36 protein-coding genes and 1 pseudogene are annotated in these 42,926 nt (G+C 40.9%); 22 read left to right on the plus strand and 15 right to left on the minus strand.

The annotated features are described in order from the left end of the window. Positions 1–554 precede the first annotated feature (554 nt). The 4 genes from grpE to HHA41_RS09120 all read left to right on the plus strand — a co-directional run bounded on the left by grpE (position 555) and on the right by HHA41_RS09120 (position 4,815). Positions 555–1,127: a nucleotide exchange factor GrpE gene (gene grpE / locus HHA41_RS09105; protein WP_289845810.1), complete on the plus strand. Its 573-nt coding sequence runs from the start codon at positions 555–557 to the stop codon at positions 1,125–1,127. 121 nt (positions 1,128–1,248) lie between these two features. Continuing rightward, on the plus strand, positions 1,249–3,186 hold the full coding sequence (dnaK, locus tag HHA41_RS09110; protein ID WP_168418716.1) for a molecular chaperone DnaK: 1,938 nt from the start codon (positions 1,249–1,251) through the stop codon (positions 3,184–3,186). A 196-nt stretch (positions 3,187–3,382) separates the two neighbouring features. Next, complete coding sequence (locus tag HHA41_RS09115; RefSeq protein WP_168461435.1) at positions 3,383–4,297, plus strand: matrixin family metalloprotease; 915 nt, start codon at positions 3,383–3,385, stop codon at positions 4,295–4,297. 131 nt (positions 4,298–4,428) lie between these two features. After that, positions 4,429–4,815, plus strand: coding sequence for a hypothetical protein (locus HHA41_RS09120; RefSeq protein ID WP_168418718.1), 387 nt, complete (start codon positions 4,429–4,431; stop codon positions 4,813–4,815). 97 nt (positions 4,816–4,912) lie between these two features. Here HHA41_RS09120 and HHA41_RS09125 read toward each other — a convergent pair whose 3' ends face one another. The 4 genes from HHA41_RS09125 to HHA41_RS09140 all read right to left on the minus strand — a co-directional run bounded on the left by HHA41_RS09125 (position 4,913) and on the right by HHA41_RS09140 (position 9,100). Next, positions 4,913–6,199, minus strand: a complete 1,287-nt coding sequence (locus HHA41_RS09125) for a lytic murein transglycosylase (RefSeq protein ID WP_168461437.1) — start codon at positions 6,197–6,199, stop codon at positions 4,913–4,915. A gap of 685 nt (positions 6,200–6,884) precedes the next feature. Further along, positions 6,885–8,006, minus strand: a complete 1,122-nt coding sequence (locus HHA41_RS09130; RefSeq protein ID WP_168461439.1) for a 5-(carboxyamino)imidazole ribonucleotide synthase — start codon at positions 8,004–8,006, stop codon at positions 6,885–6,887. Between the two features lie 14 nt (positions 8,007–8,020). Next, positions 8,021–8,533 (minus strand): 5-(carboxyamino)imidazole ribonucleotide mutase, encoded by a 513-nt coding sequence (gene purE / locus HHA41_RS09135; RefSeq protein WP_168461441.1) that lies wholly within the window; start codon positions 8,531–8,533, stop codon positions 8,021–8,023. Between the two features lie 225 nt (positions 8,534–8,758). Further along, on the minus strand, positions 8,759–9,100 hold the full coding sequence (locus HHA41_RS09140; RefSeq protein ID WP_168461442.1) for a DMT family protein: 342 nt from the start codon (positions 9,098–9,100) through the stop codon (positions 8,759–8,761). A 269-nt stretch (positions 9,101–9,369) separates the two neighbouring features. Between HHA41_RS09140 and mpl the strand changes: the two genes are divergently transcribed. Next, positions 9,370–10,740: a UDP-N-acetylmuramate:L-alanyl-gamma-D-glutamyl-meso-diaminopimelate ligase gene (gene mpl, locus HHA41_RS09145; RefSeq protein ID WP_168461444.1), complete on the plus strand. Its 1,371-nt coding sequence runs from the start codon at positions 9,370–9,372 to the stop codon at positions 10,738–10,740. 217 nt (positions 10,741–10,957) lie between these two features. After that, positions 10,958–12,043, plus strand: a complete 1,086-nt coding sequence (locus HHA41_RS09150; protein ID WP_168461446.1) for a zinc-dependent alcohol dehydrogenase family protein — start codon at positions 10,958–10,960, stop codon at positions 12,041–12,043. 142 nt (positions 12,044–12,185) lie between these two features. On the opposite strand, the gene HHA41_RS09155 is transcribed toward HHA41_RS09150, so the two are convergent. Beyond that, complete coding sequence (locus tag HHA41_RS09155) at positions 12,186–12,467, minus strand: GNAT family N-acetyltransferase (RefSeq protein WP_168461449.1); 282 nt, start codon at positions 12,465–12,467, stop codon at positions 12,186–12,188. A 798-nt stretch (positions 12,468–13,265) separates the two neighbouring features. Here HHA41_RS09155 and HHA41_RS09160 point away from each other — a divergent pair. The 4 genes from HHA41_RS09160 (at position 13,266) to HHA41_RS09175 (ending at position 16,954) form a co-directional block, all read left to right on the plus strand. Continuing rightward, positions 13,266–14,231 carry a TerC family protein gene (locus HHA41_RS09160; protein WP_168418726.1) on the plus strand — a complete coding sequence of 322 codons (966 nt, stop codon included), beginning with the start codon at positions 13,266–13,268 and terminating at the stop codon, positions 14,229–14,231. 159 nt (positions 14,232–14,390) lie between these two features. Continuing rightward, the gene (gene guaD / locus HHA41_RS09165) at positions 14,391–15,755 is read left to right on the plus strand and encodes a guanine deaminase (protein WP_168461451.1); all 1,365 of its coding nucleotides are present in this window, start codon (positions 14,391–14,393) and stop codon (positions 15,753–15,755) included. A gap of 217 nt (positions 15,756–15,972) precedes the next feature. Continuing rightward, complete coding sequence (gene hpt / locus HHA41_RS09170; RefSeq protein WP_168418728.1) at positions 15,973–16,500, plus strand: hypoxanthine phosphoribosyltransferase; 528 nt, start codon at positions 15,973–15,975, stop codon at positions 16,498–16,500. A 196-nt stretch (positions 16,501–16,696) separates the two neighbouring features. Then, the gene (locus tag HHA41_RS09175; protein ID WP_168418729.1) at positions 16,697–16,954 is read left to right on the plus strand and encodes a GlsB/YeaQ/YmgE family stress response membrane protein; all 258 of its coding nucleotides are present in this window, start codon (positions 16,697–16,699) and stop codon (positions 16,952–16,954) included. Positions 16,955–17,069: 115 nt separating this feature from the next. On the opposite strand, the gene HHA41_RS09180 is transcribed toward HHA41_RS09175, so the two are convergent. Both HHA41_RS09180 and dmeF read right to left on the minus strand, forming a co-directional pair. Next, positions 17,070–17,771: a DsbC family protein gene (locus HHA41_RS09180; RefSeq protein WP_168418730.1), complete on the minus strand. Its 702-nt coding sequence runs from the start codon at positions 17,769–17,771 to the stop codon at positions 17,070–17,072. A 113-nt stretch (positions 17,772–17,884) separates the two neighbouring features. Next, positions 17,885–18,865 (minus strand): CDF family Co(II)/Ni(II) efflux transporter DmeF, encoded by a 981-nt coding sequence (dmeF, locus tag HHA41_RS09185; RefSeq protein ID WP_168461455.1) that lies wholly within the window; start codon positions 18,863–18,865, stop codon positions 17,885–17,887. A gap of 58 nt (positions 18,866–18,923) precedes the next feature. Between dmeF and HHA41_RS09190 the strand changes: the two genes are divergently transcribed. Further along, positions 18,924–19,190, plus strand: coding sequence for a metal/formaldehyde-sensitive transcriptional repressor (locus HHA41_RS09190; RefSeq protein WP_168418732.1), 267 nt, complete (start codon positions 18,924–18,926; stop codon positions 19,188–19,190). A gap of 107 nt (positions 19,191–19,297) precedes the next feature. Beyond that, complete coding sequence (locus HHA41_RS09195) at positions 19,298–20,485, plus strand: MFS transporter (protein ID WP_171525293.1); 1,188 nt, start codon at positions 19,298–19,300, stop codon at positions 20,483–20,485. 88 nt (positions 20,486–20,573) lie between these two features. Here the strand turns inward: HHA41_RS09195 and HHA41_RS09200 are convergent, their stop codons facing one another. From HHA41_RS09200 to rpmH, 6 genes and pseudogenes are all read right to left on the minus strand, one after another. Further along, entirely contained in the window at positions 20,574–20,909 is a 336-nt protein-coding gene (locus tag HHA41_RS09200; RefSeq protein ID WP_168461457.1) for a DUF1622 domain-containing protein, read from the minus strand. Between the two features lie 276 nt (positions 20,910–21,185). Further along, positions 21,186–22,541: a tRNA uridine-5-carboxymethylaminomethyl(34) synthesis GTPase MnmE gene (gene mnmE, locus HHA41_RS09205; RefSeq protein WP_168461458.1), complete on the minus strand. Its 1,356-nt coding sequence runs from the start codon at positions 22,539–22,541 to the stop codon at positions 21,186–21,188. Positions 22,542–22,630: 89 nt separating this feature from the next. Then, the gene (gene yidC / locus HHA41_RS09210; protein WP_168461460.1) at positions 22,631–24,394 is read right to left on the minus strand and encodes a membrane protein insertase YidC; all 1,764 of its coding nucleotides are present in this window, start codon (positions 24,392–24,394) and stop codon (positions 22,631–22,633) included. A 5-nt stretch (positions 24,395–24,399) separates the two neighbouring features. Beyond that, positions 24,400–24,721 (minus strand): annotated as a pseudogene (yidD, locus tag HHA41_RS09215) (membrane protein insertion efficiency factor YidD). Positions 24,722–24,730: 9 nt separating this feature from the next. Next, complete coding sequence (rnpA, locus tag HHA41_RS09220; RefSeq protein ID WP_096902024.1) at positions 24,731–25,123, minus strand: ribonuclease P protein component; 393 nt, start codon at positions 25,121–25,123, stop codon at positions 24,731–24,733. A 31-nt stretch (positions 25,124–25,154) separates the two neighbouring features. Beyond that, the gene (rpmH, locus tag HHA41_RS09225) at positions 25,155–25,289 is read right to left on the minus strand and encodes a 50S ribosomal protein L34 (protein WP_000831329.1); all 135 of its coding nucleotides are present in this window, start codon (positions 25,287–25,289) and stop codon (positions 25,155–25,157) included. 658 nt (positions 25,290–25,947) lie between these two features. On the opposite strand from rpmH, the gene dnaA reads away from it, so the two are divergent. From dnaA to HHA41_RS09250, 5 genes are all read left to right on the plus strand, one after another. Beyond that, the gene (gene dnaA, locus HHA41_RS09230) at positions 25,948–27,324 is read left to right on the plus strand and encodes a chromosomal replication initiator protein DnaA (protein WP_168418738.1); all 1,377 of its coding nucleotides are present in this window, start codon (positions 25,948–25,950) and stop codon (positions 27,322–27,324) included. Positions 27,325–27,432: 108 nt separating this feature from the next. Next, complete coding sequence (gene dnaN, locus HHA41_RS09235; protein WP_168418739.1) at positions 27,433–28,581, plus strand: DNA polymerase III subunit beta; 1,149 nt, start codon at positions 27,433–27,435, stop codon at positions 28,579–28,581. Between the two features lie 37 nt (positions 28,582–28,618). After that, positions 28,619–29,701 (plus strand): DNA replication/repair protein RecF, encoded by a 1,083-nt coding sequence (gene recF / locus HHA41_RS09240; RefSeq protein ID WP_168418740.1) that lies wholly within the window; start codon positions 28,619–28,621, stop codon positions 29,699–29,701. A gap of 43 nt (positions 29,702–29,744) precedes the next feature. Further along, positions 29,745–32,213: a DNA topoisomerase (ATP-hydrolyzing) subunit B gene (gene gyrB / locus HHA41_RS09245; protein WP_168418741.1), complete on the plus strand. Its 2,469-nt coding sequence runs from the start codon at positions 29,745–29,747 to the stop codon at positions 32,211–32,213. A 171-nt stretch (positions 32,214–32,384) separates the two neighbouring features. Next, a complete protein-coding gene (locus HHA41_RS09250; RefSeq protein ID WP_168461461.1) occupies positions 32,385–32,744 on the plus strand; it encodes a hypothetical protein in 360 nt (119 codons plus the stop codon). Between the two features lie 485 nt (positions 32,745–33,229). On the opposite strand, the gene HHA41_RS09255 is transcribed toward HHA41_RS09250, so the two are convergent. Next, positions 33,230–35,161: an ATP-binding cassette domain-containing protein gene (locus tag HHA41_RS09255; protein WP_168461462.1), complete on the minus strand. Its 1,932-nt coding sequence runs from the start codon at positions 35,159–35,161 to the stop codon at positions 33,230–33,232. A 210-nt stretch (positions 35,162–35,371) separates the two neighbouring features. Here HHA41_RS09255 and HHA41_RS09260 point away from each other — a divergent pair, with 210 nt between their 5' ends. The 4 genes from HHA41_RS09260 (at position 35,372) to erpA (ending at position 39,228) form a co-directional block, all read left to right on the plus strand. Further along, positions 35,372–36,379 carry a putative solute-binding protein gene (locus HHA41_RS09260; protein WP_168418744.1) on the plus strand — a complete coding sequence of 336 codons (1,008 nt, stop codon included), beginning with the start codon at positions 35,372–35,374 and terminating at the stop codon, positions 36,377–36,379. Positions 36,380–36,633: 254 nt separating this feature from the next. After that, positions 36,634–37,644 (plus strand): putative solute-binding protein, encoded by a 1,011-nt coding sequence (locus HHA41_RS09265; RefSeq protein ID WP_168461464.1) that lies wholly within the window; start codon positions 36,634–36,636, stop codon positions 37,642–37,644. 109 nt (positions 37,645–37,753) lie between these two features. Beyond that, entirely contained in the window at positions 37,754–38,761 is a 1,008-nt protein-coding gene (locus tag HHA41_RS09270) for a putative solute-binding protein (RefSeq protein WP_168461465.1), read from the plus strand. Positions 38,762–38,892: 131 nt separating this feature from the next. Then, a complete protein-coding gene (erpA, locus tag HHA41_RS09275; protein ID WP_004969742.1) occupies positions 38,893–39,228 on the plus strand; it encodes an iron-sulfur cluster insertion protein ErpA in 336 nt (111 codons plus the stop codon). 117 nt (positions 39,229–39,345) lie between these two features. On the opposite strand, the gene HHA41_RS09280 is transcribed toward erpA, so the two are convergent. Beyond that, the gene (locus HHA41_RS09280; protein ID WP_168461466.1) at positions 39,346–40,473 is read right to left on the minus strand and encodes an anhydro-N-acetylmuramic acid kinase; all 1,128 of its coding nucleotides are present in this window, start codon (positions 40,471–40,473) and stop codon (positions 39,346–39,348) included. Between the two features lie 63 nt (positions 40,474–40,536). On the opposite strand from HHA41_RS09280, the gene tyrS reads away from it, so the two are divergent. Beyond that, positions 40,537–41,769: a tyrosine--tRNA ligase gene (tyrS, locus tag HHA41_RS09285; protein WP_168418748.1), complete on the plus strand. Its 1,233-nt coding sequence runs from the start codon at positions 40,537–40,539 to the stop codon at positions 41,767–41,769. Positions 41,770–42,926 lie beyond the last annotated feature (1,157 nt).

A 42,926-nucleotide genomic window follows, 5' to 3' on the forward strand; every position in this document is an offset into this window, starting at 1 on the left:
GTTACACGTTTGGCAACAAGACATTAACAGAGTGCGAATTAGTCCTTGACTATGTTTGACTACATTTTAAGGAACAGGTTGGATAAGCCAGAAAACACATTTAACAATACACCAGAAACTACAGCGACATAGCATCTATGCACAAAGAATAGGCAGCGTATAGACTGTTGTAAAATATTTAATTTCTCTGAAATTATTTGTTTTAGCTCTTACTTAACACACCATTAGCACAGTGACTTGGTGAAAGCTAAAATACAAAACCGTAAGCAATAGATAAATCCCCATACAAATCAACTACTTTCCTGCTTTTAAATCCACTTTTTCACCCCAAAATGCCGCATCATTTTTGCTTCAAACCATCCTTCACTTGCAACATTAAAGTGCGGCAAAGCTGTTATTTTTAGTTAAAGTTCAAAGCAAAATAAAATTAATCTGCAAAGACGCTTGAATTTTATCTGCCCTGCCCCGATTTCTTAGCTAATTACGAACTTCTCGAACCATGGCAGTTCAGCAATAACGCAGTTTGCATTAGCACTGACGCCAAAGGACTGTACATGTTTAAAAACCCATTTAAACGGAGTAAATCAATGGCAACTGAGCAGAACGAGCAAACTCAAGACCTTGAGCAAGCGCAAACGGAACCACAAACAGCGCAAGATACTGAGCAAGCAGAAGTTTCCGTTGAATCTTTACAAGAACAACTGAGCAAACTTGAAGAAAGCTTAAAACTGGAAAAAGCACGTACTGCCAATGCTGTTTACGAAGCTGAAAAAACCAAAGAACGTTTAGAACGTGAAGCAGATACCGCTAAAAAGTTTGCTTTGGAAAAGTTTGCCAAAGAATTATTGGATTCTGTAGATAACCTTGAACGTGCTATTGCCGCCAATGGTGATGAAAAAACTGCATTATCTGAAGGTGTGGAACTCACGTTGAAATCTTTACTCAGCACCCTAGAAAAGTTTGGTGTGGTGGTGATTGATACAGCTAGCGGCTTCAATGCAGACCTACACCAAGCAGTGGGTATTGATCCAACTGTGAAAGCCAACGAAATTGGTAACGTGTTACAAAAAGGCTACACCCTACACGGTCGTTTACTACGCCCTGCAATGGTGATGGTTGGCGCTTAAGCCTTATAAATTCGAGGGTTGATAAAAAATTTTCATCTAAACAACTTGAAAAATTTTGATTGGCTCTCATATCGAATAACAAGTGAAAACATTGCAAAAGAATTTTTGAGGAAACATCCAAATGGCTAAAATCATTGGTATTGACTTAGGTACAACTAACTCATGTGTAGCGGTACTTGAAGGCGACAAAGTTAAAGTAATTGAAAACGCAGAAGGCGCACGCACAACTCCATCTATTATTGCGTATAAAGATGGCGAAATTCTTGTAGGTCAATCTGCAAAGCGTCAAGCGGTAACCAATCCAAAAAATACATTATTCGCTATTAAGCGTTTAATCGGTCGTCGTTATGAAGACCAAGCGGTACAAAAAGACATTGGTCTTGTACCTTACAAAATCATCAAAGCAGACAATGGTGATGCTTGGGTTGAAGTGAATGACAAGAAACTTGCGCCACAGCAAATTTCTGCTGAAACTTTGAAAAAGATGAAAAAGACTGCCGAAGATTACTTAGGCGAAACGGTGACTGAAGCAGTAATTACTGTACCTGCGTACTTTAACGATGCGCAGCGTCAAGCAACGAAAGATGCGGGTAAAATTGCTGGTTTAGAAGTTAAACGTATCATTAACGAACCAACTGCTGCTGCACTTGCATTTGGTATGGACAAGAAAGAAGGCGACCGTAAAGTTGCTGTGTATGACTTGGGTGGTGGTACTTTTGACGTATCCATCATTGAAATTGCAGACCTAGATGGCGACCAGCAAATTGAAGTGTTATCTACCAACGGTGATACTTTCCTAGGTGGTGAAGACTTTGACAATGCCTTGATCGAATACTTGGTTGAAGAGTTCAAAAAAGAACAAAACTTCAACTTGAAGCAAGATCCATTGGCACTACAACGTCTAAAAGAAGCGGCTGAGAAAGCAAAAATCGAGCTTTCTTCTTCTAACGCAACTGAAATTAACTTGCCGTACATCACTGCAGATGCAACAGGTCCTAAGCACTTAGTGATTAACGTGACACGCGCTAAACTTGAAGGTTTAGTGGCAGACTTAGTTGCTCGTACTATTGAGCCATGTAAAGTTGCGCTTCAAGATGCTGGACTTTCAACTTCAGACATCTCTGACGTAATTTTAGTCGGTGGTCAATCACGTATGCCACTTGTACAACAAAAAGTACAAGAGTTCTTTGGCAAAGAACCACGTAAAGACGTGAACCCAGACGAAGCAGTTGCAATTGGTGCAGCGATTCAGGGTGCGGTATTGTCTGGTGACAAAACTGACGTATTGCTTCTAGACGTAACACCATTAACGCTTGGTATTGAAACGATGGGCGGTGTGTTGACGCCAATCATTGAGAAAAACACCACGATTCCTGCGAAGAAATCTCAAGTGTTCTCAACAGCAGCGGACAACCAGCCTGCGGTAGATATTTCGGTTTACCAAGGTGAGCGTAAAATGGCTCAACAAAACAAATTGTTGGGTAACTTCCAATTAGGTGACATTCCACCAGCGCCACGTGGTGTGCCACAAATTGAAGTATCGTTCGACATTAACGCTGACGGTATCTTGAAAGTATCTGCTAAAGACAAGAGCACAGGCAAAGAGCAATCAATTCAAATTAAAGCAAACTCTGGTTTGAGCGATGCTGAAATTGAAGCGATGATCAAAGATGCTGAAGCGAATGCTGAAGAAGACCGTAAGTTTGAAGAACTTGCAAAAGCACGTAACGAAGCCGATGCACTTGTTTCTTCAGCTCAAAAAGCAGTGAAAGACCTTGGTGAACAAGTCACTGCCGATGAGAAAACTGCGATCGAAACTGCGGTCACTGAACTTGAAGCAGTGACGAAAGAAAATGATGTAGATGCAATCAAAGCGAAAACTGAAGCATTGCAAAACATCATAATGCCAATTACACAACGTGCTTATGAAGCTGCACAAGGTCAAGGTGGTGCACAAGGTTTTGACCCGAATGCATTCCAAGGCGATGCAGGTCAACAAAAAGCTGACGATGGCGTCGTTGATGCTGAATTCACCGAAGTGAAAGATGACAAAAAATAATTTGTCGCTTTAACACAAACCAAAAACCGCGCTGCAAGCCATTGCAGTGCGGTTTTTTTTATGCTCAATGAATATGCATCTTTTTTTAAAACTTAGATTCTCAAATCAATACGCTAAAGCCTGAGAAACCTCTAAATAGATTGAGTTACTGCCCTGCTTTCGGCTACAGTAAGTCAAAAAAGGAAGTTGCTTGGCGATGCGTTTGTTTCTTTTGGGTGCAATCATACTGTTTGCTATTTTGCTGATTTATCAAAATATTCATCACCCTCATACACGGCACAATACCGCACTTGATCGATTGCAACATCCTTTAGACACACGCTTACGCTACCGTATTGCAGAACTAGACCCTCGTTTTGGATTGAGCCAAGCCGATCTGCTTCGCATCAGTCAGGAAGCTACCGATATTTGGAAACACGGTACGGGACAAGATTATTTTGTCTATGACCCGAAGGCCAAACTCGCAATTCATTTAATTTATGACCAACGACAAGATGAGTCTAATCAACGTCGTCAACAGCTCAGTGAAATTGAACAGCGTCAACAGTATTGGAATGAACAAAGCCAGCAAGTTCAGATGCTTAAACAGCAAATTGATGACAAAAATTCGCGACTTGCTGCTAAAAAAATGCAGTTTGAGCAGCAACTCGCACAATACAATCAACAAGTTCAGCAGATTAATCAAAGTGGTGGATTACATCCGTCACAACATGAGGTTTTTGCAGCCAAAAAGCAGGACATCCAGCAACACATGTGGAATTTGGAGCATGAAATTGCGCAATTTAATCAGCAAATTAATCAGCTTAATCAACAAGTAGATGCACTCAATCAACTGAATCAGGACATTGATGTATCTATACAACAATATAACATCCGCTTTCAACCTCGTTTATTTGATAAAGGCAGTTTTGATGGACGCGCTATCCGAATTTATGAGTTTCAATCTGAAGATGATTTACGCTTAACCTTGGCACATGAGTTTGGACATGCACTTGGCTTGCAACATCACAATGACCCACATGCCCTGATGTACCCCATGTTAAAAGATCAACAGTTGCACAATTTCCAACTCCGACCTGCTGATATTGATTTGCTACATGCACGGCATTAAATAATCAGGCCGAACTGAAACAACAAGACAGCCTGTCCCGCCGCATCATTACATAGGCATTACACGCGAAGAGGCAGCAAATTTACTCATTTCATGTTATTGTGGACGCTCTGTATAACCCTGAACGATCTGTGGAGATTCATGTGAGTTACTACCATATTCTGATTGAAGTAAATGACCACATCAGCACGATTGAACAAACCCGTGATATCGAAATTTTTGATATTGTTGAGCTTCAACCTTATCTCCACTCGATTTTATTGCCATATTTTAATGAGCAAATCATTGAATTAGATGATGAAAATATTGAATACAAAGATATTTTGCATCTTGAAGTTAGACAGACCTTACTTCCAATTGAGCATTTAATTGAAGAAGAACAACGTCTACTACCAAGTGATACAGACATCACCATTTCAGCCTACGAAATTTTTAATAATCGTGAATTAAGCCAAGATGTCACGACTGTGATTTTTGATTTGCTCGAAGCTGTGAAGATTGATACCTCTGCGGTATAAATATTGAGCTTTAGCTAAAATATAAAAAAAGGTCTGCAATGAAAGCAGACCTTTTTTTTATGTAAACATATTATTTTTATTGAGAAATATCTGCCGATTATTGCATCATTTGTTTGGCAGTTTCATTACGGAATGCACGCAAAATTTGTTGCCCTGCCCGACCCGTTGGTGACAACCCCAGTCGAATTTGCTCCTGACGAATCGCTTGACGGGTTTTGTCGCCAATTAAACCATCGACATCACCAATGTCATAACCACGATTTAACAAAAAGCGTTGAATTTCTCGGCGTTCTGCACGAGATGTGCCCGCATCATCGGTTGGCCAAGCGGTGCGGAAAGCGGACTGCCCCATTAAACGATCAGACAAATGTGCAATCGCTAAGGCATAACTTTCTGCTGCGTTATAACTGTAAATTGCATCGAAATTTCTAAACACCAAGAATACAGGGCCATTAGCACCTGCAGGCGCCATTAAACCAGCCTGACTACTACCCGACAAATTGCCCTGAATTAATGCTGAGCCATCTGCACGAGTTAATCCACGGTTGACCCAACTACTCAGGGATTTTTTATTACGTCGCCCTTCTCCACTCAATGACATACCCGCAGGAACATTCACCTCAAAGCCCCACGGTTGCCCTGTTTGCCAACCACGGCGTTTTAAGAAGTTAGCAGTGGAAGCCAAAGCATCTGGAATACTGGAAACCAAGTCACGACGTCCATCACCATCAAAATCGACCGCCAATTCGTCATAGGTCGATGGCATAAATTGGGTATGTCCAAACGCCCCTGCCCATGAGCCTTTTAATTGTGATTCAGTGACATCACCACGTTGTAATAAACGCATGGTGGTAAAAAACTCGCCACGGAAATAACTTTGACGGCGTCCTTCGCAGCTCAAAGTACCCAATGCCTGTAATAATGGATAGCGGCCAGAGATTGCACCAAAATTACTTTCCACCCCCCAAACCGCCACCACAGTTTCGGCAGGTACGCCATAAGCTGCAGCAACACGATTCAACACTTCACGATGCTGCGCCAATTTTTGCTGTCCTAACTGTACTCGCTCATCATCGACCAACCCTGACAGATAATCCCAGATTGGCGTGGAAAATTCAGGTTGGTAATTTAAACGTTCAATCACCGAATAGTCTGGACTTAAATTTTGAGTGTAGCGGTCATAGCTGCTGCCACTTACCCCTTTGGCAATGGCCTGACTGCGTAAATTGGTCAAACAACTCTGAAAATGATTTTGTGGTTGAAAATTGGCAGATGAACTGACCGCTGGTGTTACGGTCATGGTTTTTCCATTTATAATCAGCTCGGCCTGAACCTGAGTTGCTGCCATTGCAGCAGTCGCAAAAATCACAGCGAAACGATGCATAATATCCTTTGATGTGCTTTGAATTTAAATCATGGCTTTACCATAACACCTTCAGCCTTAGAGATCAGATGAAAATCTGTAACTTTAAATTCATTTTCTCAATTTTAAATTCATATTTGGTTTTTGAATTCAAAAAACTTACCCACAAGTACTATATTTTTATTTTGAAATTCAAAATTACAGCCAAACGATAGGCTTATAAATTTAAAACTTTGAATTCAAATTAAAATAAGTAAAGTTATCCACAAAACTGGATATGTACTACATTTCCCGAAGCAATTTATTTGAATTTAAAAGCAGTTTTTTAAATATAAAGACTACAACAGCCAACACTTTTTATTTAAATTCAAAACTATTTACCCACCTTTAAATTCATTTCCATGTTTAAATTCAAAGTTACACCACAACTTTAAATTTAAAACACGCCATTTGAATTTAAAGTTTTGAATTCATTACTACTGTTTTTTCTAAACAAACTTATTTGTATTTTTATTGAGAACCACTGTTGGATACAGTTGTTTGTGTTGATTAGAGCAAATCTATCTTAATCAACCCAGAATTGCAGGGTCAATTGGCTGCAGATAAACGGTAGAAAGTATTGAAATAATAAGATTTAAAATTTGTATAGATAAAAAAAGCGCTCAATCTTGAACGCTTTTTTATAATTTTTCGATTATGTATAGGCTTAGATACACATATCTTCACTGAGTGCCAAAGGATTTGGCAAAATTTTTGCCAACTGGCGGCATAAATCTGTCAATTCAGCAGCATCATTCGGCATTAAGGTAATATGCCCAATTTTACGGCCTTCACGCTCAGTTTTATTGTATAGGTGTAAATGTGCGCCATGTAATGCCAATACATCTTCAGTTTTTGGATGCTTGCCAATAATATTAACCATTACCGTTGGACGTACTACTTCAGTGGAACCTAATGGCAGTCCTGCCACGGCACGAATGTGGTTTTCAAACTGAGAGCACACTGCACCTTCAATAGACCAGTGACCAGAGTTGTGTACGCGTGGTGCCATTTCATTGGCATACAAACCTTGTTCAGTCACAAACAATTCTAGTGTCAACACACCCACATAATTCAAATGATTGAGTAGGCGAGTGATATATTCCTGCGCCATAGGCTGCAAGTCTGCACTGTTTGGTGCAGGTACAATTGAATGTGACAAAATACCATTATGGTGATGATTTTCTGCCAATGGCCAAGTTTTCACTTCACCGTTTTGACCACGCACTGCAATAATAGAGACTTCACGTGAAAAGCTAACAAAACTTTCTGCAATCAGGCTACCTGCAGGGCCTAATTCTGCCCAAGCTTGTTCAATTTGCTCGGCACTACGCAGTACAAACTGACCTTTGCCATCATAGCCGCCTGTAGCAGTTTTTAGCACAATCGGCAGACCGAGTTCAGCTACAGCAGCTTGTAAACTTTCCAGTGAGTTAACTGCTTTATACGGCGCAACAGGAATCGCTAATTCATCAAATAAGCCTTTTTCCAGCAAGCGGTTTTGTGCAATTGCTAAGGCCTGACGTGGTGGATGTAAGTCTTTGTGTTTAATCAAGACATCTACATCTACCAACGGCGTATTTTCAAATTCAAGACTGAATACATCAGCACTGTGTATAAAATCTTGAAGGCTATTTTCGCTTTTACTGGCAAATACCTGACCCAAAGCTGCCGCAGGGCAATCTGAACTGGCTTCAAAAAAGGTACATTGAATATTTAGCGGTAAAGCCGCTTGTGCCATCATACGGCCTAGCTGTCCACCACCAAAAATACCGATGGTCTTATCCATAGTAATTGTCCCGCTTAAGCCTGACCTGGAATATTGTTGCTTGAGACTTTCTCAGTTTGCGCGGCACGGAAATTGGCAACATTTGTTGCAATCTCTGGACGGGTTAAACCTAAAATTTGTGCAGCCATAATCGCGGCATTGGTCGCACCCGCTGGCCCAATCGCCAAAGTACCAACCGCAATACCCGCAGGCATTTGCACAATTGAAAGTAATGAATCGACACCATTTAAAATGGAAGATTTTACTGGTACACCTAACACAGGTAAGTCTGTTTTGGCTGCACACATGCCCGGTAAATGCGCTGCACCGCCTGCGCCTGCAATGATCACCTGAATACCGCGCTCACGTGCTTGTTCAGCATATTCAAATAAGCGGTCTGGGGTACGGTGTGCAGAAACAACTTCCGCTTCAAATGGGACACCAAGCTGCTTCAGCATATTGGCAGTGTGTTCGAGAGTTGCCCAATCCGATTGAGAACCCATGATAATTCCAACGAGAGGAGCGTCTTGTGCAGCGACCGCATTCATTACAAATATTCCAGAAACGAAACTAAGGAAAGATAAATTCAGGCGAGAAAGCCAAGCTTGAATAAGAACTCCACATTATAGACTGATTTTTCGACTTGTTAAAATTGAACACAGCCACCAAGTAGGCTTTTTTCATTATTTTTATCGGCTAAGTGCTGAACAATCTAAAATCTATAAACTTAATAGGGGATTCCCAAACCTGTTTAAGTCAGAATTCCCCGATTTTTAGGGGGTACGAAACACAAAATACACGCAGCCACATAAGCATAAAGCTGCCCACACATAATCCAGTTTAAAAGGCTGCTTAAATAAAAAAAGCATAAATGGCACAAAAACCAGTAAGGTCACAACTTCTTGGGTAATTTTCATTTGACCGACCGCCCAACCATGCTGTGCCAACAAACGGGTCGCAGGAATCATCAAGCTATATTCAAATAGGGCAATCACCCAACTGAATAAAATGGCCTGCCACAGCGGTGCATCGTGCGGTAAAAACTTGAGATGACCATACCAAGCCAAGGTCATAAAACAGTTTGCAATCACCAAAAGTAAAAGTGCCGAAGACATTGTGCCGTACTATCTAAAAAGTTCAGTTTATTTTACGGGGATTCGACCTTAAAAATACACGTAGATAAATTTTTTATCTTCTACTGAATTTTAAGCACTGCCATCGTCATACATCTGCTTAGATCTCACTTTAAAAATCATGCTGTCTAGATACAAGAATCACTATCTTTTCGCCAAAACCCTTGCTATCGTTGCTTCAAATCAAATTAATCACGACAACAGCACAACAGATAAGTGATGTGTCTATAAAAGCAGTGGAGTAAGGCGGAATGCATCTGCATATTTTGGGTATTTGTGGCACATTTATGGGCTCTTTGGCACTTTTGGCCCGCGATTTAGGACATACCGTCACAGGTTCAGACCAAAACGTCTATCCACCGATGTCGACCCAACTAGAAAATGCAGGCATTACCTTAATGCAAGGCTATGACCGCAGCCATTTACAACCGCATCCTGACTTGGTGATTGTCGGCAATGCCATGAAACGCGGGATTGATGCGATTGAATACATGCTCAATGCAGGTTTGCCGTATATTTCTGGCCCACAGTTTCTGGCCGATCATGTCTTGCAAGGCAAGCACGTACTGGGCGTTGCAGGTACACACGGTAAAACCACCACCACCACCATGCTGGCGTGGGTGTTAGATCAGGCAGGCTTAGAACCTGGCTTTTTAATTGGCGGCGTTCCGTTGGGCTTTAGTGAAAGTGCACGTTTAGGTGCTGGCAAATACTTCTGTGTAGAAGCCGATGAATACGACTCTGCATTTTTTGATAAACGTTCCAAGTTCGTCCATTACCACCCTAAAACGGCCATTTTAAATAACCTTGAATTTGACCATGCCGATATTTTTGATGATTTGGCTGCAATTCAGAAACAATTCCATCATTTGGTACGTACCATTCCAAGTGAAGGCCGCATTATTGCCCCAATTACAGAAAATCATATTGATGAAGTGCTGGAGATGGGTTGCTGGACGCCTGTGCTGCGTACTTCGCTCGATGCACAGCCAAATGCCGAACTGTATGCAGAGCAACTTGCAGCAGATGGTTCACACTTTAACGTCCTACAAAACGGTGTAATCAAAGGTGAAGTGCGCTGGAATATGACAGGGCAGCACAGTGTTGCCAATGCTTTAGCTACCATTGCCGCAGCCGAGCATGTCGGTGTTTCAATTGAAACAGCATGTATTGCGCTATCCAATTTTGGTGGGGTTAAGCGCCGTATGGAATTACTGGGCACACCGCGCGGCATTGAGGTGTACGATGACTTTGCCCACCACCCAACGGCTATTGAAACGACACTCGAAGGTGCACGCAAACGTTTAGGTGAACGTAAATTGTGGGCAATTATCGAACCACGCTCCAACACCATGCGCATGGGCAGTCATAAAGATGGCTTAGCCTATTCGGCTCGTTTGGCCGATGCCGTGATCTGGTATCAACCTGAAGGCTTAGACTGGGATTTACAACCCGTGGTTGCCGCGGCAGACAATCATGCTGTGGTGGCCAATACTTTGGATGAGATCATTCAAACCATCGTCAGCCAAGCAGGTGAGGGCGATGCAGTCGTGATTATGTCTAATGGTGGGTTTGGTGGCTTGCACCAAAAACTGATGCAAGCATTGCAACACAGCGCTTAAACCATCAATGTCATTTAAAGGCCGTGTTTTGCAAAAAATACGGCTTTTTTTTATACATTATAAATTTATATATTATTTTTAAAAAGCAACGATTTTGCTAATGAACTTGTCATCTTGTCCTGTTACCTTAGAAGAATAACATCCTGCGAGCATGACAATTGCAACAGGTTGGCTGCTGGATGTCTTTCATCATAATCACTAAAGAAGGATAGTCACAATGTCAAAAACAATGAAAGCCATGGTCTATCACGGCGCTAATGATATCCGTTTTGAAGATCGACCTCGTCCAGAAATTCTACAACCGACTGATGCGGTGATTCGCCTGACCAAAACCACAATTTGCGGTACTGACTTAGGTATCTGGAAAGGTAAAAACCCTGAAATTCAAGAGACAGCCGTAGCGAAAACAGGCAATTTTGACGGCCGTATTTTAGGTCACGAAGGTATTGGGATTGTAGAAGAAGTCGGTTCTGCTGTTAAAAACTTCAAAAAAGGCGACAAGGTAATTATTTCCTGCGTCAGCCGTTGTGGTACCTGTGAAAACTGTCAAAAGCAACTCTATGCACACTGTCGTAACGAAGGCGGTTGGATTATGGGCTATATGATTGACGGTACCCATGCAGAATATGTACGCACCCCATTTGCAGACACTTCTTTATATTTATTACCTGAAGGCTTAAACGAAGAAGTTGCAGTATTCTTGTCAGATGTATTGCCAACTTCACATGAAATTGGTGTGCAATATGGTGATGTCAAACCAGGCGATACCATTGCAATTGTGGGCACAGGCCCAATTGGTATGGGATGTTTGCTTACCGCACAATTCTATTCTCCTGCACAAATTATTGCAGTAGATATGGATGATAACCGCTTGGCAATGGCCAAAGAGCTAGGTGCAACCCATACGGTAAACTCAGCCAAAGAAGACGCTGTACAACGTATTTTAGAAATTACGGGTGGTCGTGGTGTTGACTGTGCCATGGAAGCTGTTGGTATCGAAGCGACTTGGGATATCTGCCAAAATGTAGTGAAAGAAGGCGGACATATTGCCAACGTGGGCGTACATGGTAAGTCTGTCAACTTTGAGTTGAATAAACTCTGGATTAAAAACTTAACCATCACTACAGGCTTAGTAAACGCCAACACCACAGGCATGCTGTTAAAAACATGCTGTTTAGGTAAGTTACCTTTGGAAAAACTAGCCACCCACCATTTCAAATTCGCAGAATTTGAAAAAGCCTATGATGTGTTTAAGCATGCTTCAGATGAAAAAGCCCTGAAAGTGATGATTAATTACGAATAAGCTAGACTGAACTGTATTCAACAAGCCAATTCATATTTTGTGGATTGGCTTGTTTTTCTTGAGATACATCAAAATAAACACTCTTTAGCCGAACATGTTCTAAACTCTGAGCTCATTGAGGGTGCGCAGCTATTTAAAAACGCTAAGCCACCACATCAGCAAATTCAGCTTCACGTTGAAACATCACATCAACATAAGAGCAGGTTGGAACAATTTTAAGCTGCTTTTCACGTGCAAATGCAACTAAGACATCCAATAATTGACGTGCTACACCTTGTCCACGCAAGGAATTATCTACCCAAGTGTGATCTGCCACTATGGTCGCTTCATTTTGATATTGATAAGTAATTTCAGCGATATGCCGACCATCACGTTCAATAAAAAATTCACCGCCACGTTGGGTTTCTTGATGTTGAATTTTCATAAATTATTCGCCTAAACAAATGGATGATATTTTAGTGGTAGCATAAATTGATTTCTAAACATATTATTTTTATATAATTTAACGATTCAAAATATAGTTATATAAAAAAATTCGAAAAGAATGTTGCTTATAAACAATAAACAATAATCAATAATCAATAATCAATAAAGAATCGTGGAATATCTCACAAAATTAATTCAAGATGTAAAACCAATCATTGTATATTTCACATAAAAATCTAAAAATATAAGCTAATTATCTAATTTTTAATAAGTTGAGAAAGAACCAACTATTTTTTTTAAAGAATTTAATATACAATTGTGCAACATATTTAATACATTTATTTAGGGGTAAGATATGGACTTATATTTAGCAGCTATTTTAGTGTTGTTATGCATAGCAGGTATATTGCTCAAATCTATCATTGATGAAAAAAGAAAAGACCCTTTTAAAAAGAAATAAAATTCAAAATATACAAAGCATTACCATAAATATATTACAGAAAAAATTGCACTCTATTTAAAATTATGTAATTCTTTGCACAGATTTAGGCCATGGCCTAATCCCAAATTGTTTGAACAAGGGGAGTAGCCTCCTCCAAACGTTAAAATCAATTTTAACGTGTCAGCGTTTCGTCATTACACTTTGCAAAAAGTCGGACGCTGAGCATCGTGCCTGAATACATAAAAATTTCAGCACAATGTAGGCAAGACCTTGATCATGTTGTTACAGATGTTTTATATCATCTGACAACGGGTCAAGGTTTTTTTGTGGCCAATTGTCGGATGCGGAGATTGTATGGAATCTATCGGCAATTTATGGCTTTACACCGCTTTTTTTGCAATTGTGGCCGTCATGCTCGCTATTGACTTCTTAGGCTTTCGGCAAAAAGCAGGCGAATCAGTCAAAGTAAAAACTGCTGCCTATTGGAGTATAGCCTGGGTCAGTGTTGCGGCTTTATTTGGTGGCGGCTTATGGCTATACCTCAAACAGCATTTTGGTGTTGAAATCGCCAATACCAAAGTCATGGAATACTTTGCGGGTTATTTACTGGAAAAATCTCTAGCAATTGACAATGTCTTTGTCTGGTTAATGATTTTTGCCGCGTTTGCAATTCCTGCAGGTTTACAACGCAAAATTTTACTCTACGGCGTATTAGGTGCAATTGTACTCAGAACCATTTTTATTTTTATTGGAGCTTGGTTCGTACAAGAATTTTCATGGATTCTATATCTGTTTGGCGCATTCTTGGTATACACGGGCTTTAAATTCTTAAAAGGCCCAGAACAAGAAGCCAGCAACATCGAAGATATGGCGCTGTTAAAATGGTTACGCAAACACATGCGTATCACGCCAACACTACAACAAGACAAATTCTTTGTTCGCCAAAACGGCGTACTTTGGGCCACACCACTCTTTTTAGTTTTAATTTTGGTCGAAGCATCTGACGTGATTTTCGCCGTCGATTCAATTCCTGCAATTTTTGCAGTCACCACCGACCCGTTTATTGTCCTGACTGCAAATTTAATGGCTATTTTAGGCTTGCGTGCCATGTTTTTCTTGCTCTCTGGTGCAGCCAGTAAAATGCATTACTTACCTTATGGCTTAGGTCTAATTTTGCTGTTTATTGGTTTTAAAATGTTGATGCTGGATGTCTTCCACATGCCAATTTGGATCTCACTGGGCTTTATTGTGATTGTACTGAGCGTTACTGCTTGGTTGTCTATTCGCCACAGCCGTAAACATCATCAAACCACGCTATAAGCTATTAGTCTCATATTAATTGCTCCAATCAGCCTTCTTTCGGGAAGGCTGTTTTATTCTTTTCATTTACCATCTGGTCAAACTTTAAGATAAAATTGAGCTAAATCTTTGTATATTTCAGGTACAATCCAGCGAAAAAATAAAGTACAGGTTGTTTCCATGTCATCTGCCATAGCTCGCACCGCCATTCGTGGTCGCTTTCTAGATTTTCAAAATAGCGTCACTCAAGCACAAGAGCTGCCTGAACAAGTACGCTATATCGAAGATGCCTTGCTGATTTGCGAACATGGCAAGATACAGTGGTTTGGTACTTGGCAAGCAGGGCAGTCACAACTCACTGCAGATACGCCCATACAGCATTATCCTGAGTATTTAATTGTGCCAGGACTGATCGACACCCATGTGCATTTTCCACAAACTGAAATGATGGGCGCGTATGGTGAACAATTATTGGAATGGCTAAATAGCTATACTTTTCCAACCGAACTACAATTTTCAGATCAAGCCTATGCAAATCAGATTGCTCAATTTTTTGTGCAGGAATTACTCAAAAATGGTACCACGACAGCGTTGGTATTCTGTACGGTGCATCCTGAATCGGTAGATGCTTTATTTGAAGCTGCACAACAGCAACAAATGCGTTTGATTGCAGGTAAAGTGATGATGGACCGACATGCACCTGAAGCCTTATGCGACACCGCAGAAAGCGCTTACGCAGACTCTAAAACCTTAATTGAAAAATGGCATGGTAAAGGACGTAATCTATATGCCATTACCCCACGTTTTGCACCGACCTCCAGTCCTGAACAGTTGGCACGGGCAGGGCAGCTTAAAGCCGAATATCCAGACGTATATCTGCATACCCATTTAAGTGAAAACCCAAATGAAATTGCTTGGGTCAAACAGCTATTTCCTGAACAACAGGGATATTTAGATGTCTATCATCACTATGGCTTAACTGGTTCACGCTCGGTTTTTGCGCATTGCGTGCATTTGGAAGAAAATGAATGGCAATGTCTGCATCAAACAGATTCAGCGATTGCCTTTTGCCCAACATCCAATTTATTTTTAGGTAGTGGCTTATTCCCTTTGCAACGGACTTGGGAGCATCAAGTCAAAGTTGGCATAGGCACCGATGTTGGGGCAGGGACATCCTTTAATATTTTACATACCCTAAGTGAAGCTTATAAAGTGCAACAGCTACAAGGCAACAAACTCTCGGCCTATGAAGCGCTGTATCATGCCACTTTAGGAGCTGCCAAAGCCTTAGATTTAGACGACAAACTTGGCAATTTTACGGTAGGGAAAGAAGCTGATTTTGTGGTGTTAGATTTACACGCCACAGCTTTACAAAGCTTACGCCAACAACGCGCGAAAAACCTTGAAGATGCCTTATTTGCCCTCATTACTTTAGCAGATGACCGTAATATTCATGCGACCTATATTTATGGACAACGTGCCTACTACAACCCTACAAGCAACCCAAAACCAAACGCTGAAGCACCTCCAAAAGCAGGAATCTAAACCTGCTCGACGTCCTATGCTCCGAGTGCTTGGACTGGGAATGTTGGCGCTCGGCTGTGCCTTTTTGTTACGCTCAGATGCATCCCAAAGCAAAAAATGATGTTATTTTAACCATGCAAGAGGATGCAACATCCACCAAGATATATTAAAATTAAGACATATTTTGAGGTGTTGCAGGTCAACACCTTTTTTATTTTTGCTTTTTAGGTATCTACCCATGACAGTTGAAATGCAGGTTTTGATTTCTGCAGAAGAAATCCAGACAAAAGTTCAGGAACTTGGTCAAAAAATTAATGCACACTATGCCAACAGTGATAAAGAATTGGTGTTGATTGGCCTATTACGTGGCTCGGTGCTGTTCATGGCAGATTTATGCCGCACCATTCACAAGCCGCATGAACTGGATTTTATGACCGTATCCAGTTACGGTGGCGGTACTGTGTCTTCGCGTGATGTGAAAATTTTAAAAGATCTCGATGGTGAAATTCGCGGTAAAGATGTGTTGGTGGTTGAAGATATTATTGACTCAGGTAACACTCTAAATAAAGTCGTTGAAATTTTACAAACGCGTGAACCAAACTCAATTCAGCTATGCACCTTAATTAGTAAGCCATCACGCCGTGAAATTGAACTTGATGTCCAATTTATGGGCTTTGAAATTGAAGATAAATTTATTGTCGGTTATGGCCTAGACTACGATCAGAAATATCGCCACATTCCATTTATTGGTGAAATTGGTTTATAAAAAACCAAATACATCCTGTTTTTAAAAGTGATCTTTGGATCACTTTTTTTTGGCCTATTTTTTGTACTTCCTGTATCAAACAGGACAAAAACACAACATGCTGTAGCATTATTTGACTGTTTTCCTCGGAATTTTTCAGCAAAGATAAGACTGAAACATGATCTAAAACATAAACAAAGATAACAAGGAGCTGCTCATGTGGTCATTAATTGTCGCTATTGTGGTGGGTTTTATTGCAGGTTTAATCGCACGTGCTATTCATCCTGGAGATGACAAAGCAGGGTTTATTGTCACAACATTGTTAGGGATTGCAGGGTCTTTATTGGCCACCTACGCAGGTCGTATGCTAGGGCTTTATTCAGATGGCTCTGCTGCAGGTTTTCTCGCTTCTATCATTGGTGCGCTGATTATTCTGTTTATTTATAATATGGTCACGAAAAAATCGCGTGCTTAATTATAGTCCTGATCTTTCAATCAGATCTAAAAAAAACCGCCTAAAACTTCAGGCGGTTTTTTCTTTGTTTTCTGAACTAAACTGTACTGAAATCTAGCCCATTCACATAACAGTTTTACAAACCAAATTCTTTAAAAATTTGCTCAATTTGTGCGGCAGGATAAGCACCCATCACTTTAAAACCATTTGAAAAAATGATGGCAGGCGTTCCTTGCACAGCTAAACTTTTGGCTAAAGCCAAGTTACGCTCAATTGGGTTGGCACAACTGCTTTTGCTGCTAGGCAACTGCGCTTTACTGATTAAATTTTCCCAAGCCTGTGCTGGATTTTTCTCACAAAACACCTGTTTAGACGGCGTTACAGATTGTGCTTTTAACGGCAAAACAAAGGTATATACCGTAATATTATTCAGCTTTTTCAGTTCAGCCTCAAGTTGTTTACAATATGGGCAATTTGGGTCAGAAAAGATCGCAATCTGACGTTTACCCGTACCTCTTACACTTTTTAAAGCATCCTGCAAAGGTAGCTTTTTCCAATCCACACTGTTTTGTTGAATCAACAAATCTTTGGTCAGGTTATGCTGATCTTTCAGACGAATCATAGAGCCCGCCAAAATATGTTGGGCATCTTCGTTTAAATACACCACTTGACCATCCATAGCAGCGCTATAAATCCCTTTCATTTCTGTGGCCTGAATATTTTCTAGCTTTAAATGTGGGTGCTGCTGTTTTAAATTTTTTGTTACCGATGCCACATCGGCCATACTAAATGTACTGCACACCCCGATTAAGGCTGCCAAACTCAATTGTTTAATCATTGTCTGAACTTGATAAAATAAATTCATCCCGATTCTAAGCTCAAAGCCAAACCAAATTCAGCATTTTTTAGCCTGTTTTACGCAAATGCTACAAGCCACTCAATACATCATATTTAAGTTTCACGTGGAACATTCACAGACAGCGGTGCATTAATTTCTACAGACACATGCACAATTTCTTCATGTACCGCCAAGGCTGCACGTACCTGATCTGCATCTAAGTTTTCCGCCGTTTCCAAAGCCAAAATGCAGGAAAATTTACCTTGCCCAACTTTCCAGACATGCAAATCGGTGATACTCACCTGTACAGGTAACTCATCAACCACCTCGCGAATTTCATCTACCACAGGATGATCCATTTCTGCATCTAAAAGGGTGCGACCTGTTTCAAGCATTAGCCCAATTGCCCAGCGTGCGACCAAAATTGAACCTACAATTCCCAAAACTGCATCTAGAAAATCCCAGCCCCAATATTTGCCTGCAATCAGGGCAATAATCGCAAAAATAGAGGTGACCGCATCTGCCACCACGTGCATAAAGGCTGCTTTCTGATTCAAGTCATGGCTGTCATGTGCATGCTCGTGCTCATGATGGTGATGGTGATGGTGATGGTGATGGTGATGGTGATGGTGATGGTGATCATCTTCATGTAATAACCATGCACAAATCAAATTCACCAATAAACCTAAAACTGCAATTGGAATGGCTTCGTTATAATGAATATCGACAGGAAAAAATAAGCGCTGGATAGAATGCACCGCCATAAATGCGGCCACAACTAACAATAAAATGGCGCTGCTATAACCTGCTAAAATTTCAATTTTCCACGTTCCAAAACTAAAGCGGGTATCTTGAGCATAATAACGTGCCGCACGATAAGCAAAATACGCCAACCCCAAAGCCAGCATGTGTGAACTCATGTGCCAGCCATCGGCCAGTAATGCCATCGAATTAAAGACCCATCCTCCAATGATCTCTAAGAACATCATGACAGCAGTTAACAAAGCTGCATATAATATTCGCTTCTGCGCCAGCGGATTGCCTTGATCGAATTGATGCACATGGGTACGATGATGAGAATGTTGCTGACGCATAGCGGGAGGTCGTTCTTAAATATACTCCCCCACAGTATATTAAAATTGAGGTGATGTGTTGAGCCATTTACATACAGATAAAAAAATTTTAAATCGTGTGAAACGCTTGCAAGGGCAGATTGGGGCAGTAGAACAAGCCATTCAAGACCCTGAACGCGGCTGTATTGAAGTATTGCAACAAGTGGCGGCCATTAAAGGTGCTGTCAATGGACTCATGAACGAGCTGATCGAATCACATTTACGCCATCACGTGATTGGTGATCAGTGTGAGGTTAACGAACATGAACTAGAAGAATTTATGAAGCTGTTAAAACGCTACAGCTAAACACATAAATTGGCTTGACCACTTAAACTGCTTCTCTTTACACTGAGTTTTTATTTCTCACTATTTGAGAGCTAGACCCTAAGTTTTAGCACTCAATCGAGTTTTTTATGACTCAATCTCAATCTTGGCATCCCTTTGTGATGATCAGCCTTGCCCTGATCATTGGCACTATGGGCACAGCACTCGCCAGCCCACTGTATCCAATTTATCAGGAACTTTGGCAGCTCCTCCCCAGTCATATCACCTTTATTTTTGTTGCCTACATGTTCGGCTGTTTGGCTACCTTGCTATTTTTAGGGCGTACCAGTAACAGCATTGGCTTTTTAAAAACCTTAGAATTGGGCTTGGTGATCATCACCCTAGGACTGTTGATGTCCATGTTTGCCAATAATGCGCTTTGGTTAGCTTTCGGGCGTTTTATTATTGGAATTGCTTCGGGATTAATGACCACCTCAGCATTAATTGGCCTGATTTGGAGCATTCCCGCATCCCATAAAGCACATGCCCCTCAACTTAGTTCGGTGATTACAGCCGTTGGTTTTGGTTTAGGCCCTTTGTTGGGTGGAGCGATTGCTCAATTTTCTGCTGCTCCCTTATTTACGCCTTATATTCCAGTGATTATTGGGGCAGTTTTATGTTTTATTGGTTTATACCGTTTACTTCAACCACAATTTGAGGCACAGGCCTTTTCAATTGCGCCACGTTTGGAACGTCCAGCACCGCAATTTCATGCTGAATTTTATATTACGGGTTTAACTGCATTTTGCGCCTTTGCGGCGTTTAGCCTTTTTGCTTCACTTTCTCCCTCTTTTGTGCAAGTGATTATTCCTTGGCACGGGCCATTGGTCAGTGGTTTGGCTATTACCTGTATTTTACTGATTTCAGCCGTGGTGCAATATTTTTCTAAAGCTATTCCTGCACGAACTTGCCTGAATTATGGCTTGTATTTACTGCTATTCAGCCTATTAATTTTGGGCTTATGTATGTATTTACGCTGGAGTTTTCTATTTTTTGTCAGTGATATTTTATTGGGGATTGGACACGGTTTGGCACTCATTGGCGCCTTTGGTCTGATTCATGCTATGACCAATGTTCAGAATCGTGCCGCGGTCATGTCGACCTATTTATTTGTCGGATATTTAGGCACAATCTTGCCCATTATTGCAGTCGGTTACTTGGCCGACCACTTTGGTTTAAGCACTGCAGTATTGAGTTTTTGTGCAGCAATCTGCTTACTGTGTGCAATCTTGATTATGTGGCACCACCGTCTCCAAGACAGCCCAGTCTTAGATTAATCATACTCTTTCAATAAGGGTATAGCTTAAAGCTTAGCCATGAATTTAAGTAAAAATATGCTGCTAGTAGCTACTTATTTTTAATCAGCTATTTTTCATTGTTCGGTTGATGCTCAAGCTCTTTAATCAAGAAATAGTTTAAAAAAGTCCGAATCACAGCAATAATGCCCAGTTTAATCAGGCTATCTAAATCGGGATCAACTGTTGTCGCCAAAATATCTGCGGCCAATTGAAACTCTAAAGCGGTTGCCAACCAATCTCCAAAGCAATATCGTGCGGTGCGACCTGATTTTAACTGGATCAACACAATTAAGGTTTTAATTAAACCAATAACCACGCATACCACAGAGATAAACTCTAGGGAAAGTTGCAGAAAATGCACCCAAGTGATCAGTAGTTCTCTTAAATACATCACATCCAGCATTTAAAATCTCCTGCAAAGAGCTTCTCTTAGGCATTAAGCATTCAATTTAGTGTCAGTTTTTTAATTATTTACACCATCATAGCTTTAAATGCTGGGGGTAAAAAGACCAAAGTGATTTGAACAGGTGCTTGTGACGAATAGGAGACTAAAACAATATGTAAAGTGATGTTTTTTAACAGTGTGCAGTAAATATGAGAAAAATAAAAAAGCACTAAGTTATTAAAACTTAATGCTAATTTTTATAGTTACCTAGAAAGTAATCGCGGGAAATTGAAATTACTTTCCAATACAGAACGATCCAAAAATCTTACCCAACAAATCATCGGCAGAGAAATCACCTGTAATTTCACCCAATGCATTTTGCGCCAAACGTAAAGACTCAGCTACTAATTCACCTGCATGATAGACCACCAGCTGCTCACGTGCTTCTGCCAAGTACTGCTGAGTGCGCTTCATTGCGTCTAAATGGCGGGTACGTGCAATAAAGGTATCTTCTTCAGGCTGAAATCCTGCATGCGCTGTAATCGCTTCTATGAGCGACTGAACACCTGTTTCCTGTTTAGCCGACACCGTAATGTGCCTAAAGCCATTAAAATCTGAAATTTCAGCGGCGACTCCAGTTAAATCACATTTATTGCCAATCAACATTAAACGCTTTGGCTCAATATGCTGAGCAAAATAGTGCTGTGCCAATTGCAGTGGATCTTCATGCTGGCTTAAGTCATAAACCAATAGCAATAAATCTGCCTGTTCAATTTCTTTAATGGCACGGCGGATGCCTTCTTTTTCAACAATATCGCCTGTTTCACGTAAACCAGCGGTATCGGTCAGAGTAATAGGTAAACCATTTAAGCTGATCTTTTCATGCAATACGTCACGTGTAGTACCCGCAATATCCGTCACGATGGCACGTTCAATTCCTGCTAGTGCATTCAGCAAAGATGATTTACCTGCATTTGGTTTACCCGCAATTACCACCTGCAAACCTTCACGCAACAATTGCCCTTGACGTGCAGACTGTTGCACGGCAGTCACCGAAGCAGCAACATCATCTAGCAAATTTAAAATTTTCCCATCGGCCAGAAAATCAATTTCCTCTTCGGGAAAATCAATGGCAGCTTCTACGTGCAGGCGCAAATGAATTAATTTTTCCAGCACGGTATTCACTTTCGTGGAAAATGTCCCCTGCAAAGAACGTACTGCAGACCGTGCTGCAGCTTGTGAAGTGGCATCAATTAAATCGGCTATCGCTTCAGCCTGTACCAAATCCAGTTTGCCATTTTCAAAGGCACGCATGGAAAATTCACCCGCTTTAGCAGCCGTTGCCCCTAGCTCAAGCAAACGTGCAAGCAGGGCATTTTGAATGACAGGGCCACCATGCCCCTGTAATTCCACCACATCCTCACCAGTAAATGAGTTTGGATTAGGAAAGCAAATCACCAAGCCTTCATCCATGACCTCACCTGCCGCATCATAGAACTGTCTAAAGCCTGCATAACGTGCTTTAGGCAAGGCTTTTTCAGTCAAAGCCTCCGCTATGGCATAGGATTTTGGGCCAGACAGGCGGATTACCCCCACACCACCACGGCCAGGCGGAGTCGCAATTGCTGCAATGGTGCTGCGGTTATACATAAATTCACCTAAAACTTTAAAAGATATGCAAAGAAAAATCCGCTTAAGATTACCATCTTAAGCGGATTTATTCAGCTGCTCAGCCACACTTAATTGGCTGGAGTTGCTTGCTCACGTTTGGCACGGTCTTTCTCAACGCTTTTGTTGATCAAGCTTTGCTGTAAAATCGTAATCAAGTTGTTGACAATCCAGTACAGAACCAAGCCTGCAGGGAAGAACAATAAGAATACGGTGAACACAACAGGCATCACACGGAAGATTTTAGCCTGCATTGGATCAGTCGGTTGTGGGTTCAACATTTGTTGAATATACATGGTCACACCCATCAATAATGGCAGGATAAACCATGGATCCATTGCCGATAAGTCCTGAATCCAACCTAACCATGGCGCATGACGGAGCTCTACCGATTCCATCAATACCCAATACAAAGCAAGAAAAATTGGCATTTGCAGTAGCAATGGCAAGCAACCAGACAATGGGTTGACCTGTTCACGCTTATACAAAGCCATCATTTCTTGCGAGAAACGCATACGGTCTTCACCAAACTCTTCTTTCATGCGCTGCATTTCAGGTGCAATCACACGCATTTTCGCCATAGAGCGATAGCTCTTAGACGACAATGGCCACAGAATCAGTTTCACTAAAATAGTCAATAGAATAATCGACCAGCCCCAGTTCCCCACTAAACCATGGAAGAATTGCAAGCCAACGAACAATAACTTAGCAATTGGCCATAACCAGCCATAATCTACAGTTTGGTTCAAACCAGTCGCTAAATCTTTTAATTCAGACTGAATTTTTGGGCCAGAATAGAACGTCGCATCGACTTCAGCCACCGTACCTGCAGGTACATTAATGGTTGGTGAAGTGAAACCAATGATGTTCATTTCATCGGTAGACTTACGTGATTCCAGTTTCGCAGCGTACGGCTGACCATCGGCTTGTGTCAGTTTTAATTGACCAGGCACCCATGCACTCACGAAATAGTGCTGTACCACTGCCACCCAACCGCCTGTTGCATCAATACTCAGTTTTTCTTCATTGAAGTTGTCAAATTTCAGCTTATTGTAGTGCTCATCAGGCGTACCCCATGCACCACCCAGGAACGTTCCCAAAGTAAAAATACCTTGGTCTGACTTACCTGGATCATCTGAATTGTCACGCTTGATCTGACCAAACATCTGACCTTGCCAGTTTTGCTTACTGCGGTTAATCACTTTGTGATTGACCAATACTGGGTATTCACCCGCAGTAAAACTAAAGGTCTTGATGATTTCAACGCCATCTGCAGTTTTATACACCATTGGTACAGTTAAAGTTTTAACTGTTTCACCGGCTTTATTTTTGCTGTCTTTGGCATCGGCTAAGCTATAGTTTGATTTTTCAATTTCATAGCTTGGACGACCATTACGACTACTGTCTGGACCATTCAACCCGATTAACCCAGATTGCGCGACATAAGTGCGCTTAGCGTCGCTTTCCAGCATCACGAAAGGATCGTCACTGTCTTTATTCTTGTCATGATTGAGTAATTCAACACGAACAATATCACCACCTTTAGGATTAATCCAAAGATGATAAAGGTCAGTTTGTACTGAAATAAGCTGCTGACTAACAGGTGCTGTGGCATCGGTTATTTGCTGTGCAGGAATATTTGCTTGCGGTACATCAGAAGCTGCTGTAGCCGTTTGGCCATTCGGCAAATCTGCAGACACTTCATGTGAAACAACGGCAGTTTGTTGCTGCGGTGCTGTTTCAGCATTTCCATAATCTTTTTGCCACGCCAAAATGAGCAAATATGCGACGACAAACATGGCCCCGAGAATTGCAAACCTGGCCCATTGTTGCATATCTATTACCCCAAGTGGTTAGAGTGATTTTTGGTTCAATAAACGATCACGAAAGGGTACAGTAATGTGATGCGTTTGAGAATCTATTTGCTGAAATGAAATAAAACGAATGACTTTTGGCGGCACTGGGTCATAACCTGAACCACCCCACGGATGACAACGACAAATACGTTTTGTAGCCAGCCACACACCACTCACAGCACCATGGCTATGTACTGCTTCCAAAGCATATTGAGAACAAGTTGGAATATAACGACAGCGCGGGCCCAATAACGGACTAATCGCGATCTGATAGAAACGTATCAACCAATGCAGTAAACGTACCATTGGCCATCTCTACTTTTGTGGGGAGGGAGCTATTTTTGAATGCTTTTTGGCAAGACGTTGCAACTTTTGCCAAGCAAATTGTAATTGCTGATGCAATTCCGCATTAGATACAGTGTCAATTCCAACTTTGGGCATTACCACAATATCCAAGTCATTTAATTGCTGTTGATGCAAGCGAAAGCTTTCGCGAGCAAGTCGTTTTACTCGATTTCGTTCGTGTGCACGACGCACTTTCTTTTTTGCAACGACAAGACCCAAACGGCTATTTGGCAGTTCGGAATGTTTTGCAAGAAATAAGAAATGGGGTTGATGCACTTTAAAAAGCGCACCATCAAACACACCTTTATAATCGGCAGCACAGCGTAATCTCAACTCTGTGCTGAAGCCATAAAGTGTTGTCATAACACCCAAAAGTCGGTTCAGCGTGACTGTATTAAACAGTTAAGCTGTGACGACCTTTTGCACGACGGCGAGCTAATACTTGACGACCAGCTTTAGTAGCCATACGAGCACGGAAACCATGAACGCGCTTACGCTTTAATTCAGATGGTTGAAATGTACGTTTCATATCGAAACTCCAAAAATGATCTTTCTATAAAGGTCCGCGATTTTAGTGCTCATTGCTTGAGCTGTCAATGAAAAACACGTTTTCTTATTAAATAAGCCTTAATTTTTCATTCAACTTACTTTTGCCAGCGTGTTCAGTTTTTTTGGTAATTTTAAAATATACACAAGATAAATATTTGTTTATGTTTGACTAATAAGTTATTAACAGTATTATTCACATAATTATCCACAAGTTTATTCGCTTTTAATTTATGGCTGTTGTTTTGAATTTAAATTTAAACCATAGCTGAATTATCCACAGCAGCTTGCGCTCTTATAAATAAATTCAAATTTATAAATTTAAATTTATTACTATTAGGGCAGCATTTTTCTGTGGGAAAGCCACTTTTTATATAATAAAACAATGAGATGTATTGTGGATATCTGTGTTTTTATAATTTTAATACTTTGTGGATAACTTTATGTTATATTTTATCCACATCTTGCGGATAAACTTATCCACACCACGATATAAATTTAAATTCAGGTTTGATGATTTCTTTTTTGAGCAATTTTGCTGATTTTGTCATGACAGATGTGGATAACTTGGTTAGAATGGCGACCCGCTCAGGCGGTCTAGGTAAGTTTTAAATTTAAAATGGATTGAATAGGGGTTTCACATGCTTTGGACGGACTGCTTAAATCGCTTGCGACAAGAGCTCTCTGGAAATGTCTTTACAATGTGGATTCGCCCATTGGTGGCAGAAGAAGTTGAAGATACATTAAAACTTTATGCGCCTAATCCTTATTGGACACGCTACATTCAAGAGCATCATCTCGAGTTAATTGCTATTTTGGCCGAACAACTGTCTGAAGGACGGGTGCGTAAGGTTGAAATTTTGGTCGATTCACGTCCAGGTGCAATTTTATCTGCCAGTGAACAACCTGCTACAACTACAGCTGCGCTGGAATCTGCGCCTGTGCCTATTGCAAAACCTAAGCGCGAAAAAGAAGAGTCTTCTGCAAAGAGTCGTAAACGCCAGTTAAATCCGTTATTCACCTTTTCTTTGTTTGTAGAAGGTCGTTCTAACCAAATGGCTGCGGAAACCTGTCGCAAGGTTTTGACCCAGTTGGGGGCATCTCAGCATAACCCGTTATTTTTGTATGGCCCTACAGGTTTGGGTAAGACCCACTTAATGCAAGCAGTGGGTAATGCTTTGTTGCAAGCCAAACCCAATGCTCGGGTCATGTATATGACTGCAGAAAGTTTTGTGCAGGACTTTGTCAGCTCTTTGCAGCAAGGTAAAGTTGAAGAATTCAAGAAAAACTGTCGTTCTTTAGATTTATTGTTGGTCGATGACATCCATTTACTGGCTGGTAAAGAAGCCAGTTTGGTCGAGTTTTTCTATACTTTTAACGCATTACTCGATGAATCTAAACAGATTATTTTAACCTCAGACCGTTATCCAAAAGAATTAACTGAATTGGATGCTCGTTTGGTGTCACGTTTTTCGTGGGGCTTGTCTGTAGGGGTTGAACCACCCGATATTGAAACCCGTATTGAAATTTTATTAAAGAAAGCCGAAAGCAGTGCAGTAGATTTACCACGTAATTGTGCTTTATTTATTGCTCAACAGGTGGTGGCGAACGTTCGTGAATTAGAGGGCGCCTTGAATAAAGTCGTCGCCATTTCACGTTTTAAAGGCACACCTATTGATCTAGATGTGGTTCGTGAATCTTTAAAAGACGTTTTAGCAATTCGTGCGCGTACCATCAGCACAGAAAATATTCAGCGTGTGGTGAGTGAGTATTTCCGTATTCCTTTAAAAGAATTGGTGGGGCCAAAACGTACACGTATTTATGCACGTCCACGTCAGTTGGCGATGGGCTTAGCGCGTGAACTCACAGGTGATAGTTTCCCAGAAATTGGTATGGCATTTGGTGGGCGTGATCACAGTACCGTGATGCATGCCTGCGAAAAAGTACAAAGCCTGCGTGAAGAAGATCCGATCTTTAACGAAGACTATAAAAACTTGCAACGCTTGTTGCAAAGTTGACCGAATTTGCTCAAATTCTGTTCTTGCCATGCGGCAGCTTTTGCCGCATAGTACACTGCTAAAAAATCTATTTTATTCTCCAATCTTCAGTTGTTAGAGGAATGCACCGTGCGTTTAAAAATCGCGAAAGAAAGCTTACTGAATGTTCTGTCACATGTCGTAGGAGCGGTTGAACGTCGCCATACCTTAAATATTTTATCTAATGTCAAAGTACAGGTGACAGAGCAAGCGCTCACCATTACAGGTTCAGACTTAGAAGTTGAATTGGTGGCTAGTACTCAATTGGCAGAAGGTGCATGTTTGCAAGCAGGGGAAACCACAGTACCTGCACGTAAACTCATGGATATTTGTAAATCTTTGCCAAGCGCAGCTTTAATTGATTTACAAATTACTGAAGATCAGCGTTGTATTTTAAAATCAGGCAATAGCCGCTTTGTATTGGGCACTTTGCCTGCAGAAGATTATCCGTTATTGGCCACTGAAAATGCTCAGGGCACGCAAGTGACAGTGACCGAGCGTGAATTAAAACGCCTGTTTGAAAAAACTGCGTTTGCCATGGCGGTGCAAGATGTTCGTTTTTATTTAACAGGTACTTTGCTAGAAATTGACGAAAATCAATTACGTGCAGTAACTACTGATGGTCACCGTTTGGCTTTATGTGAAACGGTGGCATCTTCTACGGCTACGCAGTTAATTCAAGCAATTGTGCCGCGTAAGGCAGTGGCTGAATTGCAACGTTTACTTAGCATTGAAGATGAGCAATTGGCGTTGTTAATTGGTCGTGAATTGTTAAACGTAACCATTCGTACCCCAAGCCGTGACAAAGAACAAGCGGATATTACCGTGCGTTTCACCACAAAACTGATTGATGGTAAATTCCCAGATTATCGTCGTGTGATTCCTCGTGGTGGCGACAAAAACGTGCTGATTGCACATGATGTTTTTAAACAGTCTTTACAGCGTGTTGCGATTTTAAGTAATGAAAAATTACGTGGCGTATTTCTGAACTTTAGTGCAGACACTTTGCAGTTACGCGCCAATAACCCAGAACAAGATGAAGCCATTGAAGATTTAGCGATTCAATATGCTGACTCACCGTTAGAAATGTCTTTTAACGCGCAATATTTATTAGATGTTTTGGGCGCATTAGATGGTGATGATGTTTCTATGACCATGACTGAAGCCAATCAGTCAGTATTGGTACAAGACCCAGCGCATCAAGATCAAACTTATGTTGTAATGCCAATGCGTGTTTAAGCGAGTCGTGTATTCAAAAAAATAATTTAGCTGAATCATGCATATTACGCGTTTACATATAGAGCGTGTTCGGAACTTAAAAGCGGTTGCACTTCATGAGTTGCAGCCGTTTAATGTCTTTTATGGGCAAAATGGCTCAGGAAAAACTTCTATTTTAGAGGCGGTTCATTTACTTGCCACAGGCCGCTCTTTTCGTACCCATATTCCAAAAAATTATATTCAGAACAGCAGCCAAGATGCGATTGTATTTGCCCAGTCTTTGACAGAAAAAATTGGTATGCAAAAAATGGCTTCAGGTGAGCAGTTGATTAAAGTCAATGGTGACCCTGTTGCAACCCAAGGTCAGCTGGCTAAGATTTTACCTTTGCAATTGATTGATCCACTCAGTACCGAAATTATTGACCATGGGGCCAAACCACGGCGTCAGTTGCTGGACTGGTTGATGTTCCACGTGGAACCAGAATTTTATCATGCATGGCAATACTATTCCCGTGCCTTAAAACAACGCAATAGCCTACTCAAATCTCAACGTCATTTAAGTCTGTCTGATCTAGAGCCGTGGAACAAAATGCTCAGTGATTATGGGGAGATTTTGCATCGGCAACGGGTTGGTGTTATGGAGCAATGGCAACAGTTTTTTGCTCAGGACTTGCAGCAGTTATTGCCAGATTTAGAGATTCGTCTGGAATATAGCGCAGGCTTTCATACCGATACGGGCTTGCTGAATGATCTGTGCAATTATCATCAAAAAGATCTAGAGCGTCGTTATACCGAATACGGCCCACACCGTGCCGATTTACGCCTAAAAACCCCAATGGGCGATGCAGATGTGGTGCTGTCACGTGGGCAGAAAAAGCTATTGATTATGGCCTTAAAACTTTCACAGATTGCAATGCTGCATGCGTGCAACAAGGAAACTGTGGTATTATTAGATGATCTGACAGCAGAATTAGATTTAAGCGCACAACAACGTTTAATTGAACGATTAAGCCAATTGGGTAGTCAAGTTTTTATTACCACTTTAGATCATCAATCCGTGCAACAACACTTACAAGCGTTGTCGATTCCTTATCGCTTATTTCAGGTCGATCACGGTACGGTGCAGGCTGTTGAGCAATAATTTTTTATCTTTGGATAGACCTATTTTTCACTAGGGAGAAACCATGAGTTCAGAAGATCAATCTGTCTCTACTACAGAACAAACCAATGAAAAGGCTTATGATTCCTCTAGTATCAAAGTATTGCGTGGCCTAGATGCTGTTCGTAAACGTCCAGGCATGTATATCGGTGATACAGATGATGGTACAGGCTTGCATCACATGGTGTTCGAGGTAGTCGATAACGCTATTGATGAAGCTTTGGCGGGCCATTGTGATGAAATCTTGGTGACTATCCATGAAGATGAATCTGTCAGCGTATCTGACAATGGACGTGGTATTCCAACCGATATTCACCCTGAAGAAGGGGTGTCAGCTGCAGAAGTTATTCTGACTATTCTGCACGCAGGCGGTAAGTTCGATGATAACAGTTATAAAGTGTCGGGTGGTTTACACGGTGTAGGTGTGTCAGTCGTGAACGCACTATCGAGCAAACTTGAACTGACGATTAAACGTGCAGGGCAAATTCACCAACAGGAATATCGTCATGGTGACCCGCAATACCCTTTAAAAGTGGTGGGTGAAACCGCAGATTCGGGTACAACAGTGCGTTTTTGGCCAAGTGCTGACACTTTTAGCCAAACCATTTTTAATGTCGATATTTTGGCGCGTCGCTTACGTGAACTGTCTTTCCTGAATGCGGGTGTGCGCATTGTATTACGTGATGAGCGTGTAAATTTAGAACACATTTATGATTATGAAGGTGGTTTGTCTGAGTTCGTTAAATATATCAACCAAGGCAAAACTCACCTGAATGAAATTTTCCATTTCACCTCGCAAGCTGAAAACGGTATTACTGTAGAAGTGGCATTGCAGTGGAATGATTCATATCAGGAAAACGTGCGTTGCTTTACCAATAACATTCCGCAAAAAGATGGCGGAACACACTTGGCAGGCTTCCGTGCTGCGCTGACCCGTGGTTTAAACAACTACATGGAAAGTGAAAATATCCTGAAAAAGGAAAAAGTCGTGGTGTCGGGGGATGATGCGCGTGAAGGCTTAACTGCGATTGTTTCGGTAAAAGTGCCAGATCCAAAATTCTCTTCGCAAACCAAAGAAAAACTGGTTTCCAGTGAAGTTAAGCCTGCGGTTGAGCAGGCCATGAATAAATCTTTCTCTGAATATTTATTGGAAAACCCGCAAGCGGCAAAATCAATTGCAGGGAAAATTATTGATGCAGCACGTGCCCGTGATGCGGCACGTAAAGCGCGCGAAATGACACGTCGTAAAAGTGCGTTGGACATTGCAGGTTTGCCAGGTAAATTGGCGGACTGTCAGGAAAAAGACCCTGCCTTATCTGAATTGTATCTGGTCGAGGGTGACTCGGCAGGTGGTTCGGCTAAACAAGGTCGTAACCGGAAGATGCAAGCGATTTTGCCTCTGAAAGGTAAAATCCTCAACGTGGAACGTGCACGTTTTGACAAGATGATTTCATCTGCTGAAGTTGGAACTTTAATTACCGCTTTGGGTTGTGGTATTGGCCGTGAAGAATATAACCCAGACAAGTTGCGTTATCACAAAATCATCATCATGACCGATGCCGACGTGGATGGTTCACACATTCGTACCTTGTTACTGACTTTCTTCTTCCGTCAAATGCCAGAACTGGTTGAGCGTGGTCATATTTATATTGCACAGCCACCGCTGTATAAGCTCAAAAAGGGCAAACAGGAACAGTACATTAAAGACAACGATGCACTGGAAACTTACCTAATTTCCAATGCCATTGATGAGTTGGAATTGCATGTGAGTGCTGATGCGCCTGCCATTCGTGGTGAAGCGTTGGCGAAAGTGATTGCAGATTACCAAACTTCGCAAAAGAGTTTGAGCCGCTTAACCTTGCGTTATCCTGCAAGTTTGTTGGATGGTTTATTAGAGCTAGAGGCGTTTAAAATTGATCAGACTGCAGATCAAGCTTATGTGCAGCAATGGGGTGAGCAACTGCGCAGCAGTATTGAAAAATTGCAGCCAAGTTTGCGTCCAGAACTGAGCATTGAACAGTTTGAAAAAGAAGATGCAGAGGGTCAAAAATCTGCAACTTATTGGCCAAGAATCACGGTTTATGTACACAACTTACCGCATGCATATTTGTTAGATGCTGGGTTACTTGGTTCAGCTGAATATGCACGTTTGCTGAAAAATTCAAAAAGCTGGTTTACATTGCTTGAAGAAGGTGCTTATTTGGAAAAAGGCGAACGCAAAATTGCGGTCAATACTTTCCATCAGGTGTGGCAACACATTTTACAAGACTCACGCCGTGGCATGATGATTCAGCGCTATAAGGGTCTAGGTGAGATGAATGCTGAGCAGCTTTGGGAAACCACAATGGATCCTGAAAACCGTAATATGTTGCAGGTGACCATTGATGATGCAATTGAAGCAGACCGCATGTTCTCTTGCTTAATGGGTGATGACGTAGAACCACGTCGTGCCTTTATTGAAGAAAATGCCTTAAATGCAGATATTGATGCTTAATTAGCGCCAAGACAATGCATTGTAAAAAGCACTCTACGGAGTGCTTTTTTGTGTTTGGCTTTTGTTGTTGTCATGATTCATCCAAATATCTTTTATAAAAATGACTTATTGTTCTGTCATGCTGAGCCTTAACTAATCAAATTTACATAAAAATAGAGGATAAGCAGCAAGATGGATAATCAATTAGAACAAGCGCGTGACGCATGGTTAAACGCCTTTTTTACGGGCAATGTTGAAACACTCGCACAGTATGAAGATGACGATTTTAGCGTAATTTATGAGGCTGAATCGCGCGTGGAAAATCGTGAAACACGTTATGCCACAATTCAGCATGCAATTAAAAATGGGGTATGGAAGCCACAAAAACCCAATGTCGATTCTGAAGAATATGCATTTGACCGTGAGCAGGTCAACTGTCGGATTCAGATTGGTTTGGCGGATGAACAGGGCTATATTCAAGAAATCTGGCGCTATTTACAGGGCTGGAAAATTCAGGAATTACGTTTTTGTGCAGCCAAAGTCAGTGCCTAATGAGTCGTATGGCTTGTGGATAATTTTAGATAATTAGGACTGAATTTTTAATTCGCTGATCGTATATTTGAGCTAAAAGCAGAAAAATAGTGGTTTTGAATTTAAAAACGAATATCAAATTAGGTTGTGGGTAACTTTTGAATCGGCTTTGAATTTAAATCTAAGATTTTAAATTTAAACGTTGCGCTTTGAATTTAAAATGCATGATTTGAACACCTAGCTTCTTGCTCGATCTAATTTTAATTTTTATTGCAGTTTGCTGTGGAACATCAGGGATTGGTCTGTGCTAAATCTTTAGCTGTGGATTGATTAGATAAATTAAACACATGCAGCGAAGGTTTTATCTTCTTTGATATTTGGATTGTGAAGATAAATTAAAGGATGGCAATTAAGGATAAAAAGTCTGTGCCCTCAGCACTGCGTTGGATAACAGACACAGTCTAAAGGCGATGATGATTAATACTTAATTGCCTGAATAATCAGGCTTATTCAACACTACTTTCGAGTTCTTCAAGTTCCATCATCAGTTCAAGCATATGTTCTTCTGCTTCTGCCAATGCTGCTTTAAGATCATTTTGCTCATTCATCAGTTGCAGTAAATCATCTTTACGTGATGCTTCATATAAGGCGGTATCTGCCAAAAGGTTTTCAATTTCGCTCAGACGTGGCTGAATTTTTTCAATTTTGGCTTCGCATTTTTCAATATTTTTACGTAAAGGGCGGGTCTGTTCACGGCGTTGAGCTGCCAGTTTGCGTTGCGCTTCTTTATCAATTTTACTCGAGCTGGTTTTTTCAGCTACTGGGCTTGGGTTGCTGCTCTCTGTGCTGCCTTGTTTGATCATGTCTGCGCGTGCTTGACGCAACCAGTTGGCATAATCCTGTAAATCCCCCTCAAATTCAGTACATTGTCCTGCATGTACCAAAAGTAGATCATCACAAACACTGGCAATCAGTTGACGTTCGTGTGAAACCAACACCACAGCACCTTCATAATCTTGCAGTGCCATGGTTAAGGCGTGTCGCATATCTAAGTCTAAATGGTTGGTTGGTTCATCTAGAATCAGTACGTTAGGGCGTTGCCATACAATTAAAGCCAAAGCCAAGCGTGCTCGTTCACCACCTGAAAAACTTTCACACGGGGTATCCATGCGTTCGCCGCTAAAGCCAAAGCTGCCTAAAAAAGAGCGTAAAGTGGCTTCACTGATTTTAGGATCGGCAATACGTGCCAGTTGTAACATTGGACTGGCATTATCATCTAAAGCATCCATTTGATGCTGTGCAAAATAACCAATATTGAGCAATTCAGACGCTTTACGGGTACCAGATAATAAGGCTAATTCACCAACTAAGGATTTAATCAGGGTCGATTTACCCGCACCATTCATCCCCAATAAACCAATTCGGCTGCTCGGAGTGATTTGCAGGTTAATTTTACTGGCAATGACTTTATTTGCATAACCAATACTGACCTGCTCCAAGGTCAATAAAGGTGAACTCATTTTGGTGGGTTCACGGAAACTGAAGGTAAATGGCGTATCGACATGCGCAGGGGCAAGTAATTGCATGCGTTCCAATTGTTTGATACGGCTTTGCGCCTGACGTGCTTTGGTGGCTTTGGCTTTAAAACGGTCAATATACTTTTGCAAATGTGCGCGGGTTTCTTGCTGTTTTTCATAAGCTTGTTGATGCTGTGCCAAGCGTTCACTGCGGGTAGTTTCAAAAGTAGAATAATTGCCGGTATATAAAGTCAGTTCACCATTTTCAATATGTAAAATATGATCGGTAATGGCATCTAAAAAATCACGGTCATGTGAAATCAGCACTAAGGTTCCTGAATAGGCTTTGAGCCAGTCTTCCAACCATAAAATGGCATCTAGGTCTAAGTGGTTGGTGGGTTCATCCAGTAACAGCAATTCTGAACGGCTCATTAAGGTGCGAGCCAAATTCAGGCGCATGCGCCAACCACCTGAAAAGCTACTCACAGGCAAGTTATTTTGATGTTCCATAAAGCCTAAACCTGCCATCAACTGTGCTGCTTTGGCAGGGGCAGTATAGCCATGTATTTCATCAAAACGACCATGCAAATGCGCAAGGCGGTCATTGTCCATTTGTTCAGGCTGTTGTAATTGTTGTTGAATATTCCAGTATTCCTCATCACCTGAAAGTACAAAATCTATTGCAGGCAAGTCCAAGGCTTTAACTTCTTGTGCCATGTGCGCCACAGTCCAACCTTGCGGACGGCTCAGTGTACCTTCATCGGGGGTTAAACTGCCCAAGAGTGCGGCAAATAAACTAGATTTTCCTGCACCATTTACACCAGTCAGACCGACTTTCCAGCCAGGATGGATTTGCATAGACGCTTTTTGGAATAAAACACGTCCACCGCGACGTATAGAGAGTTGATCTAACTGAATCATTGAAATATCTAAAATGAGAAAAATGATGCGGCTATTCTAAATGAAGCATTAAGGAAATGAAAAAAATCTCACGTATTTAATCCATACATTTCGGCAAAGGATTTTTTGTTATTCATCTGAATTTAGTGAATAAAGATTGATCATAAGTTGAACAATGGTAAAACTATGATAGGGAAAATCAGTATAAAAATAATAGCGTAGGATCACGTAATGAACAAAATAGGGATATTTTTGTCGGGATTAGGGCTAGCGATGTTCAGTAGTATCAGTTGGGCACAAAATTCGGTATGTGTATTTGATCTATTGGGTAAAAGTGGTGAATCTTATAAGTTCCTTGAGGAATGGGCTTTAAATACCAAAACTTGGGGAAATGCAGTCAAGTTGGTGGCCTATCAGGATGAAGCCAAGGCGGATCAAGATTTTAAAGACGGTAAGTGTGATGGGGTATATCTCACCTCTATGCGTGCACGATACTACAATAAATTCGCAGGTTCGATTGATGCTTTAGGTGGCGTGCCTTCAAATGAAATTGCCAAAAAAGCCATTGCTTATGTCTTAGACAAGCGCAATAACCAACGTCTAAATAGCACACTCAATCAACAAAACTATACGGTAGGGGGTGTTGCACAAATTGGAACGGCCTATATCTTTGTACGCGATCGTAAAGTAAATAGTATTGAACATGCCAAAGGTAAGAAATTCGCTGTTTTACATTATGATGCTGCTCAAAAGATTATGGTGGAGCGTATTGGTGCGATCCCCGTGATGTCGGATATTTCAAATTTTGTGCGTAAGTTTAATCAAGGTGAAGTGGATATCATTGCTGCACCTGCATATGCCTTTAAACCCTTAGAAATTCAAAAAGGCTTGGGCAACCAAGGTGCGATGATTCATTTTCCAGTAATTAACGTCACAGCAGATTTAATTTTAAACGCAGATAAATTTAGTCCTAATTTTACCAGTCAATCACGTCAATGGTTTGTAAAACAGATTCCAAAAAACTTTGCCATGGTGCAACGTTTAGAATCAGATATCCCTGCACGTTATAAGCTGACACTTTCGAAAGAAGAAAAAGAAAAATATCAAAAACTTTTACGTGACGGTCGCATCGAGCTGACCAAACAAGGAATTTATAACCCAACGATGATGACAGTACTCAAAAAAGCGCGTTGCACAGTGGAAAGAACCAATTTTGAATGTTCTATTGGCGGTGAATAACTGAAAAGGCCTGTTTAAGTTTGTAACCAGTTTTAGGAAATTGTAATTAGCAAAAATGCAGATAAATTTATAATTTTTTGATATTTAAGACATTAAATTGAATTTTTATCTTGCGATTTAACAGGCTTAAACAATATGACCATCATCCTAAAAAAAATGGAGTAAAAGCTCTATTTTTTTTAATAAAACTTGCTTAATATTTATTCCGTGTAGGGACACTCAAAAATAAAAAAATGTGTAGAAGGATCGTAACAATGAAAAAAACACTAGCAACCCTTACCACTTTGGCTGCAATCGGTTTCAGCGCGCAGGTGCAGGCAGCAAAAGTAGATGTGTGTGTCTTTGACTTACTGGGTAAGTCTGGCGAATCATTTCAAATGGCACAAGAGTGGGCCTTGGCTGCAAAAGGCTGGGGTGCAGAAGTTAATTTAATTCCGCGTCAAGATGAAGCGGTCGCAGACAATGATTTTAAGGCGGGTAAATGTGATGGGGTATTTATGACCGCCATGCGTGCCCGTCAGTACAATAAATTTGCAGGTTCAATTGATGCATTGGGTGGCGCACCAAGTAATGTCATTGCACAGCGTGCCATCAGTTTTGCCCTAGATAAACGTAATGCAACCAAAATGGTCACCAATTTAGGTGGGAAAAAGTATGAAGTGGCAGGGATTTCACCTTTAGGCTCAGCTTTTATTTTTGTGCGTGATAAAAATATTAGCTCTATTGAAAAAGCAGCAGGCAAAAAGTTTGCAGTACTTGGTTATGACGATGCACAAAAAATTATGGTGCAGCGTGTCGGTGCGCAAGCCGTAATTTCAGATGTGTCTAACTTTGTGGCCAAGTTCAATAATGGTCAGGTAGATATGGTTGGTGCACCTGCTTATGCTTATAAACCTTTAGAAATTTATAAAGGTTTAGGCAATAACGGGGCAATGTTTAATTTCCCTGTGTTGCAAGTGACAGCTGATTTTGTGATTCGTCCTGAACAATTTCCAGCAGGTTTTGGGCAAAAATCACGTGATTGGTTTGTGAAAAACTTACCTAAAGCCATGCGTATGATTAACCGTTTGGAAGGTGAAATTCCAGCCAAATATAAAATGAACCTCAGTGCAGAAGATAAAACCAAATATCAAAAAATGTTGCGCGATGGACGTATGGATATGACCAAGCGTGGCATTTATGACCCTGCCATGATGAGCGTATTAAAACGTGCCCGTTGTTCTGTCGAAAAAACCAATTTTGAATGTTCACTTGGTGGTGAATAACGAAGCTGTAAACAACCGAGCAACTGCTCGGTTGTTGATGACTTGAAATTTGCTTTAAGTCAGGTAGATAACAACAACGTTAGAAAAACAAAAAATAAGGAAGACATGCATGAAACAATGGACGCAGGCTTTATTATTCGGTGCGGGAATATCTTTGGCTGCCAGCGCCGTACAGGCCAAACAAGTGGTTTGTGTATTTGATTTGGTTGGAAAAAATGGTGATGTTTACAACCTAATGCAAGATTATCAATTGGCCGCAAAAAATTGGGGTGCCAATATTGAATTACGTGTTGGTCAAAACGAAGGGGTTATCGCAGAAGACTTTAAAGCAGGTAAGTGTGATGCGATTAGTGTAACAGGTATGCGTGGGCGCCAATTTAACCACTTTACAGGTTCATTGGATGCCATTGGTGCTATTCCTGATTTAAAACTTGCAGTAAAAGTCATGCAAGGGTTGGCCAGTCCTGCATTTGCCAAATATATGCGCAATGGTCAGTATGAAGTGGCAGGTGTTATTCCAGTGGGTGATGCCTTTTTGATGGTGAATGACCGCAGCATTAATAGCGTGGCCAAAGCGGCAGGCAAAAAAATTGCAGTTTTAGATTACGACCAAGCGCAAAAAATTATGGTACAGCAAATTGGTGCGCAAGCAGTTAGTGCCGATGTTACCAATTTTGGCAGTAAATTTAACAATGGTCAGGTCGATATTATTGGCGCACCAGCCGCAGTTTTCCGTCCTTTAGAGTTACATAAAGGTTTAGGCAGTAAAGGTGCGATTGTGAACTATCCAATTTTACAGGTGACGGGTAATATTATTATCCGCCCAGATAAATTCCCTGCAGGTTTTGGGCAAAAATCACGTGAATGGGTCAAAGGCCAATTACCACGTGCCTTTGGTATTTTAGGAAAAATGAAAGCCGATATTCCTGCCAAATATTGGATGCAAGTGCCTACAGCAGATCAACCGGGTTATCAAAAAATGATGCGTGAATCGCGGATTGATTTGACCAAACGTGGGGTCTATGACAAGCGCATGATGAAATTATTGTGGCAATTCCGCTGCAAAGAAGCGCCAACCAATTTCGAATGTGGTTTGCAGGATGAAAATTATAAATGATTCGATAATCTTGAGATAATTACTCAGAATTCACTTTAATTCTGCATCACAGTCCCAATATTGAGTATGCTATACTTGAATAGTGGTCTTTTTGCGAAAAAGACATCTGAATTGTATCTGAGGAATCCATCATGAATGCCCAAGCACTTGAGCTGACCGATAACGCTGCTAAAAAAGTTCGCCAATTGCGTGATAGCGAAGGGAATCAAGACTTAATGCTACGTGTCTATGTCACAGGTGGGGGCTGTTCAGGATTTTCTTATGGTTTTAACTTTGCAGAAAGCCAAAATGAAGATGATGCAGAATTTGTGAATGGCGATGTAAAAATGCTGGTCGATTCACTCAGCTATCAATATTTAGTGGGTTCAGTGGTAGATTATATTGAAGGCTTAGAAGGTTCACGTTTTGTGGTACAAAACCCGAATGCAACCACGACCTGTGGCTGTGGTTCTTCATTCTCAATCTAAGCAATGTTATCTAAAAATTATTTAGGTATAACTATCTAAAAACTGGATGGATGTACTACAAATTAAAAAGCCTTTCCTGTGCAGAAATAGGAAAGGCTTTTTTGTTCCTGTTAGGAGTTAAACCAAGGTCATGGTACCTAAAATACGATCACCTTTTGCCCCAGTCACAGCAGGTAAATTACCACTTAACTGTTGGCAAAAACGCATCGCTAACCAAGCAAACGCCGTCGCTTCTACCCAAGTTGGGTTCAAACCTAAATCGGCTGTGCTTTGTACAGTCCACTGATGTTTTCGCAAACGCCAGCGTAACTGTTCCAATAGGTAGGAGTTATAAGCACCACCACCGCAGACGTAGACTTCGCCTGTATCCATGCCAGAACGGTAAATGGCTTTTTTAATGGCACGTGTGGTTAGCTTTAATAAAGTCGCTTGTACGTTTTCAGGATTATCTTCGAGTTCGTCATATTCCACATCATTGCGCCAATCGGCAATTTGTTCATCTAGCCATTCCAAATTAAAGTCTTCGCGCCCCGTACTTTTTGGCGGTTCTTTGGAGAAAAATGCATGTGCTTGCAATCGATCTAGTAAGCTGCGAATTGGATGTCCATAAGCGGCCCAATTGCCATTTTCATCATACGGCTGACCTGTATAACGCTCACACCAAGCATCCATTAAAATATTGGCAGGCCCTGTATCAAAACCAGATACTGCTTCAGGCTGCCCCGCAGGTAATAAGCTGACATTGGCAATACCGCCTAAATTTAAAATAACCCGATGAATACTCGAATGTTGAAATAAGTTTTGATGGAATGCGGGTACTAAAGGTGCACCTTGTCCACCTGCGGCCATGTCACGACGACGAAAATCTGAAATTACAGGAAGTTGTGTGATTTCAGTGATGATATTGGGGTCACCAATTTGCAAGGTAAAGCCATGTTCGGGACGATGACGAATGGTTTGACCATGTGAGCCAATCGCTTTAATTTGAGATTTATCTAGTTTATTTTTTTCGATCAGACTATTAATACCATGCCCAATCATGGTGGCCAAAGCTACATCGGCCTTGCCCATGCGGTCAATTTCATTATCATCGGGCAAAGTGAGTGCCATGAGTTCGTCACGTAAATCAGGGTCAAACGGCAAAGTTAGGGTGGCGTGGAGTTGCAGTGGATCAAAAGAAGCAGCAACAAGATCGACACCATCCATGCTTGTGCCCGTCATTACCCCAATATAGATCGCTGTCATGGTTATTCTATAGCCTGCAATATGCTGAAAAAGTGTTAGTATATCGCACAAATTGAATAACTGATGTGTTTGGATTTCGTGATGTCAAATTTCCTGCCGGCTGAAGAACAACTTGCTCTCATTCAACGAGGCACGCATGAAATTATTTCTGAAGAAGATCTTCTGAAGAAATTAAAAGAGAATCGTCCTTTAAAAATTAAGGCGGGTTTTGACCCGACAGCACCTGATTTACACTTGGGGCATACGGTATTAATCAATAAATTAAAAGTATTCCAAGACTTAGGTCACGAAGTGTTTTTCTTGATTGGCGACTATACGGCCATGATTGGTGATCCAACAGGTAAAAGTGCAACTCGTCCGCCGTTGTCACGTGAAAAAGTTTTGGAAAATGCCAAAACTTATCAAGAACAGGTTTTTAAAATTCTTGATCCTCAGAAAACCAAAGTGGTGTTTAACTCTGAATGGTTTGCTACAAAAACTGCAGCCGATTTAATCCAATTGGCATCGCAGCAGACTGTAGCACGCATGTTGGAACGTGATGACTTCACCAAGCGTTATAACAACCAACAACCGATCGCGATTCACGAATTTTTGTATCCATTGGTACAAGGTTATGACTCGGTGGCCTTACAAGCCGATGTGGAGTTAGGTGGTACAGACCAGACCTTTAACTTGTTGATGGGACGTACCTTACAAGGTCGTTATGATCAAGAAGCGCAAGTGTGTATCACGGTGCCAATTTTAGAAGGTTTAGATGGCGTCAATAAAATGTCTAAATCTTTAGGCAACTATATTGGCGTGTTTGATGCACCGGGTGCGATGTATCAAAAAGTCTTATCTATGCCAGACAGTCTGATAGAACGCTATTTTGAATTACTCAGCTTTAAGTCAATGGATGAAATTGACGTATTGTTGAAAGAAATGGCAGAAGGGCGTAATCCTCAAGAAATCAAAAAGATTTTGGCACTTGAGTTGGTTGAGCGTTTCCACGGTGCGGAAGCTGCTGCAAACGCCCATAAAGGTGCGGGCAATATTATTACCGAAGGTGAATTACCAGAAGGTACACCTGAGGTGACCATTTCACGTGCTGAGTTTGGCGGTGAATTATTTATTGCTTCTATTGTGCGTGCAGCAGGCCTGACTAAAAATGCAGCGCAAGCCAAAGATGCAGTTGCACGTGGTGCAGTAAAAGTGGACTGGAATGTTGTAGATGCAGGTTTTTCTGTGAAGGAAAATGCAACGCATATTATTCAGGCGGGCAAAAAAGCGATTGCCAAAGTCACTTTTACCGACTAATCGTGTGCTAAGTAATTGAAAATAAAAGCAGGCATTGGCCTGCTTTTATTTTATGTTGGGTATATGAATTATTTAAATAAGTAAATTCAAAAAAAACCTTATAAAAACAACACTTAAATTTTGCCAAGTGGCTTGCATTTTTGCTCAGTTATGTATATGATTCATCCATCTAGACACAGTGTACAAAACAGATCTAGAGGGTACTTATAACTATAGCTCCACAATTTCCAAGTCTCTTCCCCAAGGGACTCTTTTTTTCTTATAACTATAATAACAATATATGGATCGTTTATAGATTCAACTCCGAGGGAGGGATTTTGGGAGAGATCTCTTTCTTTTTTTTGCCTCGATTTTAATGCTAATTTAGACCAAAAGGTAAATTCTATTTAATTTAGTCAGCGTTCTTTTATTTGCTACTAAGGCATTTGCAGTAAATAAGATGTAGCCCAGAAATTTGCAGGTTTCGTATTCACTAACTTTCACGCCATTTTTAAAGTAAGTATTTACATTTCAATCGAAGTCATAAAACTGTGAGCTTCTATTTTCAGTAATGAGCAAGATTGCTGTACTAACATAAAAAACATAAAGTAGATAAACGCCGTTTAAATGATTGGTTAAGATAAATTGGTATTTTTAAGCGATATCCAAAATTTTTGGTTAAAACTCAGATATAGATTTTAAAAAACTTAGATTAATAGTTTGGGTTAATCGATGACAGTAGCTGCGAACTTATAACTTAGGTTAATCAAAAACAGTTTCTAAAAAGCCTTGAGGAGCTTGTGGATCGGACTTTTTATTAAATTTTGATGAAAAAATAGCTAAAAAATTAAAAAACCAAGCAATTTTGTAGAAAAAAAATACATACGTGAAAAATATTCTAATTTAGGGCTTGCAAAGATTTTGAAATCCCCTAGAATGCACCCATCCCGACGCGAAACAACTTAGAAACTTAGCTCACAGGGTTAAGTTGTAGAGAAAGTTTTGCGTTATATTTTCACTGACGAAGTGAAAATAAGATCATTAAGAGATTATGAAGAACAACTTGTGTGGATTTTTACTGATTGATTAATCGAAAATATTTCATTGATTGATTGGTTTAAATTACTCGAAGTTTATTTGAGCGAAATTTAAGTCAGAAAATTGATGAGCCAGATTTG

The organism is Acinetobacter sp. A1 (assembly GCF_012371315.1).
GTDB lineage: Bacteria > Pseudomonadota > Gammaproteobacteria > Pseudomonadales > Moraxellaceae > Acinetobacter.

What these genes read in the sequence shown, in the direction of transcription:
- grpE (WP_289845810.1), top strand. Translation starts at nt 555, where the DNA reads ATGTTTAAAAACCCATTTAAACGGAGTAAATCAATGGCAACTGAGCAG.
- dnaK (WP_168418716.1), top strand. Translation starts at nt 1,249, where the DNA reads ATGGCTAAAATCATTGGTATTGACTTAGGTACAACTAACTCATGTGTA.
- HHA41_RS09115 (WP_168461435.1), top strand. Translation starts at nt 3,383, where the DNA reads ATGCGTTTGTTTCTTTTGGGTGCAATCATACTGTTTGCTATTTTGCTG.
- HHA41_RS09125 (WP_168461437.1), bottom strand. Translation starts at nt 6,199, where the DNA reads ATGCATCGTTTCGCTGTGATTTTTGCGACTGCTGCAATGGCAGCAACT.
- HHA41_RS09130 (WP_168461439.1), bottom strand. Translation starts at nt 8,006, where the DNA reads ATGGATAAGACCATCGGTATTTTTGGTGGTGGACAGCTAGGCCGTATG.
- purE (WP_168461441.1), bottom strand. Translation starts at nt 8,533, where the DNA reads ATGAATGCGGTCGCTGCACAAGACGCTCCTCTCGTTGGAATTATCATG.
- HHA41_RS09140 (WP_168461442.1), bottom strand. Translation starts at nt 9,100, where the DNA reads ATGTCTTCGGCACTTTTACTTTTGGTGATTGCAAACTGTTTTATGACC.
- mpl (WP_168461444.1), top strand. Translation starts at nt 9,370, where the DNA reads ATGCATCTGCATATTTTGGGTATTTGTGGCACATTTATGGGCTCTTTG.
- HHA41_RS09150 (WP_168461446.1), top strand. Translation starts at nt 10,958, where the DNA reads ATGTCAAAAACAATGAAAGCCATGGTCTATCACGGCGCTAATGATATC.
- HHA41_RS09155 (WP_168461449.1), bottom strand. Translation starts at nt 12,467, where the DNA reads ATGAAAATTCAACATCAAGAAACCCAACGTGGCGGTGAATTTTTTATT.
- HHA41_RS09160 (WP_168418726.1), top strand. Translation starts at nt 13,266, where the DNA reads ATGGAATCTATCGGCAATTTATGGCTTTACACCGCTTTTTTTGCAATT.
- guaD (WP_168461451.1), top strand. Translation starts at nt 14,391, where the DNA reads ATGTCATCTGCCATAGCTCGCACCGCCATTCGTGGTCGCTTTCTAGAT.
- hpt (WP_168418728.1), top strand. Translation starts at nt 15,973, where the DNA reads ATGACAGTTGAAATGCAGGTTTTGATTTCTGCAGAAGAAATCCAGACA.
- HHA41_RS09175 (WP_168418729.1), top strand. Translation starts at nt 16,697, where the DNA reads ATGTGGTCATTAATTGTCGCTATTGTGGTGGGTTTTATTGCAGGTTTA.
- HHA41_RS09180 (WP_168418730.1), bottom strand. Translation starts at nt 17,771, where the DNA reads ATGATTAAACAATTGAGTTTGGCAGCCTTAATCGGGGTGTGCAGTACA.
- dmeF (WP_168461455.1), bottom strand. Translation starts at nt 18,865, where the DNA reads ATGCGTCAGCAACATTCTCATCATCGTACCCATGTGCATCAATTCGAT.
- HHA41_RS09195 (WP_171525293.1), top strand. Translation starts at nt 19,298, where the DNA reads ATGACTCAATCTCAATCTTGGCATCCCTTTGTGATGATCAGCCTTGCC.
- HHA41_RS09200 (WP_168461457.1), bottom strand. Translation starts at nt 20,909, where the DNA reads ATGCTGGATGTGATGTATTTAAGAGAACTACTGATCACTTGGGTGCAT.
- mnmE (WP_168461458.1), bottom strand. Translation starts at nt 22,541, where the DNA reads ATGTATAACCGCAGCACCATTGCAGCAATTGCGACTCCGCCTGGCCGT.
- yidC (WP_168461460.1), bottom strand. Translation starts at nt 24,394, where the DNA reads ATGCAACAATGGGCCAGGTTTGCAATTCTCGGGGCCATGTTTGTCGTC.
- rnpA (WP_096902024.1), bottom strand. Translation starts at nt 25,123, where the DNA reads ATGACAACACTTTATGGCTTCAGCACAGAGTTGAGATTACGCTGTGCT.
- rpmH (WP_000831329.1), bottom strand. Translation starts at nt 25,289, where the DNA reads ATGAAACGTACATTTCAACCATCTGAATTAAAGCGTAAGCGCGTTCAT.
- dnaA (WP_168418738.1), top strand. Translation starts at nt 25,948, where the DNA reads ATGCTTTGGACGGACTGCTTAAATCGCTTGCGACAAGAGCTCTCTGGA.
- recF (WP_168418740.1), top strand. Translation starts at nt 28,619, where the DNA reads ATGCATATTACGCGTTTACATATAGAGCGTGTTCGGAACTTAAAAGCG.
- gyrB (WP_168418741.1), top strand. Translation starts at nt 29,745, where the DNA reads ATGAGTTCAGAAGATCAATCTGTCTCTACTACAGAACAAACCAATGAA.
- HHA41_RS09250 (WP_168461461.1), top strand. Translation starts at nt 32,385, where the DNA reads ATGGATAATCAATTAGAACAAGCGCGTGACGCATGGTTAAACGCCTTT.
- HHA41_RS09255 (WP_168461462.1), bottom strand. Translation starts at nt 35,161, where the DNA reads ATGATTCAGTTAGATCAACTCTCTATACGTCGCGGTGGACGTGTTTTA.
- HHA41_RS09260 (WP_168418744.1), top strand. Translation starts at nt 35,372, where the DNA reads ATGAACAAAATAGGGATATTTTTGTCGGGATTAGGGCTAGCGATGTTC.
- HHA41_RS09265 (WP_168461464.1), top strand. Translation starts at nt 36,634, where the DNA reads ATGAAAAAAACACTAGCAACCCTTACCACTTTGGCTGCAATCGGTTTC.
- HHA41_RS09270 (WP_168461465.1), top strand. Translation starts at nt 37,754, where the DNA reads ATGAAACAATGGACGCAGGCTTTATTATTCGGTGCGGGAATATCTTTG.
- erpA (WP_004969742.1), top strand. Translation starts at nt 38,893, where the DNA reads ATGAATGCCCAAGCACTTGAGCTGACCGATAACGCTGCTAAAAAAGTT.
- HHA41_RS09280 (WP_168461466.1), bottom strand. Translation starts at nt 40,473, where the DNA reads ATGACAGCGATCTATATTGGGGTAATGACGGGCACAAGCATGGATGGT.
- tyrS (WP_168418748.1), top strand. Translation starts at nt 40,537, where the DNA reads ATGTGTTTGGATTTCGTGATGTCAAATTTCCTGCCGGCTGAAGAACAA.